General features: G+C 65.6%; 48 protein-coding genes (2 of these 48 cut by a window edge). 28 read left to right on the top strand and 20 right to left on the bottom strand.

Features of this window, described 5'->3' with window-relative positions:
* The 11 genes from AC07OZ_RS24245 to AC07OZ_RS24195 form a co-directional block, all read left to right on the top strand.
* Positions 1-519, top strand: partial view of a catalase family protein gene (locus AC07OZ_RS24245; protein WP_495469632.1) — the 3' portion only. It extends 585 nt beyond the left edge of the window; the window shows 519 of its 1104 coding nt (coding positions 586-1104); its start codon lies beyond the left edge, outside the window; it ends in the stop codon at positions 517-519.
* A 174-nt stretch (positions 520-693) separates the two neighbouring features.
* Complete coding sequence (gene budC / locus AC07OZ_RS24240) at positions 694-1455, top strand: meso-2,3-butanediol dehydrogenase (protein ID WP_495469631.1); 762 nt, start codon at positions 694-696, stop codon at positions 1453-1455.
* Positions 1455-2789: an Nramp family divalent metal transporter gene (locus AC07OZ_RS24235; RefSeq protein WP_495469630.1), complete on the top strand. Its 1335-nt coding sequence runs from the start codon at positions 1455-1457 to the stop codon at positions 2787-2789. Before budC ends, AC07OZ_RS24235 begins: the two co-directional genes overlap by 1 nt.
* A 1131-nt stretch (positions 2790-3920) precedes the next feature.
* Positions 3921-4682: a hypothetical protein gene (locus tag AC07OZ_RS24230; RefSeq protein WP_495469629.1), complete on the top strand. Its 762-nt coding sequence runs from the start codon at positions 3921-3923 to the stop codon at positions 4680-4682.
* Between the two features lie 1079 nt (positions 4683-5761).
* Positions 5762-5902, top strand: coding sequence for a hypothetical protein (locus AC07OZ_RS24225; RefSeq protein ID WP_495469628.1), 141 nt, complete (start codon positions 5762-5764; stop codon positions 5900-5902).
* Positions 5903-6127: 225 nt separating this feature from the next.
* Positions 6128-6862 (top strand): DUF6088 family protein, encoded by a 735-nt coding sequence (locus tag AC07OZ_RS24220; protein ID WP_495469627.1) that lies wholly within the window; start codon positions 6128-6130, stop codon positions 6860-6862.
* A 35-nt stretch (positions 6863-6897) separates the two neighbouring features.
* On the top strand, positions 6898-8232 hold the full coding sequence (locus AC07OZ_RS24215) for a DNA cytosine methyltransferase (protein ID WP_495469626.1): 1335 nt from the start codon (positions 6898-6900) through the stop codon (positions 8230-8232).
* A gap of 24 nt (positions 8233-8256) precedes the next feature.
* Positions 8257-10365: a hypothetical protein gene (locus AC07OZ_RS24210; RefSeq protein ID WP_495469625.1), complete on the top strand. Its 2109-nt coding sequence runs from the start codon at positions 8257-8259 to the stop codon at positions 10363-10365.
* Positions 10362-11897, top strand: a complete 1536-nt coding sequence (locus AC07OZ_RS24205; RefSeq protein WP_495469624.1) for a hypothetical protein — start codon at positions 10362-10364, stop codon at positions 11895-11897. The genes AC07OZ_RS24210 and AC07OZ_RS24205 overlap by 4 nt, the downstream gene beginning before the upstream one ends.
* Positions 11894-17398 (top strand): ATP-binding protein, encoded by a 5505-nt coding sequence (locus AC07OZ_RS24200; protein WP_495469623.1) that lies wholly within the window; start codon positions 11894-11896, stop codon positions 17396-17398. Before AC07OZ_RS24205 ends, AC07OZ_RS24200 begins: the two co-directional genes overlap by 4 nt.
* A gap of 18 nt (positions 17399-17416) precedes the next feature.
* Complete coding sequence (locus tag AC07OZ_RS24195) at positions 17417-17848, top strand: very short patch repair endonuclease (RefSeq protein WP_495469622.1); 432 nt, start codon at positions 17417-17419, stop codon at positions 17846-17848.
* 252 nt (positions 17849-18100) lie between these two features.
* On the opposite strand, the gene AC07OZ_RS24190 is transcribed toward AC07OZ_RS24195, so the two are convergent.
* The 4 genes from AC07OZ_RS24190 to AC07OZ_RS24175 form a co-directional block, all read right to left on the bottom strand.
* Positions 18101-18619: a restriction endonuclease gene (locus AC07OZ_RS24190; RefSeq protein ID WP_495469621.1), complete on the bottom strand. Its 519-nt coding sequence runs from the start codon at positions 18617-18619 to the stop codon at positions 18101-18103.
* Positions 18620-18989: 370 nt separating this feature from the next.
* Entirely contained in the window at positions 18990-19892 is a 903-nt protein-coding gene (locus tag AC07OZ_RS24185) for an FRG domain-containing protein (RefSeq protein WP_495469620.1), read from the bottom strand.
* Positions 19893-20043: 151 nt separating this feature from the next.
* The gene (locus AC07OZ_RS24180; RefSeq protein ID WP_495469619.1) at positions 20044-20865 is read right to left on the bottom strand and encodes a hypothetical protein; all 822 of its coding nucleotides are present in this window, start codon (positions 20863-20865) and stop codon (positions 20044-20046) included.
* 175 nt (positions 20866-21040) lie between these two features.
* On the bottom strand, positions 21041-22126 hold the full coding sequence (locus AC07OZ_RS24175; RefSeq protein WP_495469618.1) for a hypothetical protein: 1086 nt from the start codon (positions 22124-22126) through the stop codon (positions 21041-21043).
* Between the two features lie 256 nt (positions 22127-22382).
* Here AC07OZ_RS24175 and AC07OZ_RS24170 point away from each other — a divergent pair, with 256 nt between their 5' ends.
* From AC07OZ_RS24170 to AC07OZ_RS24160, 3 genes are all read left to right on the top strand, one after another.
* Positions 22383-23486 (top strand): porin, encoded by a 1104-nt coding sequence (locus AC07OZ_RS24170; RefSeq protein ID WP_495469617.1) that lies wholly within the window; start codon positions 22383-22385, stop codon positions 23484-23486.
* Between the two features lie 59 nt (positions 23487-23545).
* Positions 23546-24244 (top strand): dienelactone hydrolase family protein, encoded by a 699-nt coding sequence (locus tag AC07OZ_RS24165; RefSeq protein WP_495469616.1) that lies wholly within the window; start codon positions 23546-23548, stop codon positions 24242-24244.
* 177 nt (positions 24245-24421) lie between these two features.
* Positions 24422-25213 (top strand): transporter substrate-binding domain-containing protein, encoded by a 792-nt coding sequence (locus tag AC07OZ_RS24160; protein WP_495469615.1) that lies wholly within the window; start codon positions 24422-24424, stop codon positions 25211-25213.
* 154 nt (positions 25214-25367) lie between these two features.
* On the opposite strand, the gene AC07OZ_RS24155 is transcribed toward AC07OZ_RS24160, so the two are convergent.
* The 6 genes from AC07OZ_RS24155 to AC07OZ_RS24130 all read right to left on the bottom strand — a co-directional run bounded on the left by AC07OZ_RS24155 (position 25368) and on the right by AC07OZ_RS24130 (position 31589).
* Positions 25368-25562, bottom strand: coding sequence for a hypothetical protein (locus tag AC07OZ_RS24155; protein ID WP_495469614.1), 195 nt, complete (start codon positions 25560-25562; stop codon positions 25368-25370).
* A 167-nt stretch (positions 25563-25729) separates the two neighbouring features.
* Positions 25730-27922 (bottom strand): peptidase domain-containing ABC transporter, encoded by a 2193-nt coding sequence (locus AC07OZ_RS24150; protein WP_495469613.1) that lies wholly within the window; start codon positions 27920-27922, stop codon positions 25730-25732.
* Entirely contained in the window at positions 27919-29163 is a 1245-nt protein-coding gene (locus AC07OZ_RS24145) for an HlyD family secretion protein (RefSeq protein ID WP_495469612.1), read from the bottom strand. The genes AC07OZ_RS24150 and AC07OZ_RS24145 overlap by 4 nt, the downstream gene beginning before the upstream one ends.
* Positions 29164-29640: 477 nt before the next feature.
* Positions 29641-29925 carry an EF-hand domain-containing protein gene (locus AC07OZ_RS24140; protein WP_495469611.1) on the bottom strand — a complete coding sequence of 95 codons (285 nt, stop codon included), beginning with the start codon at positions 29923-29925 and terminating at the stop codon, positions 29641-29643.
* Positions 29926-30207: 282 nt separating this feature from the next.
* Positions 30208-30654 (bottom strand): DUF4124 domain-containing protein, encoded by a 447-nt coding sequence (locus AC07OZ_RS24135; protein WP_495469610.1) that lies wholly within the window; start codon positions 30652-30654, stop codon positions 30208-30210.
* Between the two features lie 146 nt (positions 30655-30800).
* Positions 30801-31589 (bottom strand): helix-turn-helix domain-containing protein, encoded by a 789-nt coding sequence (locus AC07OZ_RS24130; protein WP_495469609.1) that lies wholly within the window; start codon positions 31587-31589, stop codon positions 30801-30803.
* A 109-nt stretch (positions 31590-31698) separates the two neighbouring features.
* Here AC07OZ_RS24130 and AC07OZ_RS24125 point away from each other — a divergent pair, with 109 nt between their 5' ends.
* The gene (locus tag AC07OZ_RS24125; protein ID WP_495469608.1) at positions 31699-32622 is read left to right on the top strand and encodes a class I SAM-dependent methyltransferase; all 924 of its coding nucleotides are present in this window, start codon (positions 31699-31701) and stop codon (positions 32620-32622) included.
* Positions 32619-32990, top strand: coding sequence for a low molecular weight protein tyrosine phosphatase family protein (locus AC07OZ_RS24120; protein ID WP_495469607.1), 372 nt, complete (start codon positions 32619-32621; stop codon positions 32988-32990). The genes AC07OZ_RS24125 and AC07OZ_RS24120 overlap by 4 nt, the downstream gene beginning before the upstream one ends.
* A gap of 30 nt (positions 32991-33020) precedes the next feature.
* Here the strand turns inward: AC07OZ_RS24120 and AC07OZ_RS24115 are convergent, their stop codons facing one another.
* The gene (locus AC07OZ_RS24115; RefSeq protein WP_495469606.1) at positions 33021-34355 is read right to left on the bottom strand and encodes an aminotransferase-like domain-containing protein; all 1335 of its coding nucleotides are present in this window, start codon (positions 34353-34355) and stop codon (positions 33021-33023) included.
* Between the two features lie 91 nt (positions 34356-34446).
* Between AC07OZ_RS24115 and AC07OZ_RS24110 the strand changes: the two genes are divergently transcribed.
* The 4 genes from AC07OZ_RS24110 (at position 34447) to AC07OZ_RS24095 (ending at position 39088) form a co-directional block, all read left to right on the top strand.
* Positions 34447-35316, top strand: a complete 870-nt coding sequence (locus AC07OZ_RS24110) for a DMT family transporter (RefSeq protein ID WP_495469605.1) — start codon at positions 34447-34449, stop codon at positions 35314-35316.
* A 177-nt stretch (positions 35317-35493) separates the two neighbouring features.
* Positions 35494-36294, top strand: coding sequence for a hypothetical protein (locus tag AC07OZ_RS24105; protein WP_495469604.1), 801 nt, complete (start codon positions 35494-35496; stop codon positions 36292-36294).
* The gene (locus tag AC07OZ_RS24100; RefSeq protein WP_495469603.1) at positions 36291-36749 is read left to right on the top strand and encodes a (2Fe-2S)-binding protein; all 459 of its coding nucleotides are present in this window, start codon (positions 36291-36293) and stop codon (positions 36747-36749) included. The genes AC07OZ_RS24105 and AC07OZ_RS24100 overlap by 4 nt, the downstream gene beginning before the upstream one ends.
* A gap of 158 nt (positions 36750-36907) precedes the next feature.
* Positions 36908-39088, top strand: coding sequence for a xanthine dehydrogenase family protein molybdopterin-binding subunit (locus AC07OZ_RS24095; protein WP_495469669.1), 2181 nt, complete (start codon positions 36908-36910; stop codon positions 39086-39088).
* 68 nt (positions 39089-39156) lie between these two features.
* On the opposite strand, the gene AC07OZ_RS24090 is transcribed toward AC07OZ_RS24095, so the two are convergent.
* The 8 genes from AC07OZ_RS24090 to AC07OZ_RS24055 form a co-directional block, all read right to left on the bottom strand.
* Entirely contained in the window at positions 39157-39645 is a 489-nt protein-coding gene (locus AC07OZ_RS24090) for a hypothetical protein (RefSeq protein WP_495469602.1), read from the bottom strand.
* Positions 39623-41968, bottom strand: coding sequence for an RHS repeat domain-containing protein (locus AC07OZ_RS24085; RefSeq protein WP_495469601.1), 2346 nt, complete (start codon positions 41966-41968; stop codon positions 39623-39625). The genes AC07OZ_RS24090 and AC07OZ_RS24085 overlap by 23 nt, the downstream gene beginning before the upstream one ends.
* Positions 41969-42022: 54 nt before the next feature.
* The gene (locus tag AC07OZ_RS24080) at positions 42023-44488 is read right to left on the bottom strand and encodes a hypothetical protein (RefSeq protein WP_495469600.1); all 2466 of its coding nucleotides are present in this window, start codon (positions 44486-44488) and stop codon (positions 42023-42025) included.
* 220 nt (positions 44489-44708) lie between these two features.
* Positions 44709-44987 carry a hypothetical protein gene (locus AC07OZ_RS24075; protein ID WP_495469599.1) on the bottom strand — a complete coding sequence of 93 codons (279 nt, stop codon included), beginning with the start codon at positions 44985-44987 and terminating at the stop codon, positions 44709-44711.
* A gap of 215 nt (positions 44988-45202) precedes the next feature.
* Complete coding sequence (locus tag AC07OZ_RS24070) at positions 45203-45442, bottom strand: hypothetical protein (protein ID WP_495469598.1); 240 nt, start codon at positions 45440-45442, stop codon at positions 45203-45205.
* Between the two features lie 92 nt (positions 45443-45534).
* Positions 45535-46170: a 3-isopropylmalate dehydratase small subunit gene (gene leuD, locus AC07OZ_RS24065; protein ID WP_495469597.1), complete on the bottom strand. Its 636-nt coding sequence runs from the start codon at positions 46168-46170 to the stop codon at positions 45535-45537.
* A complete protein-coding gene (gene leuC, locus AC07OZ_RS24060) occupies positions 46167-47669 on the bottom strand; it encodes a 3-isopropylmalate dehydratase large subunit (RefSeq protein ID WP_495469596.1) in 1503 nt (500 codons plus the stop codon). Before leuC ends, leuD begins: the two co-directional genes overlap by 4 nt.
* A complete protein-coding gene (locus AC07OZ_RS24055) occupies positions 47666-48646 on the bottom strand; it encodes an alpha/beta fold hydrolase (RefSeq protein ID WP_495469595.1) in 981 nt (326 codons plus the stop codon). The genes leuC and AC07OZ_RS24055 overlap by 4 nt, the downstream gene beginning before the upstream one ends.
* Before the next feature lie 150 nt (positions 48647-48796).
* Between AC07OZ_RS24055 and AC07OZ_RS24050 the strand changes: the two genes are divergently transcribed.
* The 6 genes from AC07OZ_RS24050 (at position 48797) to AC07OZ_RS24025 (ending at position 55053) form a co-directional block, all read left to right on the top strand.
* Positions 48797-49711: a LysR family transcriptional regulator gene (locus AC07OZ_RS24050; RefSeq protein WP_495469594.1), complete on the top strand. Its 915-nt coding sequence runs from the start codon at positions 48797-48799 to the stop codon at positions 49709-49711.
* A 302-nt stretch (positions 49712-50013) separates the two neighbouring features.
* The gene (aqpZ, locus tag AC07OZ_RS24045; protein ID WP_495469593.1) at positions 50014-50694 is read left to right on the top strand and encodes an aquaporin Z; all 681 of its coding nucleotides are present in this window, start codon (positions 50014-50016) and stop codon (positions 50692-50694) included.
* 126 nt (positions 50695-50820) lie between these two features.
* Positions 50821-52215 carry a cytochrome ubiquinol oxidase subunit I gene (locus AC07OZ_RS24040; protein ID WP_495469592.1) on the top strand — a complete coding sequence of 465 codons (1395 nt, stop codon included), beginning with the start codon at positions 50821-50823 and terminating at the stop codon, positions 52213-52215.
* Positions 52212-53195 carry a cytochrome d ubiquinol oxidase subunit II gene (locus AC07OZ_RS24035; RefSeq protein ID WP_495469591.1) on the top strand — a complete coding sequence of 328 codons (984 nt, stop codon included), beginning with the start codon at positions 52212-52214 and terminating at the stop codon, positions 53193-53195. The genes AC07OZ_RS24040 and AC07OZ_RS24035 overlap by 4 nt, the downstream gene beginning before the upstream one ends.
* Before the next feature lie 186 nt (positions 53196-53381).
* Positions 53382-54044 (top strand): amino acid ABC transporter permease, encoded by a 663-nt coding sequence (locus AC07OZ_RS24030; protein WP_495469590.1) that lies wholly within the window; start codon positions 53382-53384, stop codon positions 54042-54044.
* Between the two features lie 85 nt (positions 54045-54129).
* Positions 54130-55053 carry a DMT family transporter gene (locus AC07OZ_RS24025; protein ID WP_495469589.1) on the top strand — a complete coding sequence of 308 codons (924 nt, stop codon included), beginning with the start codon at positions 54130-54132 and terminating at the stop codon, positions 55051-55053.
* 91 nt (positions 55054-55144) lie between these two features.
* Here AC07OZ_RS24025 and AC07OZ_RS24020 read toward each other — a convergent pair whose 3' ends face one another.
* Positions 55145-55363, bottom strand: a complete 219-nt coding sequence (locus AC07OZ_RS24020; RefSeq protein ID WP_495469588.1) for a hypothetical protein — start codon at positions 55361-55363, stop codon at positions 55145-55147.
* Positions 55364-55520: 157 nt separating this feature from the next.
* On the opposite strand from AC07OZ_RS24020, the gene AC07OZ_RS24015 reads away from it, so the two are divergent.
* Together AC07OZ_RS24015 and AC07OZ_RS24010 are read left to right on the top strand one after the other, a co-directional pair.
* Positions 55521-56204, top strand: coding sequence for an ion channel (locus tag AC07OZ_RS24015; protein ID WP_495469587.1), 684 nt, complete (start codon positions 55521-55523; stop codon positions 56202-56204).
* A gap of 191 nt (positions 56205-56395) precedes the next feature.
* A protein-coding gene (locus AC07OZ_RS24010) for an oxygen-binding di-iron domain-containing protein (RefSeq protein WP_495469586.1) crosses the window boundary here: on the top strand, positions 56396-57010 show its 5' portion. Its footprint extends 138 nt past the window's final position; 615 of the gene's 753 nt are visible here — the first part of the coding sequence; the start codon lies at positions 56396-56398; its stop codon lies off the right edge, out of view.

Raw genomic sequence — 57010 nt, 5'->3', positions numbered from 1 at the left:
GCTGAGACAAACGTGCTTGGCGAAAGCTACTTCAGCCAGGTGCCGCTGCGCTTCGGCGACTACATCGCGAAGCTCTCCGTGGTGCCGGTCTCCAGCGGGCTGACTGCGCTGACCGACGCGAAGGTCGACCTCAAGGACAAGCCGGACGGCCTCCGGCAGGCGGTGGTCGACTTCTTCGAAGCGAACGGCGGTCAGTGGGCGGTCAAGGTGCAGCTGTGTCGCGACCTGGAGGCCATGCCGATCGAGGACGCTTCGGCGGAGTGGTCCGAAGAGGACAGTCCGTATGTGACCGTGGCGACGATCACCGTGCAAGCTCAGCCGGCGTGGACCGAGACGCGCGCAACCGCCGTCGACGACGGCATGCTTTTCAGTCCCTGGCGCGGGCTCGTGGCACACCAACCGGTTGGCGGGGTGATGCGCTCGCGCAAGAGCGTGTACGAGAAATCGGCGGAGTTCCGTGCGGCTCGAAATGGTCGTCCTGTGGAGGAGCCCACCTCTTTGATGGGCCTGCCGATTTGAGCGAAATGGAATGGCGCTGGACGATCGCGCCATCCTGCCCAGTGACGCGTGAGCAGGTTGGCCTCGTCCTCGAGGCCTAGGTGGTTGACGTCACGCCGTCGGCCCGGGTCTTGACGCTGCTCTGGCGGCGGGCATTCACCTTGCCTCTCCTTGACCAATTCATAGGAGATCAGCATGGAACGATTCAAGGACAAGACTGTCATCGTCACCGGCGCGTCGTCGGGTATCGGGCGCGGCGTCGCCGAGCGCTTCTCGCAGGAAGGCGCCAACGTGGTGATCTGCGCCCGGCATGAGGACAAGCTCCAGCAGGTCGCGAAGCAACTGCCAGAGGAGCGCACGCTGGCGCAGGCGGCGGACGTCTCGAAGTACGCGGACGTCGAGTCGCTGGTCGCCGCAGCGGTGAAGCGCTTCGGCGGGCTGGACGTAATCGTCAACAACGCGGGAATCGGGACGGAAGGCGACGCCCTCACCGTGTCCCTGGACGACTGGAACGAGACCCTCGCCATCAATCTCAGCGGCGTCTTCCACGGCTGCCGCGCGGCGATGCCCGAGTTGCTCAAGCGCAAGGGCTGCATCGTCAACACCGCGTCGGTCTCCGGCCTCTCCGGCGACTGGGGGATGTGCGCCTACAACGCGGCCAAAGGCGGCGTCGTGAATCTCACGCGTTCGCTCGCGCTGGACTTCGGGGGCCAGGGCGTCCGGGTCAATGCGGTCGCACCGTCTCTCACGCGTACCGGCATGACCGAGGAGATGCTGGAGGACAAGGACCTCGTTGCGCGCTTCATGGAACGCGTGCCGCTGGGCCGGCCGGCGGAGCCCGCCGACATCGCCGCGGTCGTGGCGTTCCTCGCCAGCGACGATGCGCGCTTCGTCAACGGCGTGAACCTTCCTGTCGACGGCGGCGTGATGGCTTCCAACGGCCAACCGAAGATGTGATGGCTGCCGTGCCCGACGCGGTACCGCCGTCCGACGAGGACCCCTCCGACACGGCTCCCGTCAGCGCTCCCTGGTGGACCAAGCTCGGCCCCGGCCTGATCACCGGCGCCGCCGACGACGATCCGAGCGGCATCGCCACCTACTCGCAGGCCGGCGCGCAGTACGGCTACGCGGTCGGCTGGACGATCCTGGTGACCTTCCCGCTGATGGTCGGCATCCAGCTCGCCAGCGCGCGCATCGGCCGCATCACCGGCAAGGGACTGACCGAGAACTTCTCCAAGCTCTGCCCGCGTTGGCTGGTCGTCGCGCTCGTCTCGTTGCTGGTGGTCGCCAACGTCATCAACCTCGGCGCCGACCTCAGCGCGATGGGCGACGCGATGCACCTGGCCGTGGGCGGACCACCGGGCGCGTTCGTCGTGGCCATGGCGCTGCTCTCGCTGCTGCTGCAGATCTGGCTACCCTACGCGCGCTACGTGATGCTGCTGAAGTGGCTGACACTCACGCTGCTGGCCTACGTCGGCGTCGGCTTCGCGGCGCAGGCGGACTGGGTGCTCGCGCTGAAGTCGCTGGTGATGCCGACCATGCACTGGGACCGCGAGTACACGACCACCGTCGTCGCCATCCTCGGAACGACGATCAGCCCCTACCTCTTCTTCTGGCAGGCCAGCCAGGAAGCCGAGGAGATCCGCCGCATCGATGCGGACCGTCCGCTCGCCGTCGCGCCGGAGCAGGCGACTGAACAGTTCCGCCGGCTGCGCACGGACACGCTGGTCGGGATGGGCTTCTCCAACACGATCGCGTTCTTCATGATCGTCGCCACCGCCGCGGCGCTGCACGCCCACGGCGTGCGCGACATCGAGACCACCGCGCAGGCCGCTCAGGCGCTCAAGCCGATCGCGGGGAACTTCGCGTTCGTGCTGTTCGCCGCCGGCATCGTGGGCACGGGCTTCCTCGCGCTGCCGGTGCTCGCGGGATCGGCGGCCTATGCTGTCGCCACGCTCGCCGGCGTGCGGCGCGGGCTCGACCGTCCGGCGCATTCCGCCAAGGCGTTCTACCTGATCCTCAGCGCTGCCATGCTGATCGGTCTGGCGATCAGCCTGTCGGGATTCAATCCGATCAAGGCGCTGGTGTGGTCGGCGGTCGTGAACGCCGTGATCTCCGTGCCCATCATGATCGCGGTGATGGTGGCGGCGTCGCATCGCAAGATCGTCGGCGAGCTGCGCCTGCCACCGCTGTGGCGCGTGATGGGCTGGCTGGCCACCGCGGCGATGGCCGCGGCCACGATCGCGGTGATCGTGCTACAGACTTCCAGCACGTTCCAGGGCAGTCGCTAGGCTGGGTCGATGACCGCATCCACTCCGCTGCACGGCGGCCGGTGGTCTTTTGGGCTGCAGAAGCCCTTCATCTGCTCGAATTCGTTATTGGAATGGCTGCTCACAGATCAGCGCGTCAAGGCTGCCTTCCCCCCTTGATCTTCAGGCCAATGAGTACTTGGGGCGCTCCGGCAGAGGGCCGAATTCCGACGGTCGGCGAAGCTGTGCTTCCGTCCGATGGTTCTAGCCATGCGCTGATGGGAGGCCAAAGAAGGCTCCGCGGCTGACCAGCCGCGGCACGCTGAATTTCGATGTCGATCGTTTGGGGGAAATGCCGGTTCGTCCAGATCAGCCATCTGAAGAGCTCGGCTGTCATTGAGGCAGACGCGCCCACTTCACGCAGCCAGTTGATGGCTTGATCTAGTGCATCTGCGGTGTCCTCAGGCAACCCTTGGCGATCGGAGCGGACTAGCTCTCGTAGTCTCGACTCGTCTGGAACGACGCTAAGGATCGCCGAGGCCTTGATACGAATGGACTCTGGCAACAGTTCATCGTTGGCAGCGAGATTGAGCATCTGCGGAAGATGTGCCAATGCGCGAAAGCGCTCATGTGGTGTTGTCAACACTGCCTCCTTCGATAGGCGGGTTCCTTGGGTCAAAAATTGGCCAAGGATCCAATCACTTGGATGCTCGGAGAGATGGCTTGGAATATCAACTCTGCATACGCGTACGTATCTGTTATGCCGAGAGCATCGCGCCTCGTGCGGAGCCTGCTCCTGCGGTGACTCGAACTAAGCCGCTGGTTAACTTGAAGGTTGGCCATTTCATCAGGAAGTCGCTGGCGGGGCCCCCCATGCAGAGGGAGTCGCGTCACGCCACGAGGTCTAGAAGACTGAACAGCGCGTTGAGTCACCTACAGATCGATCGTGGCCGACAGGCCGCCATCTCCGGAAGGTGGCGGTCTCATTGTGTTGGATGCCGGGGGGCATGCAGAAACTGCATTGATGCTTCACTCCGATCGTGGCGCTCACCTACCTCGGCCGCAGATCGCCCGAGAACAGCTCTAGTTGAACCTGAGGCCGCCTCAACTGGTCGATAACGTCTAATGAGATGCACCTTTGGCGCACTACCCCTTGTCACTCAACGACAGAACATGCTCAAACAACTCTTGAAGGGCTTCGTGATGCCCCGGACAGCCTCTTCGCGTAACCTTCCGCGAGATCCTGCGCGAGCATCGGAAATCCCCCTCTACCTAGACGCCTTTGCAGTGTGTGCGAAGTTCAGTAGTTCCGCCTGTCCCGATCTCGATCTGCCACCACTTAGGCCCACGCAAGCAAGCACGGATCGACTGCTCGCCTCGATGGAGGGAGTCGTCCTGAGCAACCGGATCACCGAAGACGACTTTCGCGCCAGCGCCGGGCAGTGCGTGAAGTGGGTTCACTATCTCGCTCCTCACTTTGCAAATGCGCTGGGACTTGAGTGCTGGCCAACGATTGGTCAACTGTGGATGGGCAACACGAAGGTGTGGGGCCCCACGTGGGACGAGATGCAGGGCATGGTCGAGGGCGGCATTCATCCTGAGCATCTCGCCCGAAGGGGAGCTGCCGGCATGAACCTGCACGCTTGGCTCACACTTGAGACCGGCGAAATCATCGATCCGACCTTCGCAAGCACCTTGGCTGTTTTGAAGGGCGGTGAGTACGCGGAGCTACTCGGGTCCATCGCGGTTGGACAAGAGCCCGAGGTGTTCTCGAACCATCGCTACTTCCCGATGCTCGCAGGAGCGAAGGCGATCGAGTTGATGCAGTCGCGCTCTACTTTGCCCTTCCTAGCCCAGTCCCGGTCGGACCTTGGAAAGACGGCCATGCTGATAGTGCCAGTTGAGGCGCCTGATCGTGATATTCATTCGGCGTGATGGCGCCATGGTCCTGCGATTGTTTGCGTAAACTGGATGCGCGGCGTCCTGTGGTTTCAGCTTTGCCGATCCATGACGGCGACGAACATTCACAAAGTGTGGATAGGCGGCACCCGTCCGGCGACCCCACTCTGAAGGCATTAGCTAGTATTGGCCCATGCGCGCAACCAAAGTGATTTAGAGGCGCCGATCGAAGCGTACGCTCCTGCAGTTGGTGCGACGCGCGGCCACGGACGAGACCGTGCTGGTCGGCCGGCCCGGTCATGCCGTGGCCAAACTCACCCGCGCAGACGCGCACTCTACGCGCCGCAACGCCGTTTAGGCTTTCTTAAGGGCAGGTTGATCGTTCCCGACGACTTGAACGCCCCCCTGCCTGACGATGTGCTCGCGGACTTCGAAGGTGGGAACTGAGGCAAGGCTGTCTGCCTTCTGGCGGAGGTAGTTGCCAACCAGTGGACGCCTGGCGAGGCACCCGAAGCGTAAGCGTCCAGCGAACTCGGAACGGCAAGTGCCGACTAAGCTTGTCTATCTAGCTGCGTTGCCTGCGGTGGCATGACCTTCACCCACACTGCGACGCCAAGGTACGCGAACACGCAGGCTTGATGGGTGGGAGCGAGCCGAAGACAGCGACCGCGCGCTGCAGGGGCGCCTTCGGAGACCGTCAACATTAGCCAGTGGGCTTGGGACTGCCGTGTGGGTCTCGTGACCACGCCGTGACCACTTCTTCGTAAGTGGCACCTCCTCTGGCAGGCCAAGTTTCATGTCCGGCTTATAATATTTTCAGAGGCGAGTTGACTTTGATCGCAGGTCGCTGAGATGCGGTGACACGACGTGTCCGGTGCCATTGAATCCCTTGATGGGCCTCAAGCCCACCCCCTCCCATCGCCTCATAATCCTTTGGTCACAGGTTCAAGTCCTGTACGGCCTACCAATATTCATTTGGAAGGTCCGCTTGCAGCTTTTTCAAGCAGTGCGAGCAAGGGCCCGGCCAAGTTCCTTCAGCGCCGGTCGTACCCCACGAACGTGCTCCACCGCAGCGTTCGAAGAGTGCGAGCACTGCGCGCGGGTTTGCTCCGAACTTGTTCGCCCAGAAATACGGTCAGTTGGATGGCGCGGCGGGCACCGCGATGCTCAAGACGCCGATGCCAGAAGCACGCGTGCACGAACCGGCGGCCAAATGGGACGATGCCAGACGCATCCAGCCGCCTTCGACGACGTGACCCTCAGGGAAGCGGCCGCGGAGATCATTCCCCACATCTCGCGGTCGATCAAGTTCAGCCGAACGGTCGGAAGCCTGCATATCAGCTGCGTATGTCGTCCCGACCAAGCACTAGCTCGCTTGGTGAGCTAGTGCGGCGCCATGATCGCCCATCTGCTCATGCAATGGCAGTTTGCATGCATCCCCCAGCTAAAGTGGCAATCCTCTCCATGTCAGAAACTCCTCTATGATTCTGACATCTCGCGCCATGAAAACCATACCCGAAGCAATCCTCGCGTACGCCCATGGTTCAGCCGAGGGACAGGTTCTGTCGCCGAAGGAGTTCCTGCATATGGGAAACCGGACTGCAGTCGATCAAGCCCTGTCCAGGCTATCGAGGGAGGGCTACCTTATCCGAGTGGACCGCGGCGCGTACGTCGCGCCCGTGCAGGGGCGAGGCGGCTGTAGACCGCCTTCGGCTGAGAAGGTGGTCGAGTCGTTGGCGGCACTTTCAGGCGAACTCATCGCGCCTGATGGCGTGACATCGGCGATTGCCTTTGGGCTTGCGGAGCAAAGTCGGCTAACGCGAGGCTACGTGACTTCGGGCCGGTCAAGGACTTTGCTGCTCGGAGATGTCGAGATGGTCCTGCAACACGCGCCGGCTTGGATGTTGGCGCTGGGAAATGGACCAGCGGGCGCGGCCGTGAGGGCGATGGCCTGGGTGGGGCCGGGCGCGGCTGATAGGGCGCTGGTCAAGATCCGACTTTCACTTTCCAGTTCCGAATGGCTAACGCTCGTGGCCTGCCGCGCTGCCCTTCCTTCTTGGATGGCTCGTGTTATAGGCGCGTCAGTAGTCCGGGATCCCGGGCGACAGTCGCGCGGCCGAAGAGTGGTGGCCGTGACGTGCGGCTCTGATGCGCCGAACGCGGACGCGGTTGGACCCGCCAAGGTCCCATTCACTCAAACCATAGACATGGCCTGAATACGGCCGGCTCAGCAAGATAGGCAATAGATCAAATGTCCGCCTACAAATTTGTAGATTTATTTTCAGGATGCGGGGGGCTTTCCCTGGGACTTGCCATGGCGGGACTAGAGGGGCAGTTCGTCGTGGAGCGCGATGCAATGGCCTTCGAGACCTTCTCTGCGAATTTCCTGAGCGAGCGAACGCTGCCAATCGGCAAGTTCGCTTGGCCTGGTTGGCTTGAGAAACGGGCCTGGCCGATTGATGAATTGTTGGCCCAGCATTTGGACCAACTGAAGAACTTGGAGGGGTGTGTTGAGGTGCTAGCCGGTGGCCCGCCTTGCCAAGGCTTCAGCTTTGCCGGCCGACGCAACGAAGACGACCCCAGGAATCAGCTCTTCGAAAAATATGTCGAAGTGGTCAGGGCCATCAAGCCGTCTGCGCTGGTGCTGGAGAACGTGCCAGGCATGAAAGTCGCGTATTCGAAGAAAAACGCTTCAGGCAGCGGAAGGGACGCCCCTTCGGAGTCCTACTACGAGAAGTTGAAAAGGAGCCTGGAGGACATCGGCTACGAAGTACATGGCGAACTGGTGAATGCAGTGCGGTTTGGTGTTCCCCAAAAGCGGAACCGGCTAATCGTCATCGGATTGCGCAAGGGCATTGCGGCTGCGCTTGACGGTGGCGTAATGCAGGCGTTTAAGTTGCTTGAAGCTATGCGGCTTGCTCAATTGAATGATCTTGGGCTGCCGGAATCGGTCTCTGTTTGTGACGCATTATCGGACTTGACTATCAGGTGGCATTTAAAGACGCCATGCGTCGATCCTCGCTCCCCAAAAGGCTTTGAGGAGATTGTGTACAACGAGCCCTCGTCAAAGTACCAGAAGCTGATGCACAAGGGCTGCCGCAAGGATGCAATGGACAGCATGCGATTGGCGCGCCATGGAGATGAGGTCCGTGAGCGGTTCGCGAGGATCCTCAAGGAGTGTCCGCGAGGTGTTCGCATGAATGAGGCAAACCGAGAGCAGTACAGCACCAAGAAGCACCGCATCTACCCGCTGGATCCGTGGGAGCCCGCTCCAACGATTACCACACTGCCAGATGATGTCCTGCATTACTCCGAGCCTCGCATCCTCACCGTCCGTGAGAGTGCTCGACTGCAGTCATTCCCTGATTGGTTCCAATTTCGCGGTAAGTTCACGACGGGTGGGGACCGAAGGACGAAAGAATGTCCTCGCTATACACAGGTCGGCAATGCAGTGCCACCGCTCCTAGCGAGGGCTATCGGGCTCACAATCAGGGCGGTCCTCGATGCTTCCAAGGAAGCAGGCGCATCAAGACCCACTACAGCCAATTGTGAGAGCGCTGATTTCGAGGAAGTAGCCGTCGCTTAAGAGCGGCATCCCAAGGGAGAAGAAATGAATGAACAGCACGGCGTTCAGCCTCCGTTTCCCCGTGCGTTGGTGGATTGGGCAGGGAATCATGCCGGCGGCGTCAAGCGGCTCTTCGATAGTCATAGTGGTCGGCCGGCAAAGGATCTGCTGAAGACTAACTTGTTGGTGCGTCTGGAGAACTGGGCAAGCTCTCTTGCGGCCGGCGATCCGGTGTGCCCAAAGGTTGTCCTTCTGGTGGGCGGACCTGGCAATGGCAAGACCGAGGCCATCGAGTCCACCGTTCGCTGGCTCGATACAAGTTTGCAATGCGATGGCCGCCTAGTCGATGAACTGGCTCGATCGTTCCATCGCATTGGTGGCATCCCGCGCGTAGTCACGACCAACGCGGGAATGCTTTCTCGGACCTCACGAGACTTGCGGCTGCATATCGTGCAGGATGCAACTGCCACTATTGGTCGGGAAGGCATGTCGGCGGCAAACCTGCTTATTGAGGAGCTTGGTGGCCTCGTGGGCAGTGATCGCCCTGACGTCTATCTTTGCTGCGTCAATCGCGGCGTCTTGGACGACGCGTTGATCTATGCGATCGACAAAAAGCTCGACAGCCCTCGCATAGTGCTAGAGGCCATCACCCGCGCAGTAAGTCTTGCTGCCGACGCGCCGTCATGCTGGCCGCTCGCCGGCTTTCCCGGCATCGCTGTCTGGCCGATGGACGCCGAGTCATTGCTCGTGCCTCCGGCTGGCGAGCAGACTTCGCCGGCGGAAACGCTCATTCGGCAGGCCACTGAGTCGACGGCCTGGCCCGTTTACGGAGCCTGTGCTGCCGGCGATAAATGTCCCTTCTGCTACAGCCAATCGTTGCTTTCGAGAGATGGAGCGCGGGACGCACTGCTGCAAGTCCTTAGGTGGAATGAGTTGGGAAGCGGAAAGCGCTGGAGCTTTCGAGATCTCTTCTCGCTAATGTCCTACTTGTTTTCGGGGCACCTTCCAGCTCGCGATGAGCAACACGGCGATCCGTGCGCTTGGGCTGCAAAACTAATCGAACTGGATGCCGGCCTCTCGGGCGTACGACGTCCAACCAAACAGGCTATGACAGCCGCATTCCGGCTTGCCACGTCGAGTTATCAGCACGCGCTCTTCCACCGCTGGGACCGAGATGTCTCGTCGACTCTCCGAAAGGATATTAAGGAATTGGGCCTGGACGACGACGGCACGCTGATGGGCCTGCAACTCTTCTTGCACGAGCGTCGCGCCCCTTACCTTCCTGCCACGATCGCCCCTCTGCTCGAAGGCCTCGTGGACCTTCTCGATCCTGCGCTTGCGAGTCCGGATAGTCAGGTGGCGGTCAGCGCGAAAACGACGGTCATGCTGCGCGACATTGACATTCGGTTTAGCAGGTCCATACAAGAAGGGATTGAGTTCATTCGGAAGTACCAAGTCCTTTCTCCAATGGAGCTGGATCTCCTCAAAAAGCTTGCGCAAGCGGACGAGCGACTCTCGCGGCCGGAAGTGCGGCGCAGGCGTCCAGCCGCTGCTAGCCGGGTGCAACAACTCCTGCGCGACTTTGCGGGGCGCCTTGTGCGTCGGAGCATCTGCGTACGTTCCTCTGTTGTTCCTGATGCCAGCATCCTTGCGTCGTTTCAGGAGGTTGTCGATGACGAGAAGCAGCACCGCATCTATGAAGTAGCCGATCAGGTTGAGCAACTCTTGAACAAGGGGGCCGACTTTGAGGTATCGCTGACGACTACTTTTGGCCAGCCGCTTCCGCCTTCGCAGCGCCAGGCCACGTTGGTTGTGCCGAGCCAGCATGTTGGCGTGTCGTCCCGTAAGAATTTTGGCAGGCCGCTGTCGCCGATTTGCTTCCTGGAGGTTGGTAGTGGTGCATCGGCGCAGTCGATCGCGCTTACCTATGACCTGTTCAAGGCGGTCAAGGAACTGGAGCGCGGATTGTCTCCGGCGTCCCTGCCGAGGACGGTGGTAGCGCTTCTGGACACTACCCGTGCAAGGTTGGCGGGGCCGATAGTTCGCGATCTAGAAATTCTTCGACGCTCGAAGATCCGTATTGGTGCAGATGGCACGGTGATCGTGAAATCCTGGGACGGTTTCGTATCCCGAATTGAAAAGGCCCGCCAATGACGCTCGCGGACTTTAAGAACACTCCGTGGAAGGCATCGCATCGCAGCTACGAAAAGTCTGCACTGGCGATCAGCCCTGCACCCGAGTACGCCAGTTCGGAGGTACTCGTATCTTCCTTGTACCGGACTGTCGGTTTCGCGGCGCTGAAAGAAGGTGCCGTGCCTCAGGCGGGTAAGGCTCATGACAAGTTGGTGAAGAAGCTCCGCGACAAGCAACGCACTCCTGAGGGCGCGCTGGTGTCGGCAGACACCTGGAACACCGTCATCCATGGTGTGCTTGAAAGCCCGAAGCTCCCGAACCAGTCGTCCAAGCGATTCCTTCAGGTGTCGCCATTGGTGCCTGGCATTGCGGCCTTTTCTGGTTCCGCACGGCTGAGCAGTAACTCTTGGCCTGCTGGAAGCTTGGTCAGGCGAATGGTTTGGCTAGGGGCCAATGACCATGCTTCTGCGAAAACACTTTGGATCGACTTGTTCGAAGCGTTGAGCGTGGGTGACGGCGACGACGTGTTTGCTCGCTGGCTTCAACAGGAAGCTGATGCGTGGACGGCGCCTTCGCCGTCTTGGGACATCGTTCCCCTGCCTGCAGAGGAGGCCGAGATTCTGGCAAGGGCGGATTTCAAGGGCGTGAACTTCCCCGCGAGGCAGTTTTCGAAAGATCTGAGAGCCATCATCGCGGCCAAGGACTCGATGACGCGGCGCCAATGGATCACGCTTCTGGAGGCAATCATTCGCCTGGGTGCAGTGGCCCATGTTGCTTGGCTCTGCGATGTCCAGGCGCGTATCTGGCGGAATGTCAGGGAATCAATTGGCGAGCAGCTATCAGGTGGCGAGGCTCCGGCACACTCGATTTTCCCTGAGTCCCCGCAGTACATGTCGTACGGTGGAAAGGCCCTATTGGTCTTCAAGGACTTGGCGTCGGGTTACTTGCAGGCTCGGCTCGGCATCAATGCAGTGCTCTGGTCCCTAGGCGAAATCGGGCTACCCTATTCGTCTCCCTTGTCGACCAGTGACGACATACAGCAGTTGTGCCGTCACTTGCGAGCGAACCGCGAGGCCCTCGCTCGTGCGGGAGTGGCGAAGAGCATCTCCGACGTCTTGGAGAACGAGGCACGAGCTCTGCTGTGCAAGAAGGGTATCGGCTCGAATTTGATGGAGTTCGCTCGCCACTGCCTAGGTCAGCGTCAAACATCTAGTCCCTTGCTGCGAGGCTACGACCAAGGCTACGTGCTGCGGAAGAAGGGAAGTAGTGCTTCAAGTCCATGGATCGTCTCGCTGGGCCCCGCTTCGGTCCTAGCACTCGCGCATTGCGCGCTGGCCGGAATGGGCGGCCCTAGGTCGATACAGCGGTTAGTGCAACACCTCGCGGCCTACGGCGTTGTCGTGGACCGCAATGACATCGTCGGCAGTGACCTGGGCCATCAATTGCGGATGCTCGGTCTTGTGCTGGATAGCCCCGATGCTGAGAGCGGGATGTTGCTGTTGCCACCGTTCCCGGCAAGCAGTGCAGCAAATCACGAAGTAAACCAAGAATGAAGAACCTTTCCGAGACACTCGCAGAGTACATCCGCGGCAAGGTGGTGGATGCGACCTCGGGGCGCGGCGGTACGCGGCTGGAGACCCGATTTATCTTCCATGGGCCGCCACTGACGCTGCTTCGTCCGATCTATGAATCCCTCGTACTTGAGGGCGGAATTCGCGTTGAAAATGCAGACGGCGTTTCTATGACCTTGCCGGTCCTGCTACAAATTTCTTCGAGTGCGGAAAGGGTGCAGAACCCGGAAGTGGGGCAGTCTGGACTCTGTGACGAGAACCACCTGCTGCATTTGCGCAATGACCCGCACAACCCTAGCTTCGTAGCGTTGGTGCCGCCGGGCCAGCATCAGAACAAGTCCGTGGCCTCGACCACCGACGAGTTTGGTGTCGGCATGCAGAACAACAGCAGCCATGCGCCATTCGACGACTGGTGGGGCGACGAGTTCATTCAGCTTTTGGTCAGCAAAGCACTAGCCGGTATTGGGCTCGACGACGAGGCAACTAAGGAGGCACGCGACGTCACGAGACAATCCACCGAGGCCGTTGACGATGTGGAGGGTAGCGACGGAACTCGGAATGCGGCGTGGCTGCTGTTGTCTCGCTTGTTCTCTGTCCCAACGTCGGGTCTAGATTTACATCCGTGGCAGGCAGTTGCGCTGGCTTGCGGCATGCCATCGAGCGCTTCCGTTCTATCGGCGAAAGGCTTGCATGATGTCCTTGCGAAATTGGCGGCAACGCTGGCGGACGGATTCGGGACCGCTATCGCGCTTCTTGGACAGGGGGCGCCTCGTGAGGTCGCCGATGCCCTGGGACAGTTCCTGGCGCATCTACGTGACCGATGCAATGTGCCAACGGCGTTTGAGCGAGCGACTTCGGCGTTCTACTTGCCTGGCAGCGGGTCATACCTAGATGCTCCACCGTCCTGGTGGAAGACGCTCACGGCGGAAAAGTGGCTTGAGCTGATGGCGGAAGAGCCGGCGGAGGTTGGGGACTTGCATGTCGAGTGCGTGAACTCCGTCTTCCCAGTTGGACGAGGCATGCCCGCGATTGTCCGCGGCGAAGCTGTGCTGGCGATCTCTGCTGGAGCCTCTGCGAAAGCCACCCTCGCTGGCGTTGTACTGGAGCGCAATTCAGGAAGCGTTCGCACCAAGCAATTCGTAGAGCTTGTCGCCAAGCCTGACGGCACGTTTGCGCATTCCGACGAAGCTCCTCCCGCCCACAAGGCCCCCATCGTCTACAAGGCTACGGCCCAGGATTTCAAGGCAGCTTCGATCAAGGTGGTATCGCTTGCGCATTGGGCGCCTGGCATCCTCGTCTGCTGTCGTGTGGCGAGCAAGCTGACTCCGCCCAAAAGACCGGCGCGCAAGGTGGCCAGCGGCCCCGAACTCGAGACAACGATGCTGCTCCCTGGCTCCGGGCGATACGAGCTGGTCGTATTTGTTTCGCCTGATATCACTGTCGAAGGTGTGACGGGGATCGCGGACGACGCTACGGAGGTCGATGAGGGCTTAGTTGATCTCCATGCCGTTCAGGTCAAGGAGGGTGAGTACCAGATCGAGATTGATGCGGATGCCAAGTATCAGGTGGACATCCGATATCTCAGGGCCAGCCAAGGTGTGTTCGAGACCTGTCGCGTCTACGTAACTTGTGCGGAGACGTCCGAGGAAGGATGCCGTAGCGAGTTCGAGCGGTTAATTAAGCTCAACCGAAATCACCTCGAGCGTTTCGACGCCAAGTCCGTCGTTCAGGTCGATCGGCATGCCCGCATCGCCAGCCTGCAGTCATGGCTGCTGGATGAGAACAACATTGCCCAATCATTCCGACCGTTAGTCATTGCAGACGATTACGCCGAGGCATGGGCACCCCCTGACTGGGGCCGGGATGGCGGGACAATCCTGTCGCGGGGAAAGTTCCTCCACGACCCACGCCCGGATCCGGCCCTGTTTGTCCCGCCCCGGAACTTCATTGAATCAAGGCAAGAGATCGCTCGGCGCATACGGGAGACTGACGACCAATCTGGCCTGCTTGAATCGGCAAAACTTGGAGCGTGGCTCGCGCGCGATGCCGAGTTCAAGCAGTTGATCGAGACCTACCTGGACTCATACGCCGTATGGCTTCTGTCGGAGCCAGACGTGGCCTGTTGGGTCGACGTAGTGGCCGTCGGGTCCATCGAGCCTGACGGTAGAACACTCGCCCGTGTGCCAGACGCAATACTCCTTTCTCCGCTCCATCCGTTGCGACTAGCATGGCATTGCGTTGCCCAAAAAGTTCTACACGAGGCGGCAGAGGGCAGCATTCCCATGCCTTGTCCGGCCGCCAGCGTCCTCGATCCTGATTGCGTCCCCGATTTGCTGACGTTGTCGCTGCAAGCTCCAGGCGGGCTTGATCGAGAGGACTTTGTCTCGGTTGAGTGCAGCTCTGACTATTGGTCGGTGTTATGGAACGGAGCTCGATTGCGACAACTTGCGGAGAGGTGCCGCAGGCCACCATTCGACGACGTTTTTGGGATCACAGTAGGTGGCATCTCTAGTGGTTTCAGTTCCGCTCAGGTGGCGCGCGCGTTGGAGGACGTCTCGGATCTTTTGTCGGCCAAGCCGGTCGTCAATTTGATCGTCTCGAGCGCGGGAGGCGCAACGGACGCTTGCAATGACGGGCTAATGGCTTGGTGCGCCAGAAGGTTTGGAAGTGGCGGCAACACTGGGACTAGTGTGGGGCGGCGCATGCTCGAAGTCTTCGATGTGCGTCCGGCGAGTTCGATGCCCGACGAGGCAACCATCTCAAACCTCGCGGAAGACACGAAGGGATTGGTGCGTTGGTTCAACAAGCAGCCGGTCGACGCGAAGCCTGACTTGGGGATCATCGCGCAGCTCGATTCGGCCGAGCCAGCGACCACGAGCGTCGGCATGCGTTCGCCTCTTGGCCCCGGAGGACTTATCCGCCACCGGGTTCGTCGCCAACTACCCGGCTCGTTCCTAAGCGAATCCCGGCAGGGCAGAGCGATGCCTCCCAGTGGCGATGTGCTCATGGACAAGGTGGCGGCCTGCATGTTGGCAATTGAGTGCCGCCACGAAGGCCGTACCGGACTTCGGTTTGCTCCCAATGTCCATGCCGTGAAAGGCATGCTTGAGGAAAAGGAGGCCGACTTCGTCGCCGTGTCGTCGTCGGCGATTGATCCGGCCTGCTTCCTTGCAGGTTGGATCGACGGCGCTTACCTATGGGACTACGACTTGCCCGCCTATTCGAGCCGGGCAGGGGATACGAGCGGCTACTACTTGCTTTCAAGGGTCAAAGACGCTGACCGCGATGGGCTGACGCGTGTATTAGCGGCCCTTCCCGGGTGCGCTGAACTAGGCAATGATGCCGTCGAGCAAATCCTGCTTGAAGTCGCGCGTCGCGGCATTCCGACTGTGCGCGGCCTTTCTGGGGACAACACGGGGTCGACCGGGGACCTTGGCCTATTTGTGGCTGTCAGATTGCTCCAAGATGAATTCCGGACCGCTGGGAATTTGTCGAGCATCCTTCCCGTTGTCGCCGGGAGCCCGGGCAACGCTTCTATTGCGATCATCGTCCCTGTGGATCCCTTCCGGGGCTATCTGGCCGATATGGCGAGATCGTTCGGGAAAGACGCGTCGCTGTCGCGCCCTGATCTTCTCGTCATCGGCATCCGAGTCGAAGAGGGCGGTGTCAAGATCCGACTAACCCCCGTGGAGGTCAAGTGCCGGCAGGGGGGCGAGTTGAGCAGGGCAGAGGCGGCCGATGCGCTGTCCCAGGCACGAGCACTCGCTGCACTCTTCGAAGGCATTGCCGGGCGAGCGAAGCAGTCGGCGGTTTGGAGAGTCGCGTACCAACATCTACTGCTCTCGATGATTGGCTTCGGATTGCGTGTGTACAGCCAGCACAGCATCGTTGGTGATCAGGCCGGCCGATGGGCCGAGTATCACGAAAGCATTGCGTCGGCGATCCTTGGCCCCGTGCCCCCGATCGCCGTTGACGCAGCAGGTCGTCTCATCGTCATCGACGGGTCGGGAAAGAGTGATGCGCACGATTGGGATGGCGATGGCCTGCACGAATCGGTTGTGGTTGCGGCGAAAGACGCAGGTCGCATCGTTGCTGGGGATGCCCAGCCCTTCTACGACGCGGTACGTGCGAAGGTCGGCGAGTGGGGGTTGTTGCCTACCTCCGCCGAAACGCGGCCTCTTGCGGCATCGTCGCCCGGAGTGCCAGCCCAGACCGAGCGCGACGGAGGCACTGACGGTGCTACGGCCGTGGCCCTCCCAGCAGACGAGCAATCGGCTTCCGCGGGGATTGGCCCATATTCGCTAGAGCAGGCTGCGTGTTGCAACAATGAAGAGGCGTCTACGTCTACTGGCATCAAATTGTCAGTTGGGCGTTCGGCGGACGGATTCGAGCCAAGGGCCGTCGCTCTAAACGTCTCTGATACCCGGCTGAACCAGTTGAACCTTGGCGTCGTTGGCGATCTTGGGACGGGCAAGACCCAACTGCTCAAGTCATTGATCTATCAGATCGCGACGTCTACCGAGCAGAACCAAGGCGTGAAGCCGAGGTTCCTAATATTCGACTACAAAAGGGACTACAGCAGCCCAGATTTCGTTACGGCTACAGGCGCCAGGGTTGTGAAACCGACTCGACTGCCCCTGAACCTGTTCGATACGTCCGCGATGGGGGAGTCGGCGGCGCCGTGGCTCGACCGGTTCCGCTTCTTTACCGATGTGCTCGACAAGGTGTACAGCGGCATTGGGCCGGTACAACGGGACAAGTTAAAGGGCGCGGTGCGCAGCGCCTACGAGACAGCTTCCGCGCAGGGGCGGGCTCCAACCATCTACGATATCCATGCCGAGTATCGGGATCTGCTCGGAGGCAAGTCGGACACGCCGATGGCCATCATCGACGACTTGGTTGACATGGAAGTCTTCGCTCGCGATCCAAAGGACACGCTACCGTTCGACAAGTTTCTCGACGGTGTTGTCGTCGTGTCACTCGACGCCCTTGGACAGGATGACCGTAGCAAGAACATGCTTGTGGCTGTGATGCTCAACATGTTCTACGAGAACATGCTGAAGACGCAGAAGCGACCTTTCCTTGGTACGGATCCTCAGCTCCGAGTTGTCGACTCGTACTTGCTGGTGGACGAAGCCGACAACATCATGCGTTATGAGTTCGACGTCTTACGCAAACTTCTGCTGCAGGGACGTGAATTCGGGGTCGGGGTGATTCTTGCATCGCAATACCTCCGGCACTTCAAGGTCGGTGCGACCGACTATCGCGAACCACTGTTGACCTGGTGCATCCACAAGGTGCCCAACGCTACGCCTGCGGAGCTTGGTGCGCTGGGACTCGTTTCGGATCTCGGCGAGCTTTCGGAGCGAGTCAAGTCGTTGCCCAACCATCATTGCCTATACAAGTCGTTCGATGCACCAGGCGAAGTGATTCGCGGCCTGCCTTTTTATGAGCTGATGCGGGACTTAGGTTCCAAGCCGTAGGCAGAGTGGTTGCCTGGTATGACGGACTTCCTGACGAAGGCCCAGCGGTCCGAGCGGATGTCCCGAATTCGCAGCCGAGATACTAAGCCCGAGATGGTGCTGCGAAAGCTGCTGCACGCTAGGGGGCTTCGCTATCGATTGCGGGGTGCGGGCCTGCCAGGCAAACCGGATCTGGTCTTGGCGCGTCATCGAGCTGTTGTCTTTGTCCATGGTTGCTTCTGGCATCGACATCGCGGCTGCAACATCGCTACTACGCCGAAGAGCAACACAGAGTTCTGGGTCGAGAAGTTTCGGAGGAACGTTGCGCGCGACGAGCGCAGCATTCAGGCGCTGGAGGACCTTGGATGGCGTGTCTTCGTCGTCTGGGAATGCGAGTTGGCATCCGCCATTAGGGCATGCGCTACGGCAGACCGCCTAGCGTCATCCTTGAAAGGCACTGGTTGCGCTTGACCCGATCGACAAGCTGTAATTCGTTTCCACCTGAAGGGTTCTTTGTACCGCGATCAGAGTTGTGTCTTACTTGATCCGAGCGGCGACTCGGCTCGATCATTGAGTGTCGACAGCAAGGTGGTCGCCATCATCAGGGTCGTCGGCAGCAGTGTCTCGAATATCTGAACCGCTGAGCCCGTTCGGCGGCAAGCTCAGCTCACCTACGTTGCACCGAAGCGAGGCGTTCCCGGACCCGCTGACCGAATCAGTTGATCAAACCGCCCTCGTCCCCTTACACACCGGCCACGTCGAACACGCATAAATCGGCTTCCCCGCATCCGGCCCGCGCTTGACCGTGCGCAGCACCATCGGATTCGAGCAAGCCGGGCAGACCACCATCGTGACGTCCGCCGCCGCCTGTTGCGGTGTGGGTTGCGGCGCTGCCGTCGCCGCCAGCAGCGCCGTCAACTTCGGCCCATCGATGAGCCGCATGTTCCGCCCCTCCGCGAACGCGACAGCCTCCTTGGTGAACCGCCCCGACGTCACCACGAACCCACCCGCGGCGCCGCGCGCCGCCATCACCCCGTAGAGCTCCCTCAGCACGCTCACGCCCACCTTGTCGGCCTTCCAGTGCTGGCACTGGACGAGGAAGGTCTCGTTCCCCGTCGGCGACGGCTTGCGCAGCACGAGGTCGACGCCGCCCTCGGGGCCGCTGCCGCCGATCTCGACCACGGTGAAGCCCTTCAGCCGGAACGCCTCGCCGATCTGGAGCTCGAACTGGTGCCAGGTCATGCCCGCCATCGCGGCAGCGTCCTCGCCCGGGCCGGACGGCTCCTGCAACGGCCTCGTCGCGCGCGGCCGGAGGACAGCCATCACCGCCGCGCCCATTGAAGCGAACAGACCCCGCGGACCCTCTCCCGAGGTTCCCTTGTTTCTTCCGGCCATGGCGGCACTCTCCCTGAAGACGTCCGTGGAGTATCGCGGTCACAGCGCCCTCAAGACACCGGCCTCTGGGAGAGCCTCTTCGGGGCTTTCTCGGTCGGTTGCTCGCTCCAAAGTTGTCCGAGATCTACGCAGGACAGCGCGACCCCACCGCGCATTTCTCGGCGACGGGTTTAGTGCCTCGCATACCTGCGCTTCCTTCTAGAGGGAATCTCGCGAACTAAAGGCCGCCATCGCTCAAACCGCCGGGGAACTTCGCCTGCCAATATTCGAAAGCTGCCTGGAAATCCGTCCCGCGACCGAAGCCATCCCATTCGCGATGCAGCTTCCGGAGCGCTTCGAGGGTCGCAGCATCAGCGTCACAGCGACCTTCAAGAGCTTCGATCCAAGCCGCGATCTGACGAGCCTGTGCCCCATGACGATCGATGGTTTTGGACTTGGAAAGTACGCGCTCCAGCCCTTGAATGTTGTAGTGCTGAATCGTCATGTCGATGAACGAACGGACCGAGGTCGCAAGTGGGTCATTCGCCACACTCTCAAGCTCTCCGAGTCCCTCAATCAGTTCATCGTCGTCTGGCAATCTGTGTATCGGGAACGCTTCGATGCCCGGGACGTCCAAAAGGTCGAATGCTTCCGTGGTTGGTCTGTCGTGCCAGGGCTTTCGACCAATGGAGAAGGCGTCCTGCCTCATCCATCGGTGCTTCGCTCCACCCTCGCCCAGCGGTAGCAAAAGTTGGTCATGCTCGACCACTTCGCAGCCGAACTCCACTGCCCGATCAAAATCGATTGAGTAGACGATGCAGGTGGATCCGACGGGGGCCGAGCCGATCGCGAAGTAGAGGGCGACCTCTGGTGTCGCGGAAAGGTCCAACAACGGAGAACACATCAGATAGTGTTGAAGCAGCGCGAGCCGATGCGCTTCTCCAACTCGAACGTATCCGGCAATTCCTTGACTCTGACGGGCGCGGTCGGCCATCACGCATACACAGAGCCTCCACATCGCTTCCTTCTCCGAGTCGTCCAAGCGGGTGATGGAAGGTTGAACCGTCGGCCACACCTTGCTCTGCCCACGAAACAGTACGAGCCGTCCCGCAGCTTCCGCAGCCGCCTTCTTCTGGAGCATCCAGGCCAATGCGCGAGTTGCGGTTGACATCGTGTCCTCCAGGTGTTTACGACGCGGAAGAATGTGCCACCGGACCGATGCGTCCGCATCCCCATCCATGGGGACGCATGTCGCTGTACGCGAGCTTGTTCAAGCGCGGCGGGCCGGGCGCTCAGTCCTCCGCCGCCAGCAACTGCCCGATCTCGCGGCGCGTGCTTTTCACCGCCTGATCCAGCACCGGCACCAGCGCCGCCAGGCTGCTGCCCCGCGCCGTCACGAAGCGCTCGGTCAGGCTGCCCAGCGGCGACGGGCCGACCTTCAGCCTGTCCAGGTTGCCGCCCGAGTCCGCGACGCGCTGCCTCAGCACGCGCACATCGGTGTTGAAGTGATTCGCCAGCAGCACGTCGCACCGGCCGGCCATGAGCTGCCGGACCCGCGTCCGGAAATCCCCGGACACGTACTCCACCGCGTAGATCGAGCCCTTGGCCGCCTCCAGCGCGCGGCCGTAGTCGAGCCCCCGCACCACGCACACCCGCAGGTCCTTGAGGTCCTCCACCGCGCGCAGCTCCCGATCCACGTCGCTGCGCGCGATCGGCCACACCCCGCTGACGAAGACGTCCTCCGAGAACAGCAGCCGCGACGACCGGCTCGACGCCCGCCCGGCCCCGAACCCCAGAGTCCAGCCGTTCTCCACCATCGCAAGCATGCGCGGCACCGGCACCAGCTGGTAGTCCCAGGTGAGATCCGCGTTCCGGCCGATGAGCTCGAGCACCGGCTTGATCCGCGCGATGTTGATCCCTTCCGGGAGCGCGAGCGGGATCACCTGCGTCGTGGGCAAGGCGGGCGCCGCCGAGGCCCTCGTGCCCGCGAGCAGCGCGACCAGCGGCGCCAGCGCCACGGCGCGACGGCGCACGCCTGGCCCGCGCACGAGCGCGCGCTCAGTGCGCGCTTCCTGCTGGTCCTCCCCGACGCTCACTCCCTCGACGCGCTTCATGACCACGATCGCTCTTTTCCCCGCCGGTGCGTCCGGCTTTGCAGGGAAGGCTACCCGCGATGGTTGAAGGCTTGGTGAAGGAAGCGTTGGGGTTTGAGCGCGGCATGAAAAAGGGGCCGAAGCGCCCCAACGGGTGATGAGGTCGAGGATCAGTTGCAGGGTTGGGCATCCGTGGCTAATTACTGGCGGCCTTTTCCGCTGCTTCCGCCTTCTCAGCCTCGGTCAGGTAACACTTCTCCACGCGCAGCTGCGCCATGCGCCGCATCTTCTGGTCCTCTGAAGCAAGATCCTTCAGCCGCACTTGTCGGAAAAGCGCGGGCTGCCGCCAGACCAACAGGGCTTTTTCTTGCGAACTGGCAAGAGGAATCGCTTTCAGGAAGGGCTCGCCGCCCTTTGCCGCGGCGATCTCGATGTCGTCCTTCCCGGTCTTCAATTCACAGCGTTTCGCGGACGCCGCATCGAACTCGAAGGCAATGGCACTCAAGGCGACGTTGCCGAAAGGCGTGGCCGTTGGCGAAAACAGACCTTGCGTGGCAAGCCCGCAGGACACGATGGTGAAGAACGCACCGAGCATCATGGCCAAGGACTTTGAAAAGCGGCGCATGCGCGCCTGGTCCAGGTCGTTCGGGGACAGTGGCTCGGTGCGAAGCAGGAGATTCAGCATCGATCGACCGTTGGCGGGCTTGGGAATGGACGGCTCGACCGCGGCAGAGATCATGAAGAGCACCTGAATGATGGACGAGGCTCCCGTCAGCAGCAGGCCAACGCCCAGGCAGGCCATAAAGCATGTGGCGGTCAGGAGCGTCATCGGCACGTTCACTGCCGCCGTGTCCAGCAGCTCGCTCACCCACATCTGGGCGTAGCCTTTGGCCATGTACGCCACGGCGATCGGCACAGCGAGAACGCCAATCTTGACGAGCGGTTCCTCCCACAGCCGACGGATCGTCGGGATGGCAAAAAGCAGCGAGAGTGTGAGCCCGACGACGACCAGCGCGTGAGCGAGCAGCGTCATGGTGAGGGTGATGATTTCAAGCGGCTGGAAGAGGCTATAGACCAGCCAGATTCCAGCCAGGACGTGGCCGACGATCGTCAGCCAGAGCCGTGTCTGGCTCAGGGCTTCGACCTCGGCCTGCACACGCTTCTGAAGACGCTTGCGACGGTCCCTGAACGTTCGCAGCGCCCATAGCCCCGCGAAGAAGAAGCCAACGAGGGTCAGACCGCTCAAGAACGCAATGAGCACCCACGAGACCATGTCCTGCATCAGATTCCTGCTTGTGTATTGTTTCGGTCTCGCTTTTTCGGCATGGCTCCTGGACTTGTGAGCGTGTTCGGTATTCCGATGTGCGAATTTCGAAATGGACGATGGGGCCACGTCTTTCCATAAGCCGCTTCCCCGGACGGGAGCGATGCGAGCGCTTCCGCGCCGAGTCTTGCGCACGAAGGGCATCCTCCAAAGGAGAGAGCCGCAATTGGCCGGCTCGCGCCAACATCGGTGTGACTTCACCTCGCCCGCACCGATGCAGTACCGCTCCTTCCCATCGCTCATGCTCGGCGGTCTCGCGCTCGTCGCGACCGCCGCCCACGCCCAATCCACCGTCACGATCTACGGGCGCCTCAACGTGTCCCTCGAGCACGCGGACGCCAGCCATTCCCCGCGTGACCGTGCGATCAACCGCGAGTCCAACAACCGCTCCGTGATCGGCTTCCGCGGCGTCGAGGACCTGGGCGACGGCGTCCAGGCGCTGTTCCAGATCGAGGGCTCGCTCGCGCTCGATACCGGCGTCGGGCCGTCGCTCGCCAACCGCGACACCCGCGTCGGGCTGCAGACTCCGTACGGACTGCTGTTCGCCGGGCACTGGGGCACGCCGTACCTGCTGTCCACCAGCACCTTCGATCCCTGGTACCCGACCACCGCCGGCTACATGGCCCTGATGGCCAACGGCTCCGCGCCCACCACCAACCACCTGGGCAACACCGCGTCCTTCGACCGGCGGCAGCAGAACATCGTCCAGTACTGGACCCCGGCGTGGAGCGGCCTTCCCGGCCTCACCGGCCGCGTCGCCTACGGCTTCAACGACGGCGAGGTCGGCCCCAACGGCGCCCGCCCGCAACTGCTCTCCGCCTCCATCACCTGGGACGACGGCCCCTGGAACCTCGCGCTCGCCCACGAGCAGCACCGCGACTACCAAGGCCCGCATCTCGTCGACTCCGCCACCAAGCTCGGCGCCGCCTACCGCGTCGGCCCGGCGCGACTCGCCACCGCCATCGAGCGCCTGCGCTACGAGACGCCGCTCGGCGCCCTGACGCGCGACAGCGCCTTCATCGCCGCCACCTGGCAGATCGGCCCGACCAGCTTGCGCGCCAGCTTCACCCACGCCGGCGAGGGCAAGGGCCCCGCCGGCACCCGCGTCGGCTTCATCTCGGCGGGCGACGACACCGGCTCGCGGCAATGGACGCTCGGCGTGGACTACACGATGTCCAAACGCACCGGCCTCTACGCTTATGTCTCGCGCATCGACAACCAGGCCCGCGCCGCCTACGACTTCGCGATCAACCCGCTGGGCGTCGGCGTGGGCGAGAAGCCCACGGTGGTCGCGGTGGGGATGCGGCACGCCTTCTGATTTCCCGTCGCCCACTTTCTCGTCGCCAACCGCTCGCCAACCGCTCAAGGAGACCCGCCATGGGAGAACGCATCACCATCACGACGCCCGCCGGCTCGTTCGGCGCCTACCTCGCCCGGCCGAAGGCGTCTTCCGCACCGGCCATCGCCGTGATGCAGGAGATCTTCGGCATCAACAAGGACATGCGCGAGACCTGCGACTGGCTCGCGGACCAGGGCTTCATCGCCGCCTGCCCCGACCTGTTCTGGCGCCTCGAACCCGGCGTCGAGATGTCCGACGGCTCCGAGGCGGAATGGAAGAAGGGCTTCGCGCTCTACCAGGCCTTCAACGTCGACACCGGCGTCGAGGATTCCGCCGCCACGATGCAGCACCTGCGCGATCTGCCCGGCTGCAACGGCAAGGTCGGCATCACCGGGTTCTGCCTCGGCGGGCTGCTGACCTTCCTCACCACCGCCCGCCAGCGCTCCGACGCGTCCGTCGCCTACTACGGCGGCGCCACCGAGCGCTACGTCGAGGAAGGGCGCACCATCGCCACGCCCCTGCTGATGCACCTCGCCGGCAGCGACGAGTACATGTCCGCCGACGCTCAGCAGCAGATCCGAGACACCCTCGCCGGCAACCCGAACATCACCATCCACACCTACCCCGGCCGCTCGCACGCCTTCGCCCGCCGCGGCGGCCAGCACTACGAGGCCGAGGCCGCCACCCTCGCCAACGACCGCACGATCGCGTTCTTCCGCGAGCACCTCGGCACTTGACGCCATCGCCCCCGCGCCCGCACGGCCGCTCGGCCCGGTGCTCGTTCTGCGAGCCACGAGCCGTCGCGGCTCCGGGCCGCCGGCTGTCCCTCATGTCGTGCGCGGCATATCCATATGCCCGATGACGGGGGCGACTGGTGGCAACATGGGCCCTTCCTACGAACAACGAGGGGCCCCATGAAAGCACTCCGCACTTCCCTGATCGCAGCCGCGCTGCTCGCCGGCGCTTCCCTCGCGGCCCACGCCGCCGACCTGCTCGACGACGTGAAGTCGCGCGGCACGCTGCGCGTCGCCGTCGAAGGCACCTACCCGCCGTTCAACTTCAAGGACGCCAAGGGCCAGCTCGACGGCTTCGACGTCGACATCGCCAAGGCCATCGCCGCCAAGCTCGGCGTCAAGCCCGAATTCACCACCACCGAGTGGAGCGGCATCCTCGCCGGCCTGCAGGCCGGCAAGTACGACGTGATCGTCAACCAGGTCGCCGCCACCGACGAGCGCCGCAAGACCTTCGACTTCAGCGCCCCCTACGTCACCTCGTATCCCCAACTGATCATCCGCGCCAACGAGACCCGCCCGCTCAACACCGCCGCGGACCTCAAGGGCAAGAAGATCGGCGTCGGCCAGGGCAGCAACTTCGCCGAACTCGCCAAGTCCTGGGAAGGCACCGACGTGCGCACCTATCCCGGCGCCACCGAGTACCTCCAGGACCTCGCCACCGGCCGCATCGACGCCGCCCTCAACGACAGCCTGCTGATCCCCTACCTCAAGGACAAGACCAAGCTGCCCGTCAAGGCCGGTGCCGCCATCGGCAAACCCGCCACCAACGCGATCCCGTTCCGCAAGGGCAGCCCCAAGTTCCAGGCCGCCATCGACAAGGCCATCACCGACCTCCAGGCCGACGGCACCTACGCGAAGATCTCCACCAAGTGGTTCGAGCGCGACGTCAGCAAGCCGATCGACAACAAGTGATCCTTCGCTGAATGCGCGGTGATCGGACGATCGCCGAACGTTCTCCGAACCATCCGCGAACCATCTCCGAACGGGCCGGCGCGAATCCTCGCGCCGGCCCTTTTCTCTTGGACGTCTGCAAGCCTCTCGCAGACGTCCTGGCCGCAGGGCCACCTCAGCGGCTCTTGTTCTGTGCCTTCACCGGCGCGTAGGCGGCCGTCACGTCCGTCTGGCCCTGCGTGCCGCTCGCCGTCCCGGTCAGGAAGGCCACCGTCGCCTCGCACAGCGCACGGCCCTCCGGCGTCCCCGCCCAGCGATCGCCGCCGCTCACCAGCGCGATCTCCTGCGTCGTCAGCTCTTCAAACATCATCGACCTTTCAAGTCCTGTCAGTCATGAGGATCCGTTCCTCCGCAGCCCCATGCCGCGGGTGAACACGCATCGGCGACGTGGCCCGGAAAGCACCTTGGAAAGTGCCCTGGAGCGTGTTGTGGAGCGGGTCCTGGAAGACCCGTTACGCCGCCGATGTGAGATCAACTCTAGGTCGATGGGCCCGGGAAGAAACTCCCCCGCGAGAGGGCTGCGATGGGGGCCACCGGAAGGGGGAGACGATCCGCATCGCGCAATGCGCCGCCCTCCAGCACGACCACGCGCTCCGCGCCGGCGATCGTGTCCGGCCGGTGCGCGATCATCAGCCGCGTCAGCGGCAGCCCGGCGAGGTTCGCCGAGACCGCGCGCTCGCGCTCGACGTCCAGGTGGCTCGTCGCCTCGTCCAGCGCCAGGATCTTCGGCCCGCGATACAGCGCCCGCGCCAGCAGCAGCCGCTGCTTCTGGCCACCGGACAGCCCGCTGCCGAGGTCGCCGACCAGCGTCTGGTAGCCCATCGGCATGCCGCGGATGTCGTCGTGGATCTGCGCCAGCATTGCGCAGGCCGTGACGCGCTCGAGGTCCGGCTGCGCGTCGAAGAACGCGATGTTGTCCGCCAGCGATCCCGTCAGCAGCACGTCCTCCTGCATCACCGTGCCGATCCGTGCGCGCACGTTCTTCAGGCCCAGCTGCCGCATCGGAACGCCGCCGTAGCGCACCTCGCCCTCGACCGGCTCCAGCAGGCCCAGCAGCACCTTCAGCAGCGTCGTCTTGCCCGCGCCGCTCGGTCCCGTGATCGCGACGCTCTGGCCCGCCGGCACCGTCAGGGTCACCTGGCGCAGGATCCACGGCTCGCGCTCGCCGTAGCGGAAGCTGACGTCGCGCAGTTCCAGACTTGCATCCAGGTGCGCGAGGTCGCTGAGCGGCGCCTCGTCCGGCTCGGGCGCTTCCAGGGCGATGTCGGCCAGGCGCTCGGCGTGCAAGCCGAGCATGCGGAACTCGACCGCGAAGTCGATCAGCGCCGACACGCGACCGGTGAACTGGCTCCGGTAGCTGAGGAACGCGAAGAGCATGCCCACCGTCATGTTCACCGTCCCGGCCTGTTGAGCCAGTTGTGCGGCTGGTTGTGCGACCTGCTGCCCGTCGAGGATCAGCCCGGCGCCGAGGAACAGCACCAGCAGGTTCTCCACGCCGGACAGGAAGGTGTTGGCCGCGCTCATCGCCATCGACAGTCTGGCGGTGCGGACATCGCGGTTCTGGACCTCGACGATCAGGTTCTGCCATTGCGCGCGGCGCTCCTGCTCGCGGCCGAAGAGCTTCAGCGGCGTCATCGCGCGCAGCGTCTCGAGGAAGTGCGTGCTTTCGCGCGCGGCGACGACCAGGCGCTCGGCGGAGGCTTCCTTCAACGGCCGGTAGGCGGCCCAGCGCAGCAGCCCGTAGAGCGCGACGGCGCCGAGCACGACGAGCGCGAGTTGCCACGCATAGAGCGCCATCATGACCAGCGCGGCCATGGCCATCAGACCGTCGAGGACGGCCTCGATCGCGGAGGTGGTCAGCGTCTTCTGGATCGCCTCGACGGCGCCGAAACGCGAGGTGATGTCGCCGAGGTGGCGACGCTCGAAGAAGCCCACCGGCAGCCGCAGCAGGTGTGCGAAGGTGTTGCCGCGCCACTGCAGCGAGAGCGTCTGCGTGAGCAGGATCAGCATCCACGAGCGCGCCAGGCCGAGCGCCGTCTGCGTGACGAGCAGCAGGCCGAAGCCGATGACGAGTACCTTCAGCAGGTCGCGGTCGCCGGAACTGAGCACGTCGTCGACGATGAGCTGGTTGCACAGCGGCGCGACGATCGCGAAGAGCTCCAGCACCAGCGCGACCAGCAGGATCTGCGTCAGCGAACGGCGCAGGCCGAGCACCTTGCCGGTCAGCGCGCCCAGCGACACGCGCGGGGCGGGCGTGGCGGGCTTGAAGGCCGAGTTCGGGGTCAGTTCGAGCGCGACGCCGGTGAAATGCGCGGAGACCTCGGCGAGCGTCAGCCGCCGCTCGCCGACGGCGGGATCGAGCACGGTGACCACGGCGCCGCGCACCTTCGTCAGCACGACGAAGTGACGGAGGTCCCAATGCAGGACGCAGGGCAGCGACAGCTTGCCGAGCTGCGACAGGTCGAGCTTGAGCGGCCGGCCCGAGAAGCCCAGCCCGGCGGCGACCTCGAGCAGGTCGCGCAGCGTCATGCCCTTCAGCGCGGCGGGGAAGCGGCGGCGCAGTTCGGGCAGCGTCACGGCGGTGCCGTGCGCCGTCGCGATCATGGCCAGGCAGGCGAGGCCGCATTCGGCGATCTCGGACTGGAGCAGCGGCGTGAGACGGGCCGTCAAGGCTGGACCCGCCTGGCCGTCGCGAGCAGCGGCTCCATCAGCCATTCCCAGATGCGCCGGTGCTCGAGGGTCACGTCGGCGTCCAGCGCCATGCCCGCGCGCAGGGGCAGCGCGTGGCCGTAGGCGGCGATGTCCTCGCGATCCAGCCGCACGTCGATGCGGTAGAGCGGCTCGTTGGCCTGCGCCGCGCTGACGAGTGCCTGCGCCTGTCCCACGGGCAGGTCCTGCGGCGCGATCGGGGTCGGGCTCACGTGGGCGACCTCGCCCCTGGCCATGCCGAACTTCTGGTACGGATAGGCCGCGTAGCGCAGCCACACCGGCTGGCCGGGTTGAACGAAGCCGACGGTGCGGCTCGGCGCGTAGAGCTGGGCGAGCAGGCGCGGCGGTGGACCGATGGTCGACAGGCCTGACGTCGGAACGAGCGTGACCAGGGTCTGCCCGGTCTGGACCGCTTGTCCGGCGTGGAGCGGCAACGCGCTCACGCGCCCGTCGCGCGGCGCGTTCACGGTGACGCCGGCCCGGGCCTGCAGCTCGGCGCGCTCCTGCTCCAGTTGCGCGACGACGCGATCAAGTTGCGTGAGCGAGGTGGCCAGCCCGGTCGGGATCGAGGCGAGTTCCGCCTCCAGCGCCCGGGAGTCGCGCGTCAGCATCTCGATGGCCCGTTGCGCGCCACGCTCCCGCGCGCGGAGGTCGAGCAGTTCCTCGTCCTTCTGCTGGGCCTGGATCTCGGACACGTAGCCGCTCGCTGCCAGCGCGGCGTAGCGCTTCAGGCTCCGCTGCGCGAGTTCGACGCGCTGGCGGGCCATGTCCAGTTCCTCGGTCGCCTGGGCCGTCTCGACGCGCAGGCTGCGCAGCCGTGCGGCGATCGTCTCGCGATGCTCGTCCGCCTGCCGTCGTTGCAGTCGACGTTCGGTGGCCAGGCTCTCGCGGCGCGCCTCGACCGCGCGCAGGTTGAGCGCCGTCATGTCGCCGCCGTCGACGACGCGTTCGCTGCGCACGCGCACCAGGGCTTGTCCACGCCGCACCTCGTCGCCTTCGACGATGAGCAGTTCCTCGACTTGTCCCGCCAGCGGCGCGGCCACCTGCAGCAGGCCGCCGACCGGCATCAGCAGCCCGGGCACCCGCGCCTTGCGCCTGACCTGGCCGACCAGCGCGAAGCCGATCAACGCCAGCGCCAGCACCACCGCGATCGCCGCGACGAGCGCGGCTTCCGGCCGCTGTGCGACGCGGATGCTCCCCATCCATGAGGCTTGTTGGGCCTCCCTGACCGCTGCCCGAAACATGAGAAGTGCGCTCGTCCGTGACGCCGCGGGTGCGGCAATGGATCGGATTCTTCGGCCGATTCAGACGAGACGAGGGTCGGCGGGGAGGGGGCTCCGAAAGAGGATTGATTTCCCTCGACAGACATGCTCGCGCCGAGGCGTCGGTGCCTGGGAATGACGTGCATGTGTGGAGGGACCACACGTTGTTGTTGTCGCTGCCCCTGGATGGGTGGTCATCGACAGCCTGAAGACACCCGCCAGAGGGCGAGGCCGTGGCGGATCACACAAGCCGGCTGGCCCCGATCGGGGAGGACGGGTCGATGCCAGCGCACGGATTTCCGATCCGGATGTGGCGCGGCGCCCACGCCGGTGAGGGCGGGGCGCCGCGAGGGGGCCAGTCGTTGCCATCGTCTGCCCGCGCTGGCCGCCACCGGGTGGCGCGCCGGGCCGACGACCTCACTTCTTGCGGTCCTTCATCTGGGCGGCGGCGTACTGCTTGACCTGGTCGAGGGTGACCGAGCCGGTCTTCTGCGTGTCGACCTCGTCGAAGTGCTTGGCGAGGCGGGGCATGCCGGCCTGGGCTTCGGCCTTGGTCAGCTTGCCGTCGTGGTCCTTGTCCGCGGCGGCGAACCGGTCCTCGAGCTTCTGGGCGGCCTTGCCGTTCTGCGCATGCGCGGGCAGGGCGGTGAGGGCCAGGGTCGCGATCACGGCGCCGGCCATGGCGGTCAGGACTGCTTTCATGTGAACTCCGCTGAAGTGGAGCCTGAAGCATCGCCGCAGCCTGTGCTGCCGTTGATGCGGCGTCGGTAAAGCTTCGTCAACGGGCGTAGCCGGGCGTGTCGTTGGCGTCGCCAGCTCTCACAGCGCGACATGTCGTTGCCAGCGACACGTCCGCCGAACGTGTCGCAAGAATCGAGTTTTGACGACATGAGACCGACCTCATGTCGCCGCGGACGACACGTCAGAAGAACGTGTCGCAGAAATCGAGTTTTGGCGACATGAAGCCATTCCCACGGCCCACGTTCACTTGCAGAACTTGCGGATATCGTTTTGCGCGACCTGGCGGTCGTAGTCGTCGGTCGGCTTCCCGTTGCTGTGCCGGACGGCACCGGACAGGACGTCCCTCGCGAGCGCGCACTGGTAGGCGTCGGTCTCGCGGTTCAGACCGTGAGACAGCGATGGCGGCACATAGGGGGTCTGCCGTGGTGGCGGCGCCACGGGCGGCTTCTTCGGGGTTTCCAATCTCGCCGGATCCACGGGCGGCGGAGCCGGCACCGGCTGGGGCGGCGGTGGCGGCTTGACCTCGGTGTGAGGGGTGGCGGCGTCGGTCGGTTTGCGCTCCGAGTACTGCACGCGGCCGTTGGCGTCGACCCATTTGTAGACCTGCTGCGCGTGCGCCGCGATGGCCGGCCATGTCAATGCGATGGCGATTGCCGCCATCCCCATGTTCTTCTGCGCCTGATATGCCATGGCGCCCTCCCTGGAACCGCTTGTTCTTGTGAAAGGCAGGACTGTAGCGAAGAGGGTGCGAGAACCGCATCCCTCTGTGAGGGGATCGCACCACATCCAGACGATGCTGCTTTACGGCGAGGCGCTGGTGCATTCCATCTGACGTTTCATCGAGCGACCTTCCCTCGCTTCGACGGCGCGATCGCCTTCGAAGGATCTGTGCGACCTGACTTCTTCTGGCCCGGTCCGGAGATCTTTGTCCACCGGATGCCGGAGGCCGCCGCCGCCGCCAGCAGTTCCTTGTGCTCACGTGCGCGCAGTTCCTGCGTCAGCATTTCGATCTCGTCGAGCGCGGCGCGCTCACGCAAGTGCTTTTCCTTGAAGGCCATCACGCCGGCGCGTGACACCCGGCGGTGACCCCCCTGCGTGTTCTCAGACGGACCGAACTCGCCCCGGTCGCACAGCATCGCCACATGCGGCCGGCTCAAGCCGAGCAGCTTCGCCGCCTCCGAGGTCCGGATCAGGTCCGGCGTGGGCTCGACCACGCCTGGTGCCGTTGACGGCACGAGCCGCAGCAGCACTGATCCCTGCTGCGTCGGGTCCATGAGGTATTCGACTTTCACCCGTCTATCCCCAAAGGTCTGATCTCTCACCCGCATCACCGAACTGGCCAGCACCTCCAGATCGGTCAGCACCTGCTCCAGGGTGCGATGCACGTCGGCCAGGGCCTCCGGTGCCGGGTAGGGATCGTTTTCGCTCAGATGCGCGCAGATCGCGAGCGCGCGCTGGATGGCGGCGCTGACCGACTCCGGCGCGCTGTTGCTCGCCCCAGGCGTGAGGCGCATCGGCTTTGATCTGCGTCGCGGCTTCTCGATCTCCGTCGGCGGCGACGGCGGCGGGGTCGCCCGACGGCTGCGTGACGAACGGGCGGAGGCGGAAGGCTTGGAGGTGCTCATGCGGCTCATCCTAGCGCTGTCACCATGAACTCGAAAATAGCGAAATCAGGTTGGCCCGTTCAAGCCAGCTTGTCCTGTCTACACTGACGCCCCTTCCCCGAGCCCCTTCATGCAACCGCTCCTCGACGCCATCGCCACGCTCCAGCGGCCCACCGACGCCTGCCGCGTCTTCCACGGCCGCGGCGGCCGGTTTCCCGGCTGCGAGCAGTGGGCGCTCGACGTCTATCCGCCCGTCTTCCTGCTGACCAGCTTCGCGCCGGTCACGGACGAGGAACTCGCCCGCATCGGCGAGGCGCTCGCCGCGCGCTGGGCCGAGATCGCCCCGGGCGAGCCGCTGAACTGGCTCTTCCAGCATCGCGACGAGAACCGGCCCACCAACCGGCTGATGGCCGGCACGCTGCCCGACGAGCACGTCGTGGAGGAAGACGGCGTGCGCTTCCATGTCAACCTGCCGCACGGACAGAACCACGGCTTCTTCCTCGACATGGCCGAAGGCCGCCGCTGGGTGCGGCGCTGGGCGCAGGCGCATCCGGGCGCCACGGTGCTCAACCTCTTCGCCTATACCTGCGCCTTCTCCGTCGTCGCACGGCACGCGGGGGCCGGCGCCGTGGAGAACTACGACATGGCCCGCGGACCGCTCTCGACCGGCCGGCGCAACCACCAGCTCAACGGTGTGCAGGACCACGCCGCGTTCCACGCGCACGACATCTTCAATTCGTGGGGAAAGATCCGGCGCGGCGCGCCGTACGACCTCGTCGTGCTCGATCCGCCGAGCTTCCAGAAGGGCAGCTTCGTCGCGACCAAGGACTACGCGCGGCTCGCCCGCAAACTGCCTGAACTGCTTGCGCCCGGCGGTCATGCGCTCGTGTGCCTGAACACGCCCAAGCTCGGCCCCGACTTCCTGCGCGACACGATCGCCACGGAAGCGCCCGAACTCGAATTCATCGAACGCGTCGCCAATCCCGCGGCCTTCGCCGAAGTGTCGGACGAGCGCTCGCTCAAGGTGCTGGTCTACAGGAGTCCCGCCGCATGAACGTCCTCTTCATCTGCTCGCAGAACCGCCTGCGCAGCCCGACGGCCGAGTCGGTGTTCTCCTCGTGGGACGGCATCGAGTGCGACTCCGCTGGCGTGCACGAGTCCGCCGACGTGCCGCTGAGCGTCGAGCAGCTCGACTGGGCCGAACTGATCTTCGTGATGGAGAAGGCGCATCGCAACAAGCTCAACCAGCGCTGGAAACGGCACCTCGGCGGCAAGCGGATCATCTGCCTCGACATCCCCGACGACTACGAGTACATGCAGCCCGAACTCATCACGCTGCTGAAGAACAAGGTCGGTCCGCACCTGCGCAGCAAGGGCTGGTCGGTGCCGGCCCGCGCGCGGGTCGATCCCGACAAGGGCTGAATGCGGCATCTGGGCGCAGCCCGTCGCCCTTCAGAAGCTCCTCGCCTCGATCGCTTCCCTGACGCGGTCGAGCGCGACGCGCAGCCGCGCGATGTCCACCGACCCGAGCGCGAGCCGGATCGCGTGCGGCACCTGCTTCGTCGTGGCGAAGGGCTCGGCCGTCGAGACCGACACGCGCTCGTGCTGCAGCGCCATCGCGACCTGGTCTGCGCGGACCTCCTCGCCCAAGGGCAGCCAGACGAAGTAGGACGACGCATGCCCGATCCGCTTCATCGCGCCCAGCCGTTCGGCCACGAGCCGCTGCCGCCGCTTCGCGTCCTCGCGCTTCTGCGTCTCGAGCCGCGAGACCGTGCCGTCCTCGAGCCAGCCCGTGGTGATCGCGGTCATCACGCCGGGCGTGTTCCAGGTCGTCGCGCGGATGGCGCGCTCCAGCGCATGGACGCGATCCGCCGGCGCCACCGCGAAGCCCACCCGCAGGCCCGCCGCGACGCTCTTCGAAAAACCTGAGACGTAGACGGTCCGCTCCGGCGCGAGCGTGGCCAGCGGCGGCGGCGGATCCTCGGCGAGGTAGGCGTAGGCGCCGTCCTCGATGATCAACAGGTCGTGCCGCCGTGCGAGCGCCACGAGCTCGCGCCGTCGCGTCGCGGCCATGACCCAGCCCAGCGGGTTGTTCAGCGTCGGCATCGTGTAGATCGCCTTCACGCGACGGCGGCGGCACAGCGCCTCCAGCGCGTCGAGGTCGGGTCCTGCGCCGGCCGCCGGCACCGGCGCCAGTTCCAGCCGCTGCATCCCGGCCAGCAGGCGGAAGCCGGGGTAGGTCAGCGCGTCCACGGCGACGACGTCGCCCGGCTTCAACAGCGCCATCAGCGTCACCGCCAGGCCGTGCTGCGCGCCGTCGACGATCAGCACCCGGTCGCCGTCGACCGTCAGGCCGCGCCGCACGAGATGGCGCGCAATCGCGGCGCGGTCCGCCGGACGACCGCCATGCGGCTGGTAGCGCAGCAGTGCCTCCAGGTCGCCCGCGCCGGCCAGTTGGCGCAAGGCGCCACGCAGCAGCTCCGCCTGCCCCGGCAGCGACGGGTAGTTGAAACTCAGATCGACCATGTCCGCCGCCACCGCGTCCAGATCGACACCCTGGCCCGTCGCGAGCGCCGTCTCCTTGACGAAGGTGCCGCGGCCGGTCTCGCCGCTGATGAGCCCCATCGCCTGCAGCTCCGCGTACACCCGCGTCGCCGTCACCAGCGCGAAGCCCTCGCGCCCGGCGAGCTCCCGGTGCGTCGGCAGCCGCGCGCCCGCGGGCAGCACGCCGGTCCGGACCTCCGCCGCCAGCCGGTCCACCACCGCCTTGTACCTGGGCTGCGCCATGCCGTCCTCGCCTGTATCCATGACAATTTTTTGATTGTAATGATGCGCTCGCCTACGCTGTGCCTTCGCTCCCATCGAGGCACTGAGAAACATGGACACCGCATCGCGAGGCTGGCTGAACGGATTCATCGGCATGCTGATCTTCAGCGGCTCGCTGCCGGCGACGCGCGTCGCGGTGGCGGACTTCGATCCGGTCTTCCTCACGGCGGCCCGCGCCACCATTGCCGGCGCGCTCGCGCTGCTGGCGCTGTGGCTGCTGCGTGCGCCGCGTCCGACGCGCGCGCAGGCCGTGCCGCTCGTCATCGTCGCGGTCGGCGTCGTCATCGGCTTCCCGCTGCTGACGGCGCTGGCGCTGCAGCACGTGACCTCGGCCCATTCGGTGGTGTTCATCGCGCTGCTGCCGCTGTCGACGGCCGCGTTCGGCGTGCTGCGCGGTGGAGAGCGGCCGCGGCCGGTGTTCTGGATCTTCTCGATCCTCGGCAGCCTGCTCGTCATCGGCTTCGCGGTGGGACAGGGCCTGACCGCCTCGCCGGCCGGGGATCTGCTGATGCTCGCGGCCATCCTCGTCTGCGGACTGGGCTACGCGGAAGGCGCCAAGCTCTCCCGCGCGCTCGGCGGTTGGCAGGTGATCTGCTGGGCGCTGGCGTTGTCGCTGCCGGCGATGCTGGCGCTCGCGCTGTGGCGCCTGCCCGCCAGCGTCGACGGCGTCGGCGCCGCGGCCTGGGTGGGCCTCGGCTACGTGTCGCTGTTCAGCATGCTGATCGGCTTCGTGTTCTGGTATCGCGGTCTGGCGCAGGGCGGCATCGCGGCCGTCGGGCAGTTGCAGCTGCTGCAGCCGCTGTTCGGGCTCGCACTCGCGGCAGGGTTGTTGCGGGAATCGGTGAGCCCGGCGATGCTCGCGGTCACCGTCGCCGTCATCGGGTGCGTCGCCGGGGCGCGGCACTTCTCGCGCGCCCGCTGAGCGGCCGCAGACTGACTGCGGTCTCTCCGAAGGCGTGCCCCGGGGTGTACGGGAGTCTCCCTTGCCCGCCCCCGCGGCCGGCGGATCGGGCAAGTTTCCCGTCGCATCAGGCAAGCCATGACCCCTCGCACCTTCCTAGACTGCTCGGGGTCACGACGCAGCAATCAGGAGGTGGTCATGGGTGCTCGCTTCGCTTGGGATTCCTCGTGGGGATCCTGGTGGGAATCCTCGCGGTCCTGGCCGTTGCCGTCGCCCTGCGCGATGGCGTGCACGGCGGTGCTGGGGTTGGCGGCGGCGACGCCGCTCGTCCACGCCGCCGAGGGCGCCGCCACCTTCCAGCCGACGCCGATCTCGGCCACGCCGAACCGGCAGGAAGGGCTCGCCGCGTTCGCGCAGCTGGAGCGCGTGCTGAAACATCCACGATGTCTGAACTGTCACGTGCCGGACTCGCCGTTGCAGGGGGACTTCAGCCGCCTGCACTACCCGCCGGTGCAACGCGGTGCCGACGGCAAGGGCGTCGCGCCGCTGCAGTGCGCGACCTGCCACTCGACGCAGAACAGTCCGCTGCAGCACGCGCCGCCGGGGCTCGAGACCGACGGCAAGCCCGGCTGGCACATGCCGCCGGCCCACATGAAGATGAACTGGGTCGGCCTGCAGGGCGCGGCGCTATGCAAGGTCTTCCGCGAGCCGAAGACCAACGGCAACCGCTCGCTGGCGATGCTCGAGCAGCACATGCTCACGGATCACCTCGTCGCCTGGGGCTGGAAGCCCGGCCCGGGACGCGCGCTGCCGCCGCTGGACAAGGCCACCTTCGATGACCAGGTGCGGGCCTGGATCCGCAACGGCGCGCCCTGCGACGCCACCGAGCCGCTGCGCAAGTCGATCGGCACGACGAAGGCCGACGCGACGCGCGATGTCGTCGATCACCTGCGCGCGCTCGCCACCAACGATCAACAGGTTTCGAGGAGCCAGCCATGATTTCGTTCCGCCTCAACGGGCAAGCGCAGCAGGTCGACGTCCCGGGCGACACGCCGGTGCTGTGGGTCCTGCGGGACACGCTGGGCATGACGGGCACGAAGTTCGGCTGCGGCATCGCGGTCTGCGGCGCCTGCACCGTGCACATCGACGGCGAGCAGCGCCGCGCCTGCGTCACCCCGATCGACTCGGTGGCCGGCCAGCAGATCACGACCATCGAGGCCATCGGCAGTGATCGCATCGGCCTGGCCGTGCAGGACGCCTGGGTGAAGCACGACGTCGTGCAATGCGGCTACTGCCAGAGCGGCCAGATCATGGCCGCGGTGGCGCTGCTCAAGACCAATCCCAAGCCCAGCGACGCCGACATCGACGCCGCCATGAGCGCCAACCTCTGCCGCTGCGGCACCTACGTGCGGATCCATGCCGCCGTCAAGGACGCCGCGCTCGCGCTGGCCTGAAGGAGCACGACATGCGACCCATGTTCCAGTACCTGAGCGGCGAGTTGCCTGAGGGCATCGAGGATCCCGCCACCTTCGGCTCTGCGTCTTCGGCGTCGACGTCGACGTCGGACGCCACGGGTGATACCGGCGGCCTCGGCCGACGTGTGTTCCTGAAGATGAGCCTGGCGTCCGGCTTCGCGTTGTACGCGGCCGGCGCCGGCGCGCAGGAGGCCGCGGGGAACGGCGCTTCCGCGGCGAGCGCACCAGGCGCTGCCGGGGCACCGGAAGGACTCAAGCCCTTCCAGCAGCCTTCGGCCTTCGTCGCGATCGATGGCGACGGCATCGTCACGGTGACGATCGGCAAGATCGATTTCGGCCAGGGCGTGCAGACGGCGCTGCCGATGCTGGTGGCCGAGGAACTGGACGCGGATTGGAGCAAGGTCCGTTGCGAGCTCGCGCCGGCGGGCGAGGCCTACAAGGATCCCTTCTTCCACATCCAGATGGTGGGCGGCTCGACCAGCATGAAGGCGTCGTGGCAGCAGTACCGCGAGATCGGCGCCCGCCTGCGCGCGATGCTCGTCGCGGCCGCCTCGAAGCAACTGAACACGCGGGCCGCGCAACTGCGGACCGAATCGGGCAGCGTCGTCGCGCCGGATGGCCGGCGCCTCGGCTACGGCGTGCTGGCGAAGGCGGCGTTCGCCGAGCCGGTGCCGTCGACGGTGAAGCTCAAGGACCCGTCGCAGTTCAAGCTGATCGGCAAGCCGATGAACCGGCTCGACGCGCGCGCGAAGTCGACGGGGCGTCAGGACTTCGGCATCGACGTGAAGCTGCCGGACCTGCGCACCGTGGTGATGGTCCATCCGCCGGTCTTCGGCGGGAAGGTGGCGAGCTTCGACGCGGCGGCGGCCCTCGCGGTGCCTGGCGTCGAGGAGGTGATCCAGGTCCCGCTGAGCAGCGGCGCGACCGGTCTCGCGATCATCGCCAACGGCTTCTGGCCCGCGCGCAAGGCGCGCGAGCTGGTGAAGGTCGACTGGGACCTCAGCGGTCTGGAGCGCGTCGACAGCGCGGCGCAGCTGGAGCAGTTCCGCGCGCTGGCGAAGCAGCCGGGCGCGTCGGTGCAGAAGGCCGACACCTCAGCGCTGGACGCGACGACCGCAGGGAAGGGCAGTCCGGCCCGCATCACGGCGGAGTACACCTTCCCGTACCTCGCGCACACGCCGATGGAGCCGCTGAACTGCACGATCGATTTCCGTGGCGACCGCTGCACGGTGTGGGTGGGCTCGCAGTTCCAGACGGTGGATCAGGCGCAGGTGGCGGGCGTGCTGGGGCTGAAGCCCGAGCAGGTCACGCTGAACACGATGACTGCGGGCGGCGGTTTCGGTCGCCGGGCGACGCCGACCTCGGACTACCTCGTCGAAGCCGCGCAGGTGGCCAAGGCGCGCCATGCCGCGGGCAAGCGCGGTCCGATCAAGATGATCTGGACCCGCGAGGACGACGTGCGCGGCGGCTTCTACCGTCCGACGCACCTGCATCGCGTCGAGATCGCGCATGACGGCAAGGGCAAGGTCCTCGCGTGGAAGCATGTGATCGTCGGCCAGTCGATCACGATGGGCACGCCGTTCGCGGACTTCATGGTCAAGAACGGCGCGGACGCGACGATGACCGAGGGCGTGGCCGAGAGCGCCTATCCGTTCCCGATCGCGCTGGACGTCCACCACCCGAAGGTCAACGTGCCCGTGCTGTGGTGGCGCTCGGTCGGCCACACGCACACGGCGTTCGTGATGGAGACGCTGGTCGATGAACTGGCGCGCGCCGGGAAGATCGATCCCGTGGCCTACCGGCGGCAACTGCTCGCCAAGCATGCGCGGCATCTCTTGGCGCTGGACTTGGCGGTGGAGAAATCCGGCTATGGCAAGACCAAGCTGGCCAAGGGCCACGCCTGGGGCGTGGCGGTGCACGAGTCCTTCAACACGGTGGTCGCCTACGTGGTCGAGGTGTCGATCAAGGACGGCCGGCCGGTGCTGCACAAGGTGACGGCGGGGGTGCATTGCAACCTCGCGGTGAACCCGCGCACGATCGAGGCGCAGGTGCAGGGCGCGCTGGTGATGGGCGTCGGCATGACGCTGCCGGGCGCGCAGATCACACTGAAGAACGGCGAGGTCGAACAGGGCAACTGGAACGACTACCGCGTGCCCATCCATGTGGATGCGCCCAAGGTCGACCTGCACGTCGTGCCGTCGGCGGATCCGCCGACGGGCATGGGCGAGTGCGGCGTCCCGCCGATCGCGCCGGCGATGGCGAATGCGATGGCGGTGCTGACGGGGAAGAGGATTCGGAGTCTGCCGTTTCCGGTGTGAGGCGTTGCTACGTCCTCTTCGGCGCTGAGAGCACGCCCGCTCGTTCAGCGGGCGCCTGCCTGCAGAACTCAGTGGCGGGACGCCTCGTTCTCGCCATGATCGAAATGGATGCTGGCCCAGTTCATGTATGCCTCGGCGGCCTTCAGTTCAAGGTTGCCCTCGTCGGAATCGAGAGAGAGGGCGTACAACCTCTCATCCCCGTTCTGAGTCTGTTCGAAGGAGAGGGCGGAAACGATAGGACGGCCGTTGATGAACACCTGCGTTGACACGTCGCCGTCGTCGCGCAGGAGACTTCCCGTCGATGACTCCATGCCTGTCATCCGGATGTTGATCTTCAGGCGTGTCGGAATCTTCCCCGCCATATGGTGGCAGCCCAGGCGCGAGAGCGCATCCCTGAGGGAGTGCCTGAACTTGCTGAACAGGAGAGGCGAAACGAGTCCGACATTGAAGACGTGCGTGGCAACTGACTGGACGCGAGTCAATTCGACGACCTCCAGGCGGTCCCAATCAATCGCAGGAAGTGTCAATAGCAAGTTACGGGCAGCCGCAGGCGCCATGACTAGCTCCAGTTGCCCCGCCGATGAACGCCGATTCCCCGATCGTTGCTTGAAGGGGGATATGCGCTGCATCGCTCTTCAAGGGGCCGTATTTGCCTGAGAAGGGATCCCAGAATTGCTTGGGCGTGTTGTTCGCATTGCCAGGTGCGACCTGAAGTCTTGCTCGTGGGAACCAGCTGCCTTGCGGATTGATGGCGCCCGTATGAGGGTTTCGAATGTTTCCGACAGTCTTGATCTCAAGCTTCATGCCAGAACCGGATAGCGCTTCAACGCCCTTCTGCGCCTTTGCAGGAGTTAGTCCATTTGCCTTTGCAATGCCCCTGAGCTTGGCAACCCGGTAGAGCGTTCGGAACTTGTTAAACAGCCCGACGCCAACGGCCCCTGTCGCTCCGTCAACCAGGGCGTTCTGCCATGAGTAGCATTCACCAGTAAGTTGAGAAATGGCCCAACCGGTAAGTATGCTGACTCCACCGCCCACCACCACATTGGCGAACTCCCCAGAGGGGTCTACGAGTTGTACCGGATCCGCTTCCGCGTATGCAAACGTGTTCAGTCCACCCTCCAGTCCAATCGGATCGCTTTGAGCGTATCGACCTGTCGTTGGGTCATAGTCCCGGAAGTAGTTGTAGCTCAGCCCCGACTCCTTGTCGAAGTACTGGCCGGGGAAGCGCAGGTTCAGCGCCACCGGCGCGAGGCCGCCCGGGGCTTCCTCGGGCGCTGTCGTTCCGAATGGCTCGCTGATCCAGCGCCAGCGGCCACCGTTGTTCTTATCGACCATCACGCGCGGTGCGCCGAGGTGATCCGAGAACACATAGAGCACCTCCGGATCCTGCGACGCACCGTGAAGCACAGCGACCGGAATGCCGCCCAGCCACACGTACTCCTGTGAAGGTGTCGTGCCCGAGTACTGGCCGAGCAGTTGCCCGTTCTGGTCGTAGTTGAAGTGCGTGGTGGTCGAGCCCGACATCTTGCGCACACGCTGCCCACCCGCGTCGTAGCTGTAGGTCGTCGTCGCACCGGCCTTCGTGATCGTCCCCATCCGGCCGTCCAGCCGATACGTCGTCGAATACGCGAGCCCGGTGTCGCTCAGCGTGTTGCCCATCGCGTCGTAGCCGAAGTCGCGCGTGGGATTGCTGATGCTCGTGAGACGGTTGCTCGTGGTCTCCGTCGTGTAGGCGCGCGCGACGCCGTTGAGCGTCACTCCGGTCCGGTTGCCGTTGGCGTCGTAGCCGATGGTCCAGCTTGAGGTGGGCGTGACGATGCCGGTCAGTCGGCCGAGTTCGTCGTAGCCGAAGCTCTGGTTGAGCGACTGGGCTTCGGCGGTGGCCTGTCCGGTCGTGGCGTCCAGGTGCGTGTAGCTGACGATGCGATCCGCCGCGTCATAGGTGATGTCGCGGACCCGAGAGTTCAGCGAGTAGCGGACGATCCGACCGTACTGGTCGAAGACCCGTTCGATGGGCTTCGGGCCTGCCGTGAGCAGGATGTTCCAGCTGCGCGCCGGACCGAAGGGCTCCCACTGGATGCCGGTGATCAGCGGCTGCGCGGCGCTGGACGCATCCTTGGCCACGCTCATGCTCACCGGCAGGCCTGCGTCGTACTGGATCGTCAGCACGCGGCCCGACGGGTAGGTGATGCTGATGACGTGGTCGGCGAGGTCATACCCGTAGCGCGTGGTGAAGACCGCCGTCCCCACCGTCTGGATCACCGTTACCACGCGGCCTTTGCCGTCGTAGCCGTATTTCGTGTTGCCCGCAGTTCCGGTGGCCGTCGTGAGCCGGCCGATGCCGGCGCCGAAGTCGCCGCCGGTCTGGTCGTAGGTCCACGCGTAGCTCTGTGTCGTCTGGCCGCTCTGCGTGTACACCGCAGAGGTCATGCGGTCGAGGGCGTCGTAGCCATAGGTCGCCAGCACGCCGCGGCTGTCCGTGCGGGTGAGCAGGAGCCCTTCGGCGTCGTAGGTGCTGTTGGCAGTGCCTGTGTCCGGGCTCACGAGTTGCGTGAGATCGCCAAGCCCGTTGCGCTGATACGAGGTCACCAGGCTGCGAGGATCGGTGACCTGCTTCAACTGGTCGATGCCGTCGTAGCCCAGCGCCGTCACGCCGCTGCGTGCGTCCGTGCTGGTCTTGACCCGGTCCAGCGGGTCGTACGCGTTGGTGGTCGCGAAGCCGAAGCCGCTCACCCCCTTGGCCTTGATGACCTTGGTCGGATTGCCCTTGGCGTCGTATTCGTAGTCGGTGACCGGTGCCGGAGAGACCGGCGGAGGCGGCAGCGTCGCCGCATGGGCGATCGGCACGGCTGCACCGACCATTCCGATGAGCGCGGCCACGATGGGCGCGACTGTGCTTCGGCACTTCAAGTGCCTCTTAATCCCGTTCATGGCTTACTCCCTCCCCGTCGTCTGTTGTGCCCGCCCCAGCGCGTCGAACGCACGGCTCATCGTCCGCTTGAGCGCGCCCTGCGGGTCCTTGGCGACTTCATTGGTCTTGTTGCCGCTTTGGTCGAGCGTGTACTCGACGCGGTTGCCTTGCGTGTCCGACGCGGCGACGAGTCGATGCGCATCGTCGTACTCGTAGTTCACGGCGCTGCCGTCCGGCTGGGACGACTTCTTGAGCAGGCCCGTGGGCCAGTACTCGTAGGTCGTCGTTGAGCCAGACGTCGACACCGAGGTCAGCCGCTGACGCGCGTCGTAGGTGTAGATCGTCGAAGTCAGGTTGGCGTCGATCGCCTCGAGCGGATTGCCGTAGGCGTCGTAGCGCAAGAAATTCGTGACGTGCCCGGCGGCGTTCTGCGAGGACTTCAGATCGCCCTTCGTGTGATCGGCCGTCGTGTCGGCGTAGTACTCGTTGGTGAGCACGACCCGGTTGCGCGAGTCGGTCTCCGTCAAGACCTGACCCGTCGCGTTGTAGGTCCAGCTCGTCGCGCGAGCGGCCACGCCGGACTGAAGCGTCGCGTTGAAGCCTAGCGCCCCCGTCTCATCAGTCGTCGCCTGCTCGACGCGCTTGCACAGCACGACGATGGGCTTGTCATCCGGCAGCTTCGCTTCGGAAGGCGCGCAACTGGCCACCGCGTTGCTATTGAAGGGATCAGGCTGTCCGTTATAGACAAGGGTCGTGATCCGACGCGGTTCGGCTGTCTTCGTCGCCATGCGCCAATCCGGGTGCCATTGCGAAGTCACCTTTCGCGCACCGGTCGGCACTTGCGCGCCGGCAGCCAGCACAGGCGAGCAGGCCGTGCCGGCGGCCAGGCCCTCGACGCGAGCCGACTCCAACTGGCGGCCCGCCACATAGGCATGACACGACTGACCGCCGTTGAAATCCACGCGACGGATCGCATTGGCTTCGCTGTCGTAGTCGACGGAGGAACTCGCCGCTTCGCATCCGGCGCCGGCCGGCTGCGACTGTCCCGTGAGCATCGGGGAGCCCATCAGCGGCACGCTGTCCGCGACTTCCCGCCGTCCGTCCGGACCGATAAGCACGGCCTGGATCGATTCGATCAGCGTGCGCTCCCGGACGATCCGGCGGTTTGGCAGATCGTCCGTCTCCGTGATGACCCACTTGGGCATGCGGGTCCAGGAGATGCCCCATCGTTCGCCCTGGCTGCCGGTCGCGGTCGAGATCGCGCGGCCAGCGCTGTCGTACTCATAGGTCCCGTACTGAGCGCCCGATTCGTCGATGCGCGCGGTGATGGCCCAAGGCAGGCGCGCATCGCCGTAGACATAGCCGCGTGTCGTTCCGTCGGGTGATCCAATCATCGCCAGCCCCTCGCCGGAATAAGCGAAGGTGAACCGACGTCCCGCGGGATCAACGACCGCGTTGACCCGAACGGTCGAGAAATAAGACGGATCGGGCTCGTACTCGAAGCTGAGTTTCCGCCCCGTCTCATCGGTGACGCTAGCTATCACCGGGACCATCATCGTGCCGGTCTCCTTCGCACGGACTGATCCATAGGTGAAGTCGAGGCTGCGGCCGTCGGCGTAGTGAATGCGTTTCAGGTCGGTCGAGAGGTTGCTGGAGACATAGCGTTCAACTGAGGAGGCCGCCGTGTCGTAGTAGTTCCAGGACGCGGGATAGCCGAGCCATTTCAGTCGATCGCGCTCGAGCGGCGATCTGGTGTCGCCGTAGCTGTCGAAGATCTTCATCGATCCGTCGCCGCGCAGGAAGGTGATGTAACCCAGACCACCGCCGTTCTGCAGTGCTTGCTTGTGAAGGTTGCTGTGCCAGAGCGCGCCGAACCGCGGCGTCGAGCCGCGATAACGCGAGAGCCCCTGGGCCTCGTCGAGCGGGTCGTAGCTGAGCACCAGCGAATGACCGCGCCCCCAGCTCAGCACCTGCTCCTGTTGCGACTTGCGTCCAGTCAACGCGTCGATCGGGTTGCCCACCGGCTTCTTCGCGGGACACATCTCGACAGGCCGCTTGTCGCGATACCCCATGCACATGCCCAGATCCGGCCGCCATGTCGTATTCAGCCAGGCACCGCAGTTCATGACCATGCCGAAATAGCTGTTGGTCGTGGAAGTGGTCTGATAGTCGCGGAGCTTCGCGCGGGTCACCGTCGTTACCGAGTAGGTGCAACGGTGGATGGGATAGCCATTGCCGTCCAAGCCGTAGGGAGCACACCCGCCTGGCGCCACGGTGCTGGTCTCGATGAAATCGCCGTAATCGATCGGCTTCTCGATCAGCGGCTGAAGCCGCGCCCACAACTCGGATTTGAGCGCCTCAGGCGACGAAAAGCAGGCACTGAGCCCTTGTGCCTCGGGTCGACCCGTCAGCCGGCCGACAAAGTCGTTCGCGTCGTTGAGCTTGTGACAATCGAGCGCGAATGCCGGCGTGGCGCCGGCCAGCGCCATGGACGCGAGTAGCGCGTTCCTGTGCTTGAACATGATGAGGAACTCCCGGAATCATCGAAATGACGACAGGGAGCCCCGCGGCCTGCGTGGCCGCGCTCGCGGGCAGCCGGCCAGCGTCTTTGCGCCATGAGCCGGATCGCCTCTCTCCCTGATCAGCGTCGGCGATTCTGCCAATCCGCCCGGTGCAAGACCAGCGGTTCGAAGGACATGTAGCCTTTGGTCACATTGTCATCACGGGGGCAGGCCTTGCCTCTCGGGGTCCTGCACCGAAGACCGCGCGTCCCGGCGGCGCTCTTTCCGGCTCCTCGTCGCCTTGCTCACGCGCAGGGATGCCGCCGACCTCGCCAGGCAAGCTCCACGTCTTGAACAGCATGTAGGTGCCGAACAGTCCTGTCAGACGCTCGTGCTCTTCCTCTTTCCAGATTTTCTGCAACTTCTCAACCATCACCTTGGCAGGGGCCGCCTGGTCGGGACGCGCTACCGACGCAGCGGTGCGCATCCGCCGCGCCCGCGTCTTCGGCATTGAAGATGGACGAGCGGGAGTTCAGCGCCCGGAAATCGAGGTCCAACGGTGTGGGGTCTGCAAACGAGAATCCCAGCGTGTGCATCAAGCGGCAGAAGTCGTTCGTTGCCGAAGCGGCTACCGCGTGCGGTCCAATGCCGCGCTCAAAGTCAGAGGGGTCCATGGAGATAAGAGGGGCGCAGGCGCCCTGCTCAGATATCGGTGAATTTGTGCGACAAGTAAAAGGGGTCATCCTTCACCAGGCGGGCAATCAATTCGAAGGACGGATCAGATTCGCGTTTGCCGGGATATCGCGCCTGGCGTTGCAGATGCCATGCCGCCATCGTCTCGCAGAGCTCCTTCGATTCAGACAGCATCCTTCCCACTTCGAGTGCCATCGCTTCAAGTTGCTTGAAGTTGGGAAGATCGGTCACCTTGGTGATGTTGGACATTCGCTCACTCCTTTTCTGGAGAAACCGGAATCGATGTGGCAAATGCTAGTTGCGGCGAACGCCCCCGTCGATGACCTATCTCAGTAGGAACCTCACGGGGCCAGGCCTTGCCTCGCCACATCCTTCACCCACGGCTGCGCTTCCCAGTGCGCCTTGGCGAAGGCATCGATCTGCTCGCGGTAGGTCATCGACAGCCCGATCGCATCGAGCCCTTCCAGCAGCATCCGCTGATGCCTCGGCAGCATGTCGAAGCGCGCCTCGACACCGCCGGCGCTGCGCAGCGTGAGCGTCTCGACGTCGATGGTGACGGCGTTGCCGGGCACCCGGTCCGCCTCGGCCATCAGCCGGAGCACGTCCGCCTCCGGCAGCGCGACGAGCAGCAACCCGTTGCCCATCGCATTCGAATAGAAGATCTCGCCGAAACCCGGCGCGACCACCGCGCGGATGCCCGCCTGCTGCAGGCCCCACACCGCGTGCTCGCGGCTGGAGCCACAGCCGAAGTTGTTGCCGCCGAGCAGCACCGACACGCCGGCGTACTCGGGCTTGTTGAGGACGAAGTCCTCGCGCTCGCGGCCGTCGGCGTCGAAGCGCAGGTCGTAGAGCAGGCCATCGCGCAGGCCGGCCTTGTCGATGCCGCGCAGGAACTGCTTGGGCATGATCTGGTCGGTGTCGAGGTTCTCGAGACGCAGCGCCGCGGTGCGGCCTTCGACTTGGCGGACGGGGCTCATCGCGGGATCTCCTGGGCGGTCGCGGCGGCAGCGAGGGTCGACGACGTGGACGTGGACGTGGACGCGGGCGCCAACCGGCGCACGTCGGTGAGGCGCCCCGTCACCGCGGCGGCGGCGGCCATCGCGGGGCTCATCAGGTGCGTGATCGCACCGCGGCCCTGGCGGCCTTCGAAGTTGCGGTTCGTGGTCGACGCGCAGCGGATGCCGTCGGCGAGCACGTCGTCGTTCATCGCGAGGCACATCGAGCAGCCCGGCTGGCGCCATTCGAGGCCCGCATCGAGGAATACGCGGTCCAGGCCTTCCGCCTCCGCCATCGCGCGCACCGCGCCGGACCCTGGCACCACCATCGCGCGCACGCCCGGCGCCACGTGGCGGCCGCGCAGCACGGACGCCGCTGCACGCAGGTCCTCGATGCGGCCGTTCGTGCAGGAGCCGATGAACACGTGCTGGATCGGCGTACCTTCCAGCGCGGCGCCGCCATTGAGACGGGCGTAACGCAGCGCGCGCTCGGCGCTTGCGCGAGTGGGACCTGCCTCCATCTCCGAAGGATCCGGTATCGCCGCATCGATCGCGGCGACCTGGTCGGGACTCGTGCCCCAGGTCACCTGCGGCGCGACCTCGGCGGCATCGAAGCGGTGCTCGATGTCGAACACCGCGCCCTCGTCGCTGTGCAGCGTCGCCCAGTGGGCGAGGGCGGGCGCGCGCCATTCGCCGGCGAGGTCGGGGCAACGGGCCAGCACGTAGTCGATCGCCGTCGCGTCCGGCGCGATCAGCGCGCCGCGCGCGCCGGCCTCGACCGCCATGTTGCACAGCGTGAAGCGGGCCTCGACCGACAGCGAGGTGATCGCCTCCCCGCAGAACTCGACGACGTAGCCGCGCGCGCCCTGCGCGCCGATGCGGCCGATGATCGCGAGGATCAGGTCCTTGGACGTCGTGCCGATCGGCAGCGCGCCGTCGACGCGGATCCGCATGTCCTTCGCGACGCGATAGACCAGCGTCTGCGTGGCCAGCACGTGCTCGACCTCGGTGGTCCCGATGCCGAATCCCAGCGCGCCCAGCGCGCCGTACGTCGTCGTGTGGCTGTCGCCGCAGATCACGACCATGCCGGGGCGGATCATCCCGTGCTCCGGCGCCACCACGTGCTCGATGCCCTGCAGCGCGTCGGTCGTGTCGAACAGCCGGATGCCGTGGCGATCGCAATTCGCCTTCAGGTTGGTCGCCTGCAGCGCGGACGGCGGATCGGCGATCACGCGCAGCTTCGGCAGCACCGGGTGCGTCGGGATGATGTGGCTCACCACCGCCACGTTCTGGCCCGGCATCGGCACGCCGCGGCCCTGCTCGTGCAGGCCGGTGAAGGCCTGCGGGCTGGTGTACTCGTTCATCAGGTGCAGGTCGCAGAACAGCAGCACGTTCTGTTCATCGAGTCCCGCCACCGTGTGGCTGTCGACGAGTTTGCGATAGAGGGTACGCGGCCCGGTGGCCGTGGGCGTGGCGGTCATGGCTGACTCTCCTTGAAGAACGGAAGCACGCGATCGAGCAACTGATCCGGCGCCTCCTCGGGGATGTAGTGGCCGCAAGGCAGGGCCTCGCCGCGCACGTCGTCGGCGACGCCGCGCCACAGCGTCAGCGGCTCGAAGCAACGGTGCACGACGCCTTCGCGGCCCCACAGCGCGAGCAGCGGCATCCGCAGGCGGCGGCCGGCGGCGCGGTCCTCGCGGTCGTGGTCCAGGTCGATGCCGGCGCTGGCGCGGTAGTCCTCGCACAGGCCGTGGGCGGTGCCGGGCAGTGCCAGGCAGCGCTTGTACTCGGCCAGCGCGCGCGGGTCGAAGGGCGCGAGGCCCGCGCTGCGTCGACCCATCACGTCGCGGACATAGGCGCCGGGGTCCGACTCGATGAGCCGCTCCGGCAGCGGCGCGGGCTGGATCAGGAAGAACCAGTGCCAGTAGGCGCGCGCGAAGGCGACGTTGGTGCCTTCGTACATGTCCAGCGTCGGCGCGATGTCGAGCAGCGCGAGCCGCCGCACCGCGTCGGGTGCGTCCATCGCGAGGCGATGCGCGACGCGCCCGCCCCGGTCGTGCGCCAGCACGTCGAAGCGCTCGTGCCCGAGCTGGCGCATCACGCTCAGCATGTCGGCGGCCATCGTGCGCTTGCTGTAGGCGGCGTGGTCGTTCGGCACCGGCGCCAGCGATGGCACCGGCGGCACCGATGGCGATTGGAGGGCCTGCAAGGCCTCCGGCACCTCCGGCTTCGACGAGTCGCCGTAGCCGCGCAGGTCGGCCGCGATGACGGTGAAGTGCTCGGCCAGCGTCGGCGCGACCTTGTGCCAGATCGCGCGTGTCTGCGGATGGCCGTGAAGCAGCAGCAGCGCGGGGCCGCTGCCGCCCATCGTCAGGTGGATGCGGACGCCGTCGGCGGTCGGCAGGCTCAGATGCTCGAAGCCGGGGTACAGCGCGTCGAGTCCGTGGGAAGCAGGCATGGGGTCTCCTGGTCGGCCGGGCCATCCGGGACGGACCGGCGGCGGCGGCAGGGTCGGCGATGGCCGACTCCTCGTTGGCCCCGATTCTGGAAGTGAATGGAGGGCACATAATTTCCACTTCGGCAGTTCTTTCGTTCCGGAGGTTCATCAATGGACGGCTTCTCCGACCTGGCCTTCTTCGCGCTGCTGGTGAAGCAGGGCAGCCTGGCCGCCGCGGCGCAGCAGCTCGGCGTGACGCCGCCGGCGGTGAGCAAACGGCTCGCGGCGATCGAGCGCCGGCTCGGGGTGCGGCTGCTGCAGCGGACCACGCGCCGCATCGGCCTGACGCCGGAGGGCGAGACCTACCTCGTCGACGGCGCGCGGGTGCTGGAGGACCTGGAGGCGCTGGAGCGCACGGTCGCCGGCAGCCGCGCGGCGCCCAAGGGCCTGCTGCGCGTGGCGGCGAGCTTCGGCTTCGGGCGCAAGCACGTGGCGCCGGCGCTGTCGAAGTTCGCGCGCCAGTTTCCGGACGTCGAGGTGCAGCTGGAGCTGACCGACCGCCCGGTCAACCTGATCGAGCAAGGTCTGGACCTCGAGGTCCATGTCGGCGAGCCGCCCGATGCGCGGCTCACGGCGCGACTGCTGGCGCGCAACCGGCGCGTGCTGTGCGCGTCGCCCGCGTATCTGAAGCGAGCCGGCGAGCCCGCCACGCCGCGCGAGCTCGCGCGTCACGCCTGCCTCTTCATCCGCGAGAGCGACGAGACCTTCGGCACCTGGCATTTCCAGCAGGGCGCGCGCAAGGAGACGGTGAAGGTGCGTGGTCCGCTCGCCGCCAACGACGGGGAGAGCGTGCTCGCGTGGGGACTCGACGGGCACGGTGTGCTGATGCGCTCGTTCTGGGAGGCCGCGCCGATGCTGAGATCGGGCCGCTTGCGCCCGGTGCTGTCGGACTGGGCGCTGCCGCCGGCCGACATCCACCTGATCTATCCGCCGCGCGCGCAGCTGTCGGCGAAGACGCGGGCGCTCGTCGACTTCCTGCTCGAGCGCTTCGAGCCTCAGCGCGAGGGGGACGACGGCGGGTGGTGATTAACGGCCGCTGGCCCTCACCCCCACCCTCTCCCGCAAGCGGGAGAGGGAGCCCGATCGGCGCCCTTCTTTCTCCCTCTCCCGCTTGCGGGAGAGGGCAGGGGTGAGGGCCAGCGGCGGTGGAAGTACAGACGCCTCCGATCCATGTGCAAGCCCCTACGTCGAGGGATGCCTGGCCGTTCGGCGCGCGGACAGAATCGTCGCTTGCATGCCGGAGACAGGCGCGGAACAAAACGCGCGGCCGGCGCGTGTGGTGGCAGTCGAGGCGGTGTTCCGCATCGCCTCGTCAAGGGAGGATCCCCATGAAGGCATACATCGCCGAATTGATCGGCACGTTCTGGCTCGTGCTCGGCGGCTGCGGCAGCGCCGTGCTCGCCGCGGCATTCCCGCAACTGGGCATCGGACTGCTGGGCGTGTCGCTCGCGTTCGGACTGACCGTGCTGACGATGGCCTTCGCCATCGGACACATCAGCGGCTGCCACCTCAACCCGGCCGTGTCCGTCGGACTGTGGGCCGGCGGCCGCTTCGAGACAAAACGGCTGCTGCCCTACATCGTGGCGCAGGTCATCGGCGGCGCACTGGCGGGCGGCGTGCTCTACCTGATCGCGAGCGGCAAGCCGGGCTTCGCCGTCGGCGGCTTCGCGTCCAACGGCTTCGGCGAGCATTCCCCCGGCGGTTATGCGATGGGGGCGGCGCTGTTGTGCGAGGTCGTGATGACGGCGATGTTCCTGTTCATCATCATGGGCGCCACGCACAAGCGCGCGCCGCAGGGCTTCGCGCCGATCGCGATCGGCCTGGCGCTGACGCTGATCCACCTGATCAGCATCCCCGTCACCAACACCTCGGTGAACCCGGCGCGCAGCACCGGCGTGGCGCTCTTCGCGGAGCCCTGGGCCCTGCAGCAGCTCTGGGCCTTCTGGGTCGCGCCGCTCGTCGGTGGCCTGATCGGCGGCGCGGCGTACCGCGCGCTGTCGAGCGACTGAGGAGCGACTGAGGAACGATCGCCCGGCCCGGGACGTTTTGTCCTAGGGCAATCCGTCCTAGGACAGCTTGTCCTAGGACGATCTGTCCCTTCCGCGATGGCGCCGACTTCGAAACACTTCGGGGTCATGGACACCCTGATCCTCGCGCGCCTGCAGTTCGCGCTCAACATCACCTTCCACATCCTCTTCCCGACGATCACGATCGCGCTGGGCTGGGTCGTGCTCTTCATGCTCTGGCGCTGGCGGCGCACCGGCGAGTCGCCGTGGCTCGCGGCCTACCAGTTCTGGACCAAGGTCTTCGCGCTGAGCTTCGCGCTCGGCGTCGTCAGCGGCGTGACGATGAGCTTCCAGTTCGGCACCAATTGGCCGGGCTTCATGGAACGCGCCGGCAACATCGCGGGACCGCTGCTCGGCTACGAGGTGCTCACGGCCTTCTTCCTCGAGGCCGGCTTCCTCGGGATCATGCTGTTCGGGCGCGAGCGCGTGAGCCCGCGCGTCCACTTCATCGCGACGGCGACAGTGGCCTTCGGCACGACGCTCAGCGCGTTCTGGATCCTCAGCCTCAACTCGTGGATGCAGACGCCCACGGGCTACGAGATCCGCGACGGCGTCATGCATGCCGTCGACTGGTGGGCGATCGTCTTCAATCCGTCCTTCCCGTACCGGCTGACCCACAAGCTGCTTGCGTCCGGGCTCACGGCCGCCTTCCTGCTGGCCGGCGTCAGCGCGTGGCAGATGCTCAAGGGCCGCGAAAGGCCGGAGACGCGCCGCGTGCTGCGGCTCGGCCTGACCCTGGGCGCGGTGCTGATCCCGCTGCAAATCATCGCGGGCGACATGCATGGGCTCAACACGCTGAAGCATCAGCCGGCCAAGATCGCCGCGATGGAAGGCGTGTGGACCACCGAGCGCGGCGCGCCGCTGCTGCTGTTCGCGCTGCCCGACGAGCAGGCGAAGGAGAACCGCTTCGCCATCGGGGTTCCGAGGCTCGCGAGCTTGATCCTCACCCACGACGCCGACGGCGAGATCCGTGGGCTCGATGAGTTCGAGGGTGCGCATCCGCCGGTCAAGCCGCTGTTCTTCGGCTTCCGCGTGATGGTCGGCGTGGGGATGCTGATGCTCGTCTTCGCGTGGGGCGGATGGTGGCTGTTCCGGCGCTCGGGCTGGCAGCGGCTGCCGCGTGCGTGGCTGTGGGGGCTCTCGTTCATGAGCTTCTCCGGCTGGATCGCGACCGTGGCCGGCTGGTACGTCACCGAGATCGGCCGGCAGCCCTTCATCGTCTACGGCGTGCTGCGGACGCAGGAGGTCGCGGCACACAACCCGGGGACGATGGTCGCGGCCTCGCTGGCCGGCTACGCGACGGTCTACCTCGCGCTGCTGATCGCCTACATCGCCGCGATCAAGCGGATGGCGGAGAAGGGCGCGCCGGTGCCGCCCATCGCGCCCGCCGTAGCCACCACACCGACCGCGCCGACCGCGCCGACCGCGCCTATTTCCCCGGTGATCTCGAGGAGCTTCACATGAGCGCGCTGCCGGTGATCTTCATGGCCCTGATGGGGCTCTCGCTGCTGATCTACGTCGTGCTGGATGGCTACGACCTCGGCGTGGGGATGCTGTCCGCGACGGCGGAGGAGGGCGATCGCGACCGCATGGTCGCGTCCATCGGCCCGTTCTGGGACGCCAACGAGACCTGGCTGGTGCTGGCCGTCGGGCTGCTGCTGATCGCCTTCCCGAAGGCGCAGGGTGTGGTGCTGACGGCGCTCTACGTGCCGGTGGTGCTGATGCTGCTCGGACTGATCCTGCGCGGCGCGGCCTTCGACTTCCGCGCCAAGGGCGACCCGGCGCACAAGCGGTGGTGGGACGCGGCCTTCGCGGGCGGATCCGCGCTCGCCTCGCTGGCGCAGGGGTGGATGCTCGGCCGCTACGTGACCGGCTTCGAAGACGGCACCGCGGCGCGCGTCTTCGCTGCGGGCATCGCGGTGGCGCTGACGGCCTGTTATGCGCTGCTGGGCGCCGGGTGGCTGCTGGTCAAGACCGAGGGTGACCTGCAACGTCGCGCGGTCGCTTGGGCGAAGCGCGCCTGGCCGGTGGTCGTGGCGGGACTGCTGCTCGTGTCGATCGCCTCGCCATGGCTGAGCGACACCGTGCGGGCGCGCTGGTTCGACATGCCGGGCGTGATCGCGCTGGCGCCGCTGCCGCTGATGGCCCTTCTGGCGCTGGCCGCGTTGCGTGGATTGCTCAATTCGCACCGGGTGCTGGGCAAACTGAGCTGGGCGCCGTTCGCGCTGATGGTGGTCGTCCTCACGCTGAGCTTCTTCGGACTCTCCTACAGCCTCTACCCCTTCGTCGTCATCGACCGGATCACGATCTGGGACGCCGCGGCGGCGGATGAATCGCTGCGCTTCCTGCTCGTCGGCGCGGCGCTGACGATGCCGGTGATCCTGGCGTACTCGCTGTTCTCTTATCGCGTGTTCAAGGGCAAGGTCCGCGCCCTGGCGTACTGAGCGAATGCCTGGCTCTCACTGGGGCCGGAGTGATCCTTGGGGTTCGCGGACGCGATGCCCCATGGGTCGCGGAGAGCCCGCGCTTGGCGATCGCAGTGAGGCCCGAGAGCCCGCGCTTGGCAATGGCAGTCCAGGAGATGGCAACATGCCGCCTTCCGCTGAGAAGCGAGCCATTCCAAGAACTCCATGGACTTCCAATCCCTGCTCTCCCTGGGGGAGCTTGCCTGGCCGGTGCTGTTGAAGGGCACCGGCTACACGCTGCTGTTCGCGGTGATGGCGATGATCTTCGGCCTGCCGCTGGCGGCCGTGATCACGCTGGTGCGGGTGCTCAAGCTGCCGGTGCTGGACCACGTGATGGCGGTCTACGTGAGCGCGATGCGCGGCACGCCGCTGCTGGTGCAGGTGTTCATCGTCTACTACGGGCTGCCGAGCATCGGCATCGAGTTCTCCCCGCTGGTGGCGGGCGTGCTGACGCTGACGCTCAACGTCGCCGCCTACATGAGCGAGACCTTGCGCGGCTCGATCGCCGCGGTGGCGCAAGGCCAATGGCTGGCGGGCACGTCGCTGGGCCTGAGCCGTCCGCAGACGCTGCGGTTCGTGGTCGGCCCGCAGGCGCTGCGCGCCGCCGTGCCCAGCCTGTCGAACAGCCTGATCTCGCTGATCAAGGACACCTCGCTGGTGTCGGTGATCGCCGTGACCGAACTGATGCTGGCCACGAAGGAGGTCATCTCCACGACCTTCCAGCCGTTCCCGCTCTACGTGGCCGCGGCGCTGATCTACTGGGTGCTGAGCTTCGCCTTCGAGCAGGTGCAGAAGTGGATGGAGAAGCGCCTGGCCTATCCTCACTGATCCCGTCGCACGGATCCCGTCGTATTGATCCTGCCGCATCGGTTCAACTGAACCGATCCCGCCCGTACTGAAGCCCCCCGCCCTGATGACCCCCTCCGTCGCCGTTTCCCCCTCGCTCCTTTCCGTTCATCTGCGACTGGTCGGCATGGCCGTGCTCTGGGGCGCGTCCTGGCCCTGGGGCCGGGTGCTGGCGCAGGCGATGCCGCCGCTGGCCGCCGCGGCGTGCCGTTTCCTCTTCGCGGGTGCGATCCTGATGCTGTGGCTGGCGAAGACCGGCCGGCTGGCCGCCTTGCGCGACTGGGGCGCGAAGCGCTGGGCGGGCATGGTGCTGGCCGCGAGCTTCGGCGTCTTCGGCTACGCGACCTTCTTCATGAGCGGGCTGCAGCATGTGCCGGCCGGCAAGGGCGCGCTGGTGATCACGCTGAATCCGGTGATCACGCTGCTGCTGGCGGCGTGGATCTTCCACGAACGGCTGAACAAGCGGATCGGCGTCGGCATGGCGATGGCCGCGGTCGGCGCCGCCGTCGTGATCACGAAGGGCGAGCCCTGGCATGTCTTCGACGGCCGCGTCGGCATCGGCGAAGTGCTGCTGCTGGGCTGCGTCGCCTGCTGGGTCGCCTACACGCTGATCGGCCGCAAGGTGATGGTCGGTGTCGACGCGCTGACGACCACCGCCGTCACGGCGGCGATCGGCGCGTTGATGCTGCTGGTGCTGACGCTCGCCGTCGACGGCACGGCGGGCGTGGCCGGCGTGCTGGCGGCGCCGCGCAACGCGTGGCTGTGCATGGCCGGGATCATCGTCGGCTCGACGGCCCTGGCCTATGCGTGGTACTTCGACGGCGTGAAGGCGCTGGGCGCCGGCGCGGCGGCCGGCTACATCACGCTGGTGCCGGTGTTCGGCGTCGTGTTCTCGGCGATGTGGCTCGGCGAGGTCGTCGACGCGTCGCTGCTGGTGGGCGGCACGATGGCGATCGCAGGCACGGCCTTGATGAACCTCGGCCGGCGCTGAGACAGCGGAGACATCCTCCCCACGGCCCTGCGGCCCTGCGGCCCTCTCGGCCCACGCGGGTCGCGCAACGCAACCGCGCGTGTCGGCCGGCCTACTTGCGGGCGCCGCCCAGCAGCATCACACCGCCGACCGCGATGGCGGCGATGCCGGCCCACAGCGGGACGTTGACGCGCTTGGTCTCCTCGACCTTGAGTTCGATCGGGCCGAGCTTGGCGGCGGTGTTTTCCTTCGTGTACGAGAACCCGCCGTAGACCAGGCCCAGCACGCCCGCAACGATCAGGATCGCGGCGATCAATCGAATGCCACCCATGACGTCCTCCAGTGTTTGCGATGTGATGTTGAGATGAAGCGCCCCGGCCGTCGTCTCGCATGCCGTACGGTGTCGGGGTGGCTCATTGAAGCGCCTCGGCACGCCGTCGCACGTAGGACGGCGCCGCGTCCGCGTGTCGGGCGGCGAGAATCCTCCGATGCGTGTCCTTCGAGTCCTCGCCGTCACGCGGCGTCATCCGTCCGCGATCCTGCTGATCGTGCAACTGCTCGGGCTGGTGCTGTACCCGCTGCTGGAAGGGAGCCGATCGGCGCCGCTGGCGCTGGGCGCCTTCGGCATCGTCGTCCTGATCTTCACGACGCGCATGGTGCGCAGCACGCCGGGGCTGACCTGGCTGAGCGTGACGATCGCGCTGCCCGCGATCGTGCTCCTGCTGCTGCAGGCGTTCTGGCACATGGAGCAGCTGCTGCCGTGGTCCTCGGCGCTGGAGGCGCTGTTCTACTTCTACGCCGCCGGGAGCCTGATCTCCTACATGATGAGCGACTGGCACGCGACGACCGATGAGCTCTACGCCGCCGGGGCGACCTTCACGCTGCTGGCCTGGGGCTTCGCGCATGTGTTCGTCGTCGTGCAGGCGCTGCATCCGGGCAGTTTCGCGGCGGCGGTGGATCCGCAGCTGCCGCGCACGTGGACGGAGCTGATGTTCCTCAGCTTCGCGCTGCTGTCGAGCACCGGCATCGGCGACGTGATCCCGGTGAAGCCGCTGGCGCGCGCGCTCACGACGATCGAGATGTTCGTCGGCGTCATGTACCTCGCGGCCGTCGTGTCGCGGTTGATCGGGCTGACGCTGATCCAGCATCGGAAGTTGTCGGACCTGGACTGAGGCGTTCGGGCCTCTGTACTGCGACGGCCGCTGGCCCTCACCCCAACCCTCTCCCGCAAGCGGGAGAGGGAGTAAGACTTGCGATCGGTCAAGGTTGTCGCGGCGCCTGTGCACGCAGCGCGCGTCGCGGCGGAGTCGCCGCCTATCGTCGCCGCCTTTCACAACGATCCACAGTGATCAGGGAGGCGGTCATGCCGATGGAACTCTTCAACGGCGGCGGCCATCGCTGTCTGATGTTCAGCGACTTCGGGCACGGGGACGGCGTGCAGGCCAACCAGTTCCTGATCGTCGACGGCAACACCGGCGCGGTGATCGATCCGGGCGGCAACCTGGCCTACAACGACCTGTACCTCGGCATGACGAGCTGCTTCCCGCCGCACCGGTTGTCGGCGATCCTGGCCTCGCACGCGGACCCGGACATCATCGCGTCGCTGGACCGGTGGATGACGGCGACGGCGGCACCGGTCTACATCTCGACGATCTGGGAACGCTTCGTCCCGCACTTCTGCAAGCCGGGCAAGACGGCCGGCCGCGTGATCGGCATCCCGGACCGCGGCACGCGCATCGCCGTCGGCGCGAGCGAGCTGGTCGCACTGCCCGCGCACTTCATGCACTCGGAGGGCAACTTCCAGTTCTGGGACGCGACGAGCGGCATCCTGTTCTCCGGCGATCTGGGCGTGTCGATCGGGGTCGACCCGACGCAGCCGATCGCGGAGCTCGGGCCGCACATCGCGTCGATGGCGGCCTTCCATCGGCGCTACATGGTCAGCGGCAAGGTGCTGAGGCTGTGGGCGGAGATGGTGCGG

The organism is Roseateles sp. GW821-FHT09G03 (assembly GCF_059416045.1).
The sequence above is the reverse complement of the archived record's forward strand: the minus strand, read 5'-3'. Positions and strand labels throughout refer to the sequence as shown.

Excerpts from the sequence above, each read along its gene's own strand:
- AC07OZ_RS24130 (WP_495469609.1), bottom strand. The coding sequence starts at position 31,589 with ATGAGCACCTCCAAGCCTTCCGCCTCCGCCCGTTCGTCACGCAGCCGT.
- AC07OZ_RS24200 (WP_495469623.1), top strand. The coding sequence starts at position 11,894 with ATGAAGAACCTTTCCGAGACACTCGCAGAGTACATCCGCGGCAAGGTG.
- AC07OZ_RS24095 (WP_495469669.1), top strand. The coding sequence starts at position 36,908 with ATGAGCCTGGCGTCCGGCTTCGCGTTGTACGCGGCCGGCGCCGGCGCG.
- AC07OZ_RS24110 (WP_495469605.1), top strand. The coding sequence starts at position 34,447 with ATGGACACCGCATCGCGAGGCTGGCTGAACGGATTCATCGGCATGCTG.
- AC07OZ_RS24220 (WP_495469627.1), top strand. The coding sequence starts at position 6,128 with ATGATTCTGACATCTCGCGCCATGAAAACCATACCCGAAGCAATCCTC.
- budC (WP_495469631.1), top strand. The coding sequence starts at position 694 with ATGGAACGATTCAAGGACAAGACTGTCATCGTCACCGGCGCGTCGTCG.
- AC07OZ_RS24020 (WP_495469588.1), bottom strand. The coding sequence starts at position 55,363 with ATGGGTGGCATTCGATTGATCGCCGCGATCCTGATCGTTGCGGGCGTG.
- AC07OZ_RS24235 (WP_495469630.1), top strand. The coding sequence starts at position 1,455 with ATGGCTGCCGTGCCCGACGCGGTACCGCCGTCCGACGAGGACCCCTCC.
- AC07OZ_RS24180 (WP_495469619.1), bottom strand. The coding sequence starts at position 20,865 with ATGAAGCGCGTCGAGGGAGTGAGCGTCGGGGAGGACCAGCAGGAAGCG.
- AC07OZ_RS24165 (WP_495469616.1), top strand. The coding sequence starts at position 23,546 with ATGGGAGAACGCATCACCATCACGACGCCCGCCGGCTCGTTCGGCGCC.
- AC07OZ_RS24040 (WP_495469592.1), top strand. The coding sequence starts at position 50,821 with ATGGACACCCTGATCCTCGCGCGCCTGCAGTTCGCGCTCAACATCACC.
- AC07OZ_RS24035 (WP_495469591.1), top strand. The coding sequence starts at position 52,212 with ATGAGCGCGCTGCCGGTGATCTTCATGGCCCTGATGGGGCTCTCGCTG.
- AC07OZ_RS24210 (WP_495469625.1), top strand. The coding sequence starts at position 8,257 with ATGAATGAACAGCACGGCGTTCAGCCTCCGTTTCCCCGTGCGTTGGTG.
- AC07OZ_RS24190 (WP_495469621.1), bottom strand. The coding sequence starts at position 18,619 with ATGACCTGGCACCAGTTCGAGCTCCAGATCGGCGAGGCGTTCCGGCTG.
- AC07OZ_RS24015 (WP_495469587.1), top strand. The coding sequence starts at position 55,521 with ATGCGTGTCCTTCGAGTCCTCGCCGTCACGCGGCGTCATCCGTCCGCG.
- AC07OZ_RS24215 (WP_495469626.1), top strand. The coding sequence starts at position 6,898 with ATGTCCGCCTACAAATTTGTAGATTTATTTTCAGGATGCGGGGGGCTT.
- AC07OZ_RS24205 (WP_495469624.1), top strand. The coding sequence starts at position 10,362 with ATGACGCTCGCGGACTTTAAGAACACTCCGTGGAAGGCATCGCATCGC.
- AC07OZ_RS24120 (WP_495469607.1), top strand. The coding sequence starts at position 32,619 with ATGAACGTCCTCTTCATCTGCTCGCAGAACCGCCTGCGCAGCCCGACG.
- leuD (WP_495469597.1), bottom strand. The coding sequence starts at position 46,170 with ATGAGCCCCGTCCGCCAAGTCGAAGGCCGCACCGCGGCGCTGCGTCTC.
- AC07OZ_RS24070 (WP_495469598.1), bottom strand. The coding sequence starts at position 45,442 with ATGTCCAACATCACCAAGGTGACCGATCTTCCCAACTTCAAGCAACTT.
- AC07OZ_RS24195 (WP_495469622.1), top strand. The coding sequence starts at position 17,417 with ATGACGGACTTCCTGACGAAGGCCCAGCGGTCCGAGCGGATGTCCCGA.
- AC07OZ_RS24115 (WP_495469606.1), bottom strand. The coding sequence starts at position 34,355 with ATGGCGCAGCCCAGGTACAAGGCGGTGGTGGACCGGCTGGCGGCGGAG.
- AC07OZ_RS24160 (WP_495469615.1), top strand. The coding sequence starts at position 24,422 with ATGAAAGCACTCCGCACTTCCCTGATCGCAGCCGCGCTGCTCGCCGGC.
- AC07OZ_RS24025 (WP_495469589.1), top strand. The coding sequence starts at position 54,130 with ATGACCCCCTCCGTCGCCGTTTCCCCCTCGCTCCTTTCCGTTCATCTG.
- AC07OZ_RS24100 (WP_495469603.1), top strand. The coding sequence starts at position 36,291 with ATGATTTCGTTCCGCCTCAACGGGCAAGCGCAGCAGGTCGACGTCCCG.
- AC07OZ_RS24080 (WP_495469600.1), bottom strand. The coding sequence starts at position 44,488 with ATGGCGCTGGCCGGCGCCACGCCGGCATTCGCGCTCGATTGTCACAAG.
- AC07OZ_RS24050 (WP_495469594.1), top strand. The coding sequence starts at position 48,797 with ATGGACGGCTTCTCCGACCTGGCCTTCTTCGCGCTGCTGGTGAAGCAG.
- AC07OZ_RS24105 (WP_495469604.1), top strand. The coding sequence starts at position 35,494 with ATGGGTGCTCGCTTCGCTTGGGATTCCTCGTGGGGATCCTGGTGGGAA.
- AC07OZ_RS24230 (WP_495469629.1), top strand. The coding sequence starts at position 3,921 with ATGCTCAAACAACTCTTGAAGGGCTTCGTGATGCCCCGGACAGCCTCT.
- AC07OZ_RS24140 (WP_495469611.1), bottom strand. The coding sequence starts at position 29,925 with ATGAAAGCAGTCCTGACCGCCATGGCCGGCGCCGTGATCGCGACCCTG.
- AC07OZ_RS24135 (WP_495469610.1), bottom strand. The coding sequence starts at position 30,654 with ATGGCATATCAGGCGCAGAAGAACATGGGGATGGCGGCAATCGCCATC.
- aqpZ (WP_495469593.1), top strand. The coding sequence starts at position 50,014 with ATGAAGGCATACATCGCCGAATTGATCGGCACGTTCTGGCTCGTGCTC.
- AC07OZ_RS24125 (WP_495469608.1), top strand. The coding sequence starts at position 31,699 with ATGCAACCGCTCCTCGACGCCATCGCCACGCTCCAGCGGCCCACCGAC.
- AC07OZ_RS24145 (WP_495469612.1), bottom strand. The coding sequence starts at position 29,163 with ATGGGGAGCATCCGCGTCGCACAGCGGCCGGAAGCCGCGCTCGTCGCG.
- AC07OZ_RS24175 (WP_495469618.1), bottom strand. The coding sequence starts at position 22,126 with ATGCAGGACATGGTCTCGTGGGTGCTCATTGCGTTCTTGAGCGGTCTG.
- AC07OZ_RS24090 (WP_495469602.1), bottom strand. The coding sequence starts at position 39,645 with ATGGCGCCTGCGGCTGCCCGTAACTTGCTATTGACACTTCCTGCGATT.
- AC07OZ_RS24185 (WP_495469620.1), bottom strand. The coding sequence starts at position 19,892 with ATGCTCCAGAAGAAGGCGGCTGCGGAAGCTGCGGGACGGCTCGTACTG.
- AC07OZ_RS24075 (WP_495469599.1), bottom strand. The coding sequence starts at position 44,987 with ATGCGCACCGCTGCGTCGGTAGCGCGTCCCGACCAGGCGGCCCCTGCC.
- AC07OZ_RS24170 (WP_495469617.1), top strand. The coding sequence starts at position 22,383 with ATGCAGTACCGCTCCTTCCCATCGCTCATGCTCGGCGGTCTCGCGCTC.
- AC07OZ_RS24030 (WP_495469590.1), top strand. The coding sequence starts at position 53,382 with ATGGACTTCCAATCCCTGCTCTCCCTGGGGGAGCTTGCCTGGCCGGTG.
- AC07OZ_RS24155 (WP_495469614.1), bottom strand. The coding sequence starts at position 25,562 with ATGATGTTTGAAGAGCTGACGACGCAGGAGATCGCGCTGGTGAGCGGC.
- AC07OZ_RS24055 (WP_495469595.1), bottom strand. The coding sequence starts at position 48,646 with ATGCCTGCTTCCCACGGACTCGACGCGCTGTACCCCGGCTTCGAGCAT.
- leuC (WP_495469596.1), bottom strand. The coding sequence starts at position 47,669 with ATGACCGCCACGCCCACGGCCACCGGGCCGCGTACCCTCTATCGCAAA.